This window comes from Streptomyces sp. NPDC058663, assembly GCF_042716745.1.
In the GTDB taxonomy this organism is placed as follows: domain Bacteria; phylum Actinomycetota; class Actinomycetes; order Streptomycetales; family Streptomycetaceae; genus Streptomyces.
Map to the genome: position 1 here is coordinate 55,034 of NZ_JBHXRV010000009.1, position 57,671 is coordinate 112,704.

51 protein-coding genes, 2 tRNA genes and 4 pseudogenes (1 of these 57 cut by a window edge) are annotated in these 57,671 nt (G+C 69.2%); 41 read left to right on the plus strand and 16 right to left on the minus strand.

Annotated features, from left to right (window positions below; genetic code table 11):
• Window positions 1-115 precede the first annotated feature (115 nt).
• Entirely contained in the window at window positions 116-1,558 is a 1,443-nt protein-coding gene (locus ACFWVV_RS08740) for a CCA tRNA nucleotidyltransferase (RefSeq protein WP_384347650.1), read from the minus strand.
• A gap of 182 nt (window positions 1,559-1,740) precedes the next feature.
• Between ACFWVV_RS08740 and ACFWVV_RS08745 the strand changes: the two genes are divergently transcribed.
• The 7 genes from ACFWVV_RS08745 to trxA all read left to right on the plus strand — a co-directional run bounded on the left by ACFWVV_RS08745 (window position 1,741) and on the right by trxA (window position 11,255).
• The gene (locus tag ACFWVV_RS08745; RefSeq protein WP_384347896.1) at window positions 1,741-4,068 is read left to right on the plus strand and encodes a DUF6049 family protein; all 2,328 of its coding nucleotides are present in this window, start codon (window positions 1,741-1,743) and stop codon (window positions 4,066-4,068) included.
• Between the two features lie 72 nt (window positions 4,069-4,140).
• Window positions 4,141-6,285, plus strand: coding sequence for a murein biosynthesis integral membrane protein MurJ (gene murJ / locus ACFWVV_RS08750; protein ID WP_384347652.1), 2,145 nt, complete (start codon window positions 4,141-4,143; stop codon window positions 6,283-6,285).
• Window positions 6,286-6,404: 119 nt separating this feature from the next.
• Window positions 6,405-8,147 carry a protein kinase family protein gene (locus tag ACFWVV_RS08755; RefSeq protein WP_384347655.1) on the plus strand — a complete coding sequence of 581 codons (1,743 nt, stop codon included), beginning with the start codon at window positions 6,405-6,407 and terminating at the stop codon, window positions 8,145-8,147.
• A gap of 31 nt (window positions 8,148-8,178) precedes the next feature.
• Window positions 8,179-8,883 carry an RNA polymerase sigma factor SigM gene (gene sigM / locus ACFWVV_RS08760; RefSeq protein WP_384347658.1) on the plus strand — a complete coding sequence of 235 codons (705 nt, stop codon included), beginning with the start codon at window positions 8,179-8,181 and terminating at the stop codon, window positions 8,881-8,883.
• Window positions 8,880-9,779, plus strand: a complete 900-nt coding sequence (locus tag ACFWVV_RS08765) for a hypothetical protein (protein ID WP_384347661.1) — start codon at window positions 8,880-8,882, stop codon at window positions 9,777-9,779. Before sigM ends, ACFWVV_RS08765 begins: the two co-directional genes overlap by 4 nt.
• Before the next feature lie 126 nt (window positions 9,780-9,905).
• Window positions 9,906-10,880, plus strand: coding sequence for a thioredoxin-disulfide reductase (trxB, locus tag ACFWVV_RS08770; RefSeq protein WP_384347664.1), 975 nt, complete (start codon window positions 9,906-9,908; stop codon window positions 10,878-10,880).
• Window positions 10,881-10,919: 39 nt separating this feature from the next.
• Complete coding sequence (gene trxA / locus ACFWVV_RS08775) at window positions 10,920-11,255, plus strand: thioredoxin (RefSeq protein WP_384347667.1); 336 nt, start codon at window positions 10,920-10,922, stop codon at window positions 11,253-11,255.
• A gap of 66 nt (window positions 11,256-11,321) precedes the next feature.
• Here trxA and ACFWVV_RS08780 read toward each other — a convergent pair whose 3' ends face one another.
• From ACFWVV_RS08780 to rpmH, 9 genes are all read right to left on the minus strand, one after another.
• The gene (locus ACFWVV_RS08780; RefSeq protein ID WP_384347669.1) at window positions 11,322-11,939 is read right to left on the minus strand and encodes a GNAT family N-acetyltransferase; all 618 of its coding nucleotides are present in this window, start codon (window positions 11,937-11,939) and stop codon (window positions 11,322-11,324) included.
• A gap of 307 nt (window positions 11,940-12,246) precedes the next feature.
• On the minus strand, window positions 12,247-13,347 hold the full coding sequence (locus tag ACFWVV_RS08785) for a ParB/RepB/Spo0J family partition protein (protein WP_384347672.1): 1,101 nt from the start codon (window positions 13,345-13,347) through the stop codon (window positions 12,247-12,249).
• The gene (locus ACFWVV_RS08790) at window positions 13,344-14,420 is read right to left on the minus strand and encodes a ParA family protein (RefSeq protein WP_384347675.1); all 1,077 of its coding nucleotides are present in this window, start codon (window positions 14,418-14,420) and stop codon (window positions 13,344-13,346) included. The genes ACFWVV_RS08785 and ACFWVV_RS08790 overlap by 4 nt, the downstream gene beginning before the upstream one ends.
• Window positions 14,421-14,745: 325 nt before the next feature.
• Window positions 14,746-15,465 (minus strand): 16S rRNA (guanine(527)-N(7))-methyltransferase RsmG, encoded by a 720-nt coding sequence (gene rsmG / locus ACFWVV_RS08795; protein WP_384347678.1) that lies wholly within the window; start codon window positions 15,463-15,465, stop codon window positions 14,746-14,748.
• Window positions 15,466-15,564: 99 nt separating this feature from the next.
• Window positions 15,565-16,080: a protein jag gene (locus ACFWVV_RS08800; protein ID WP_384347680.1), complete on the minus strand. Its 516-nt coding sequence runs from the start codon at window positions 16,078-16,080 to the stop codon at window positions 15,565-15,567.
• Window positions 16,081-16,094: 14 nt separating this feature from the next.
• Window positions 16,095-17,354, minus strand: a complete 1,260-nt coding sequence (gene yidC / locus ACFWVV_RS08805; protein ID WP_384347683.1) for a membrane protein insertase YidC — start codon at window positions 17,352-17,354, stop codon at window positions 16,095-16,097.
• Window positions 17,355-17,357: 3 nt separating this feature from the next.
• Window positions 17,358-17,717 carry a membrane protein insertion efficiency factor YidD gene (yidD, locus tag ACFWVV_RS08810; protein WP_384347686.1) on the minus strand — a complete coding sequence of 120 codons (360 nt, stop codon included), beginning with the start codon at window positions 17,715-17,717 and terminating at the stop codon, window positions 17,358-17,360.
• Window positions 17,714-18,115 carry a ribonuclease P protein component gene (gene rnpA, locus ACFWVV_RS08815; RefSeq protein WP_384347690.1) on the minus strand — a complete coding sequence of 134 codons (402 nt, stop codon included), beginning with the start codon at window positions 18,113-18,115 and terminating at the stop codon, window positions 17,714-17,716. The genes yidD and rnpA overlap by 4 nt, the downstream gene beginning before the upstream one ends.
• 18 nt (window positions 18,116-18,133) lie before the next feature.
• The gene (gene rpmH / locus ACFWVV_RS08820) at window positions 18,134-18,271 is read right to left on the minus strand and encodes a 50S ribosomal protein L34 (RefSeq protein WP_014137019.1); all 138 of its coding nucleotides are present in this window, start codon (window positions 18,269-18,271) and stop codon (window positions 18,134-18,136) included.
• 395 nt (window positions 18,272-18,666) lie between these two features.
• Between rpmH and ACFWVV_RS08825 the strand changes: the two are divergent.
• The 13 genes and pseudogenes from ACFWVV_RS08825 to ACFWVV_RS08885 form a co-directional block, all read left to right on the plus strand.
• A pseudogene (locus tag ACFWVV_RS08825) lies at window positions 18,667-19,006 on the plus strand (chromosomal replication initiator protein DnaA); the annotation flags it as partial.
• 116 nt (window positions 19,007-19,122) lie between these two features.
• Window positions 19,123-20,535 (plus strand): annotated as a pseudogene (dnaA, locus tag ACFWVV_RS08830) (chromosomal replication initiator protein DnaA); the annotation flags it as partial.
• Between the two features lie 963 nt (window positions 20,536-21,498).
• A complete protein-coding gene (gene dnaN / locus ACFWVV_RS08835; RefSeq protein ID WP_384347694.1) occupies window positions 21,499-22,629 on the plus strand; it encodes a DNA polymerase III subunit beta in 1,131 nt (376 codons plus the stop codon).
• A gap of 130 nt (window positions 22,630-22,759) precedes the next feature.
• Window positions 22,760-23,641: a phosphogluconate dehydrogenase (NAD(+)-dependent, decarboxylating) gene (gene gnd, locus ACFWVV_RS08840; RefSeq protein ID WP_384347697.1), complete on the plus strand. Its 882-nt coding sequence runs from the start codon at window positions 22,760-22,762 to the stop codon at window positions 23,639-23,641.
• Between the two features lie 30 nt (window positions 23,642-23,671).
• Window positions 23,672-24,793 (plus strand): DNA replication/repair protein RecF, encoded by a 1,122-nt coding sequence (recF, locus tag ACFWVV_RS08845; RefSeq protein WP_384347700.1) that lies wholly within the window; start codon window positions 23,672-23,674, stop codon window positions 24,791-24,793.
• A gap of 26 nt (window positions 24,794-24,819) precedes the next feature.
• Window positions 24,820-25,371, plus strand: coding sequence for a DUF721 domain-containing protein (locus ACFWVV_RS08850; protein WP_384347899.1), 552 nt, complete (start codon window positions 24,820-24,822; stop codon window positions 25,369-25,371).
• Window positions 25,372-25,723: 352 nt separating this feature from the next.
• Window positions 25,724-27,826: a DNA topoisomerase (ATP-hydrolyzing) subunit B gene (gene gyrB / locus ACFWVV_RS08855; protein ID WP_384347702.1), complete on the plus strand. Its 2,103-nt coding sequence runs from the start codon at window positions 25,724-25,726 to the stop codon at window positions 27,824-27,826.
• A 42-nt stretch (window positions 27,827-27,868) separates the two neighbouring features.
• On the plus strand, window positions 27,869-30,487 hold the full coding sequence (gene gyrA, locus ACFWVV_RS08860) for a DNA gyrase subunit A (RefSeq protein WP_384347705.1): 2,619 nt from the start codon (window positions 27,869-27,871) through the stop codon (window positions 30,485-30,487).
• 93 nt (window positions 30,488-30,580) lie between these two features.
• The gene (locus ACFWVV_RS08865) at window positions 30,581-31,240 is read left to right on the plus strand and encodes a DUF3566 domain-containing protein (protein WP_384347708.1); all 660 of its coding nucleotides are present in this window, start codon (window positions 30,581-30,583) and stop codon (window positions 31,238-31,240) included.
• A gap of 104 nt (window positions 31,241-31,344) precedes the next feature.
• Window positions 31,345-31,418: transfer RNA gene (locus ACFWVV_RS08870), tRNA-Ile, on the plus strand.
• A 159-nt stretch (window positions 31,419-31,577) separates the two neighbouring features.
• Window positions 31,578-31,712, plus strand: a complete 135-nt coding sequence (locus ACFWVV_RS08875) for a DLW-39 family protein (protein WP_003958712.1) — start codon at window positions 31,578-31,580, stop codon at window positions 31,710-31,712.
• Between the two features lie 288 nt (window positions 31,713-32,000).
• Window positions 32,001-32,765 (plus strand): annotated as a pseudogene (locus ACFWVV_RS08880) (hypothetical protein); the annotation flags it as partial.
• 254 nt (window positions 32,766-33,019) lie between these two features.
• On the plus strand, window positions 33,020-34,396 hold the full coding sequence (locus ACFWVV_RS08885) for a hypothetical protein (RefSeq protein ID WP_384347710.1): 1,377 nt from the start codon (window positions 33,020-33,022) through the stop codon (window positions 34,394-34,396).
• A 79-nt stretch (window positions 34,397-34,475) separates the two neighbouring features.
• Here ACFWVV_RS08885 and ACFWVV_RS08890 read toward each other — a convergent pair whose 3' ends face one another.
• The gene (locus ACFWVV_RS08890; protein ID WP_384347713.1) at window positions 34,476-36,215 is read right to left on the minus strand and encodes a protein kinase; all 1,740 of its coding nucleotides are present in this window, start codon (window positions 36,213-36,215) and stop codon (window positions 34,476-34,478) included.
• A gap of 49 nt (window positions 36,216-36,264) precedes the next feature.
• Window positions 36,265-36,813 (minus strand): DNA-binding protein, encoded by a 549-nt coding sequence (locus tag ACFWVV_RS08895; RefSeq protein WP_384347902.1) that lies wholly within the window; start codon window positions 36,811-36,813, stop codon window positions 36,265-36,267.
• Between the two features lie 162 nt (window positions 36,814-36,975).
• On the opposite strand from ACFWVV_RS08895, the gene ACFWVV_RS08900 reads away from it, so the two are divergent.
• Together ACFWVV_RS08900 and ACFWVV_RS08905 are read left to right on the plus strand one after the other, a co-directional pair.
• A tRNA-Ala gene (locus ACFWVV_RS08900) sits at window positions 36,976-37,048 on the plus strand.
• A gap of 104 nt (window positions 37,049-37,152) precedes the next feature.
• The gene (locus ACFWVV_RS08905) at window positions 37,153-39,018 is read left to right on the plus strand and encodes a tyrosine-type recombinase/integrase (RefSeq protein WP_384312036.1); all 1,866 of its coding nucleotides are present in this window, start codon (window positions 37,153-37,155) and stop codon (window positions 39,016-39,018) included.
• A 120-nt stretch (window positions 39,019-39,138) separates the two neighbouring features.
• Here ACFWVV_RS08905 and ACFWVV_RS08910 read toward each other — a convergent pair whose 3' ends face one another.
• A complete protein-coding gene (locus ACFWVV_RS08910; protein WP_384312034.1) occupies window positions 39,139-39,429 on the minus strand; it encodes a hypothetical protein in 291 nt (96 codons plus the stop codon).
• 694 nt (window positions 39,430-40,123) lie between these two features.
• Window positions 40,124-40,573, minus strand: a complete 450-nt coding sequence (locus tag ACFWVV_RS08915; protein WP_384347716.1) for a hypothetical protein — start codon at window positions 40,571-40,573, stop codon at window positions 40,124-40,126.
• 539 nt (window positions 40,574-41,112) lie between these two features.
• Between ACFWVV_RS08915 and ACFWVV_RS08920 the strand changes: the two genes are divergently transcribed.
• Complete coding sequence (locus ACFWVV_RS08920; RefSeq protein WP_384312031.1) at window positions 41,113-41,850, plus strand: DUF2786 domain-containing protein; 738 nt, start codon at window positions 41,113-41,115, stop codon at window positions 41,848-41,850.
• A 74-nt stretch (window positions 41,851-41,924) separates the two neighbouring features.
• Complete coding sequence (locus ACFWVV_RS08925; RefSeq protein WP_384347718.1) at window positions 41,925-42,101, plus strand: hypothetical protein; 177 nt, start codon at window positions 41,925-41,927, stop codon at window positions 42,099-42,101.
• Window positions 42,102-42,123: 22 nt separating this feature from the next.
• Here ACFWVV_RS08925 and ACFWVV_RS08930 read toward each other — a convergent pair whose 3' ends face one another.
• Window positions 42,124-42,333, minus strand: a complete 210-nt coding sequence (locus ACFWVV_RS08930; RefSeq protein WP_384312029.1) for a translation initiation factor IF-1 — start codon at window positions 42,331-42,333, stop codon at window positions 42,124-42,126.
• Window positions 42,334-42,494: 161 nt separating this feature from the next.
• Between ACFWVV_RS08930 and ACFWVV_RS08935 the strand changes: the two genes are divergently transcribed.
• From ACFWVV_RS08935 to ACFWVV_RS09015, 17 genes and pseudogenes are all read left to right on the plus strand, one after another.
• Window positions 42,495-42,959 carry a DUF6197 family protein gene (locus tag ACFWVV_RS08935; protein WP_384312028.1) on the plus strand — a complete coding sequence of 155 codons (465 nt, stop codon included), beginning with the start codon at window positions 42,495-42,497 and terminating at the stop codon, window positions 42,957-42,959.
• Between the two features lie 88 nt (window positions 42,960-43,047).
• Entirely contained in the window at window positions 43,048-44,823 is a 1,776-nt protein-coding gene (locus ACFWVV_RS08940; RefSeq protein ID WP_384347721.1) for a ParB N-terminal domain-containing protein, read from the plus strand.
• Window positions 44,824-44,888: 65 nt separating this feature from the next.
• A complete protein-coding gene (locus ACFWVV_RS08945) occupies window positions 44,889-45,311 on the plus strand; it encodes a hypothetical protein (protein WP_384347723.1) in 423 nt (140 codons plus the stop codon).
• A gap of 134 nt (window positions 45,312-45,445) precedes the next feature.
• Complete coding sequence (locus ACFWVV_RS08950; RefSeq protein WP_384312023.1) at window positions 45,446-46,663, plus strand: hypothetical protein; 1,218 nt, start codon at window positions 45,446-45,448, stop codon at window positions 46,661-46,663.
• A gap of 376 nt (window positions 46,664-47,039) precedes the next feature.
• Window positions 47,040-48,158: a hypothetical protein gene (locus ACFWVV_RS08955; RefSeq protein WP_384347726.1), complete on the plus strand. Its 1,119-nt coding sequence runs from the start codon at window positions 47,040-47,042 to the stop codon at window positions 48,156-48,158.
• A 456-nt stretch (window positions 48,159-48,614) separates the two neighbouring features.
• Window positions 48,615-49,247 (plus strand): hypothetical protein, encoded by a 633-nt coding sequence (locus ACFWVV_RS08960; protein ID WP_384347729.1) that lies wholly within the window; start codon window positions 48,615-48,617, stop codon window positions 49,245-49,247.
• A gap of 61 nt (window positions 49,248-49,308) precedes the next feature.
• Entirely contained in the window at window positions 49,309-49,668 is a 360-nt protein-coding gene (locus tag ACFWVV_RS08965) for a hypothetical protein (RefSeq protein WP_384312018.1), read from the plus strand.
• 122 nt (window positions 49,669-49,790) lie between these two features.
• Window positions 49,791-50,681 carry a hypothetical protein gene (locus tag ACFWVV_RS08970; RefSeq protein WP_384312016.1) on the plus strand — a complete coding sequence of 297 codons (891 nt, stop codon included), beginning with the start codon at window positions 49,791-49,793 and terminating at the stop codon, window positions 50,679-50,681.
• Window positions 50,682-50,800: 119 nt separating this feature from the next.
• Window positions 50,801-51,025, plus strand: a pseudogene (locus ACFWVV_RS08975) (DUF6409 family protein); the annotation flags it as partial.
• Window positions 51,026-51,190: 165 nt separating this feature from the next.
• Window positions 51,191-53,050, plus strand: a complete 1,860-nt coding sequence (locus ACFWVV_RS08980; RefSeq protein ID WP_384347905.1) for a DUF3560 domain-containing protein — start codon at window positions 51,191-51,193, stop codon at window positions 53,048-53,050.
• 75 nt (window positions 53,051-53,125) lie between these two features.
• Window positions 53,126-53,776 (plus strand): hypothetical protein, encoded by a 651-nt coding sequence (locus ACFWVV_RS08985; RefSeq protein WP_384312012.1) that lies wholly within the window; start codon window positions 53,126-53,128, stop codon window positions 53,774-53,776.
• A gap of 59 nt (window positions 53,777-53,835) precedes the next feature.
• Window positions 53,836-54,264 carry a DUF6197 family protein gene (locus tag ACFWVV_RS08990; RefSeq protein ID WP_384312010.1) on the plus strand — a complete coding sequence of 143 codons (429 nt, stop codon included), beginning with the start codon at window positions 53,836-53,838 and terminating at the stop codon, window positions 54,262-54,264.
• 44 nt (window positions 54,265-54,308) lie between these two features.
• On the plus strand, window positions 54,309-54,707 hold the full coding sequence (locus ACFWVV_RS08995) for a DUF6181 family protein (protein ID WP_384312008.1): 399 nt from the start codon (window positions 54,309-54,311) through the stop codon (window positions 54,705-54,707).
• On the plus strand, window positions 54,704-55,312 hold the full coding sequence (locus ACFWVV_RS09000) for a DUF6349 family protein (RefSeq protein WP_384312006.1): 609 nt from the start codon (window positions 54,704-54,706) through the stop codon (window positions 55,310-55,312). The genes ACFWVV_RS08995 and ACFWVV_RS09000 overlap by 4 nt, the downstream gene beginning before the upstream one ends.
• Window positions 55,313-55,512: 200 nt before the next feature.
• Window positions 55,513-55,791, plus strand: a complete 279-nt coding sequence (locus tag ACFWVV_RS09005) for a DUF6211 family protein (RefSeq protein ID WP_161344607.1) — start codon at window positions 55,513-55,515, stop codon at window positions 55,789-55,791.
• A gap of 44 nt (window positions 55,792-55,835) precedes the next feature.
• Window positions 55,836-56,489, plus strand: coding sequence for a hypothetical protein (locus tag ACFWVV_RS09010; protein WP_384312004.1), 654 nt, complete (start codon window positions 55,836-55,838; stop codon window positions 56,487-56,489).
• Between the two features lie 3 nt (window positions 56,490-56,492).
• A complete protein-coding gene (locus ACFWVV_RS09015; protein WP_167372517.1) occupies window positions 56,493-56,669 on the plus strand; it encodes a hypothetical protein in 177 nt (58 codons plus the stop codon).
• Window positions 56,670-56,744: 75 nt separating this feature from the next.
• Here ACFWVV_RS09015 and ACFWVV_RS09020 read toward each other — a convergent pair whose 3' ends face one another.
• Window positions 56,745-57,671: the 3' portion of an IS1182 family transposase gene (locus ACFWVV_RS09020; protein WP_384347732.1), read on the minus strand. The gene runs 747 nt beyond the window's last position; the window shows 927 of its 1,674 coding nt (coding positions 748-1,674); its start codon lies off the right edge, out of view; its stop codon occupies window positions 56,745-56,747.

A 57,671-nucleotide genomic window follows, 5' to 3' on the forward strand; every position in this document is an offset into this window, starting at 1 on the left:
CGGTCGCGGCGCGGGCTCGGGCCGCGGGGGGGGGCGGCGGCCGGGGGGGGGGGGGGGGTTTTACAACTAAAACCCCCCCCCGCCCGGTCACGAATGTTTCACGTGAAACATGGCCTCAGCCCTGCCCGGCCCACCACTCCTTGAGCGCCGCGACGGCCGCTTCGCGCTCCATCGGACCGTTCTCCAGTCGCAGTTCGAGCAAGAACTTGTAGGCTGCGCCGATCTCGGGCCCGGGTCCGATACCCAGGACCTCCTGGATCTCGTTGCCGTTCAGGTCGGGCCGGATCGAGTCCAGCTCCTCCTGCTCCTGGAGTTGCGCGATGCGCTCCTCCAGGCCGTCGTACGCCCGTGACAGTGCGGCGGCCTTGCGTTTGTTGCGCGTGGTGCAGTCCGAGCGGGTCAGCTTGTGCAGCCGCTCCACCAGAGGGCCGGCGTCGCGTACGTACCGGCGGACGGCCGAGTCCGTCCACTCTCCGGTGCCGTAGCCGTGGAAGCGCAGGTGCAGCTCCACCAGCTTCGACACGTCCTTGATCATGTCGTTGGAGTACTTCAGCTCCGTCATGCGCTTCTTGGTCATCTTCGCGCCCACCACCTCGTGGTGGTGGAAGGAGACCCGGCCGTCCCTCTCAAAGCGCCGGGTGCGCGGCTTGCCGATGTCGTGCAGCAGGGCCGCCAGCCGCAACACCAGGTCGGGGCCGTTCTCCTCCAGATCGATGGCCTGCTGGAGAACAATGAGCGAGTGCTCGTAGACGTCCTTGTGGCGGTGGTGCTCGTCACTCTCCAGCCGAAGCGCGGGCAGCTCGGGCAGTACGTGATCGGCGAGCCCGGTGTCGACGAGCAGCGAGAGGCCCTGCGCCGGGTGGGCGGAGAGGAGGAGCTTGTTGAGCTCGTCACGCACCCGCTCGGCGGAGACGATGCCGATCCGCTCGGACATCGCCGTCATCGCAGTGACGACCTCGGGGGCGACCTCGAAGTCGAGCTGTGCGGCGAACCGGGCGGCCCTCAGCATGCGCAGCGGATCGTCGGAGAAGGAGTCCTCCGGGGTCCCGGGCGTGCGCAGCACCTTGGCCGAGAGGTCCTCCAGGCCGCCGTGCGGGTCGATGAATTCCTTCTCCGGGAGCGCGACCGCCATCGCGTTGACGGTGAAGTCCCGGCGTACGAGGTCCTCCTCGATGGAGTCGCCGTACGAGACCTCCGGCTTGCGAGAGGTCCGGTCGTACGCCTCGGAGCGGTACGTGGTGACCTCGATCAGGTAGCCGTCCTTCTGCGTCCCGACCGTCCCGAAGGCGATCCCGACCTCCCAGACCGCATCCGCCCACGGCCGGACGATCTTCAGTACGTCCTCGGGGCGTGCGTCGGTGGTGAAGTCCAGGTCGTTGCCGAGCCGGCCCAGGAGCGCGTCCCGGACCGAGCCGCCGACCAGGGCGAGCCGGAAGCCCGCCGCCTGGAACCTGCGGGCAAGGTCGTCGGCGACAGGGGAGACCCGCAGCAGTTCGCTGACTGCACGGTGCTGCACCTGGCTCAGGGCGCTGGGGGTGTCTTCGTTGGCGTTCGGCACAACAGAAAAGGGTACGTGCCCCCACCGGTCGCGGTGTCATCGTTTTTCCCTGGCCCTGAGAGACTCTTCCGATCATGTGGCGCAGTCCGCGGCACTTCGCTGCTGCGCGCATCGTTACCATGCGTGGACGCAGCAACCGGGCAACCAACAACGGCAGCCAACGACGAGGGACGGGCGAGCGCGTGGCCGAGGCGGCAGACTTTCAGGGGATGAATCCTTCTCCTGCCCGCCGATGGGTCCGGCGTGCGGCATCCCTCATGGCCGGCGCCCCGCTCCTGGTCGGCCTGACCCAGCTCCCGGCCGCCCCCGCCGCGTATGCCGCACAGGACGCGACAGGGGCCGGAACCGTCGACGTCGCACTGGACGCACTGACCCCCCACGCCCCCAAGAAGGGCGACACGATCACCGTGTCCGGAACGCTGACCAACAGGAGCAAGCAGGCCGTCACCGAGGCCAGGGTCGGGCTGCGGGTGGGCGAGCGGCTCTCCGGCCGGACCCAGATCGACATCGCGGCGGACCGCACCGGCTACACGCCGGGCGGCGAGCCCGCCGAGCTGGAGAAGTACGTCGTCAAGATCCCTCAGCTGCCCCCGGGGACCAGCACGGACTTCACGCTCGCGGTCCCCGTGGACCAACTGGGACTCGACGAGTCGGGCGTCTACCAGCTCGGAGTCTCCCTGTCCGGCAAGGCTGCGGGCCGCGGCGAACAGGTCCTGGGCATACAGCGGACCTTCCTCCCCTGGGCGCCCGAGGACACCGAGAAGAAGACGCAGCTCACCGCTCTGTGGCCGCTGATCTCCACCACCCGGCTGTCCGCCGAGACCGGGTCGGACGAACAGCAGACCCCGGTCTTCGAGAACGACGACCTGGCCAAGGAGCTCGCGCCGGGCGGCCGACTGGAGCAGATGGTCTCGCTGGGCGACGAACTGCCCGTCACCTGGGTCATCGACCCGGACCTGCTCGCCACCGTGGACGCCATGGTGAAGGGCTACACGGTCAAGGACAAGGCGACCGGCAAGAACGTTCCGGGGAAGAACCAGGATGTCGCCAAACGGTGGCTGAACTCACTGGAGAAGGCCGTCCAGGGCGGGGACGTCGTGGCCCTGCCCTTCGCCGACCCGGACCTGGCGTCCCTGGCACACCGCGGCAAGAACGTCCCCGGCTCCCTGAACCAGCTGCAACGGGCCACCGAAGCAGCCAGGATCACCGTGGAATCCACTCTGCACGTGAAGCCCTCCACGGACTTCGCCTGGCCGGTCGAAGGTGCCGTCGACCCCTCGATCGTCAACACCGCCACCTCGGCGGGCGCCCACCACGTGATCGCCCGCAGCGACAGCTTCGAGGAGAACGACGCACTGTCCTACACCCCGACCGCGGCCCGCCCCATCGGCGCGGGACGGACCGCGGTGGTCGCGGACGCCCGCCTCTCCACCGCCTTCCAGGGCGACATGGCCGACGCGGAGAACTCGGCTCTGGCGGTGCAGGAGTTCCTCGCCCAGACGCTGGCGCTGACCCTGCAGGCCGAGGACAAGCAGCGCAGCATCGTCGTCGCCCCGCAGCGGATGCCCTCCGTCTCCCAGGCGCAGTCGCTGGCATCCGCGGTGCGGGCCCTGAGCCCCGGCCGGTGGACCCAGCCACTCGATCTGACGGCTGCGGCGAAGGCCACACCGGACCCGGCGGCGACCACCCAGGTGCCCGGCTGGGCCTCCTACCCGGGCGCGCTGCGCGCCAAAGAACTCCCGACGACCGCCTTCGAGAACATCAAGGCGACCCAGTTCACGCTGGATCGCTTCAAGGTGGTCCTCACCCGGCCCGAACGAGTCGTCACTCCGTTCGGCAACGCCATAAACCGCGGGATGTCGGCCTCCTGGCGCGGCAAGGAGGCCGCGGCGAGCGTCTACCGGGGAGATGTCCAGGGCTACCTGGACGACCTCACCAAAGAGGTCAACCTGATCAAGAAGTCGACCGCGACCCTGTCGGGCCGCAGCGCGACGATCCCCGTCACCGTCCAGAACAAGCTGGTGCAGGACGTCGACCACCTCGTACTGCGCCTCCAGTCGACCCTGCCGGCCCGCCTCAAGCTGGGCGAGGGCGAGGGCGAGGCGGTCACCGAGCAGCCCATCAAGGTCCGCGGCGGCCACAGCCAGTCAGTGAAGATCGCCACCACGGCCAACGCCAACGGCAAGGTCCCGGTGGTCGCACGGCTCTACACCGAGGACGGCACCCCGTACGGGCCCGAGATGCGGTTCATGGTGAACGTCAACGAGGTCACCCCCACGATCATGCTGGTGATCGCCGGCGGTGTTCTCCTTCTGGTGCTCGCCGGAATCAAGATGTACTCGCAGCGCAAGCGGGCGGCCGCCCGCGGCAGCGACCAGCCCGACGGCGACGCACCGGACGGCGAGGACGCACCGGACGGTAACGACGCCGAGCAGCCGGGTGACCCTGCCGCGGACACCGGCCCCGAAAGCGGGGAGCCGTCGGCCACGGGTGAGAAAGTGGACCGTTGAGCTATGCCGTGTGAGCGATAACCGTTGAACAATGTCGTGGCCGTCGGCCGGGGACGATGAGGTGGGGTTGCAATGAACGCGCCGTACGACGGTGAACGCGGCCAGCGATCTGGCGGCGACGCGGCGGGCCATCCGCCCCCGCCCCAACAGCCCGCCGCACCGGACGACCCGTACCTCCGGTCCGCGTACGACCACGACCCCTACCGGTCGCAGGACCTCTCCGCGCAGGACCCGGTGACCGAGGCGCTCTACGACCGCGCCTCGCACCCGCCGCCGCCCCCGGGCACCTTCCAGGAGACGCAGCCGCTGTACCAGCAGCCTCCCGCGCCCCCGCACGCCCCGAACCCGCGGGTGTGGGCCCAGACGCCGCCGCCGGAACCCGACGGGCCCTCCCGGCACCTCCCGTACGGGGACGACGCACGCACCGTGCAGTTCACCGGCGTCGACGACCTGGTCACCCGGGCGAGCGAGGAGGAGCCGCCGGAGAAGGACGCGTTCGCGCACCTCTACCGCGACCAGCAGGCTCCCGGAGTGCCGCCCCAGGCCACTCCCGAGCCGGCTGCCGCCCCCTCGCCGCCGCCGAAGCCCCCGGGCCGCGCGGCGAGTCTGATGAAGTCCAGCGCGCTGATGGCCGCCGGCACCATGGTCTCCCGCCTCACCGGATTCGTCCGCTCCGCGATGATCATCGCTGCGCTCGGTGCAGGTTTCCTCGGCGACACCTTCCAGATCGCCTACCAGCTGCCGACGATGATCTACATCCTGACCATCGGCGGCGGCCTCAACTCCGTCTTCGTACCGCAGCTCGTGCGCGCCATGAAGGAGGACGAGGACGGCGGCGAGGCCTACGCCAACCGGCTGCTGACCCTCGTCACTGTCGCCCTCGGTGCGCTCACCGCCCTCGGAATGTTCGCCGCACCCCTGCTGATCCGCTTCCTGTCGGTGCCGATTTCGAACAATCCGGCCGCCAACGACGTCGCGGTCACACTGCTGCGCTACTTCCTCCCCACGATCTTTTTCATGGGCATCCACGTGGTGATGGGGCAGATCCTCAACACGCGTGGAAAGTTCGGCGCGATGATGTGGACCCCGGTCCTCAACAACATCGTCATCATCGCCACCCTCGGCCTGTTCCTCTGGGTGTACGGCACCTCGGCGAACTCGCAAATGACCGTCGAAACGATCCCCCCCGACGGCGAGCGACTGCTCGGTGTCGGCATCCTGCTCGGTCTGGTCGTCCAGGCACTGGCGATGATCCCGTACCTGCGCGAGACCGGCTTCAAGCTGCGCCCGCGCTTCGACTGGAAGGGCCAGGGCCTCGGCAAGGCTGTCAAGCTGGCGAAGTGGACGGTGCTGTTCGTCCTCGCCAACCAGATCGGCGCGGTCGTCGTCATCCAGCTCGCCACCGCCGCCGTCGGGAAGGGGGAAAAGGGGACCGGCTACGCCGCCTACGCCAACGCGCAGCTCATCTGGGGTCTGCCGCAGGCCATCATCACCGTTTCCCTCATGGCCGCCCTGCTTCCCCGACTGGCACGCTCGGCCAACGAGAGTGACTCCGGCGCCGTACGCGACGACATCTCGCAGGGCCTGCGCACCACGGCCGTCGCCATCGTGCCGATCGCCTTCGCCTTCCTCGCGCTCGGCATCCCGATCTGCACCCTGATCTTCGGCGCCTCCGGCATCCCCACCGCGACCAACATGGGATTCATGCTGATGGCCTTCGGCCTCGGCCTGATCCCGTACTCGGTCCAATACGTCGTGCTGCGCGCCTTCTACGCGTACGAGGACACCCGCACGCCGTTCTACAACACCGTCATCGTGGCCGTCGTCAACGCGGCTGCCTCCGCACTCTGCTACCTGGTGCTGCCGCCCCGCTGGGCCGTCACCGGTATGGCCGCCTCGTACGGAATCGCGTACGCCATCGGCGTCGGCATCGCCTGGAAGCGACTGCGCAACCGGCTCGGCGGCGACCTGGACGGGGCGAACGTACTGCGCACCTACGCACGTCTCGCGATTGCCTCCGTTCCGGCAGCCATGGTCGCGGGGGCAGTGGGGTATGCGCTGTCCCAGGCCCTCGGCCAGGGCATTCTCGGCTCGATCGCCGCACTGGTCGTCGGCGGCGCAGTCCTGCTCGGCGTCTTCTTCGTCGCCGCGAAGAAAATGCGCATCGCGGAACTGAACGCCCTGGTGGGCATGGTCCGCGGCCGTCTCGGCCGCTGAGACCCGTAGCGGTCGCACAACCCTCGCCCGCCGCCGTGTGTCGTGCACAGCGGCGGACTGTGGGCACAATTGGCAGGGCTGCTCGACAGCCCGCAACGGATGGGGAGGCAGGAACGACGGTGGCGGAACGTAGCACGGCTGCCGTCGACGTGGCCGACAACAGCGGTGACGCTCCTTCCCCGAACGGGAAGGCGTCGTCTGCCGCCGAGGCGGACAGGGCCACGGCCGACGGGGTGGCGGAAGGCCAGGACACACCGGAGATGAGCAAGCAGGACAAGCCCGTCGGGAAGAAGGGCACCGAGTCCCCGATCGTCGCGCCGGAGCTGCACAGCGGTCACAAGCTGGCCAGACGCTACCGGCTCGAGGAGTGCGTCACCCGGCTCGACGGATTCAGCAGCTGGCGGGCGGTCGACGAGAAGCTGCGTCGCGCCGTAGGGGTGCACCTGCTCCCCGCGGACCACGCCCGGGCCCGCTCCGTCCTCGCCGCCGCCCGCTCATCGGCACTGCTCGGCGACCCCCGCTTCGTCCAAGTCCTGGACGCGGTGGAGGAGAACGACCTCGTCTACGTGGTCCACGAGTGGCTCCCCGACGCCACCGAGCTGACGACGCTGCTCGCCTCCGCACCACTGGAGCCGCACGACGCGTACCAGCTGGTCAGCCAGGTTTCCCAGGCCATGGCCGCAGCCCACCGTGAGGGCCTGGCACACCTGAGGCTCACGCCCAGCGCCGTGCTGCGCACCTCCACCGGCCAGTATCGGATCCGCGGCCTCGCGGTGAACGCCGCTCTGCGCGGCATCACCGCCGACCGGCCGCAGCTCACGGACACCGAGGCGATCGGCGCCCTGCTGTACGCCTCCCTCACCCAGCGCTGGCCCTACGAGAGCGACGCGTACGGCCTCTCCGGGCTGCCCAAGGGCATCGGGCTGATCGCCCCCGACCAGGTACGGGCGGGTGTCCACCGGGGGCTGTCCGAGCTCGCCATGCGCGCCCTGGCCAACGACGGCGCCACCGCCTCGCGCCAGGAACCACCCTGCACGACGCCCGACGAGCTGGCCAAGGCCGTCGCCGCGATGCCGCGCATCCGACCGCCGGAGCCATCCTTCGCCCCCCGCCCCGAATACCCGCGCCCCACGTACCAGCAGGGCGCCTACGGTCGCCCGCAGCCCCGCCCCACCACCGCACAACCCGTGCCGCCCGTGCCCCCGCCGCCACTCCAGAGCCGTACCGGCAAGGCCCTCAAGTGGGGCGTGGCCGCCCTGCTGATCGCCGCGCTGGGCCTGGGCAGCTGGCAGCTCGCCGACAACCTGCTCGACCGGCGCGGCACAACCGACGACACCCAGACGCAGACCGATCCCAAGAGCAACCAGGGGTCAAAGGTCATCGCGCCGCCCAAGCCGCTCACCATCAAGGGCGCCGTCGAGTTCTACCCCGACGGCTCGCCGCAGGCCGCAAGAGACGTGGCGAACACCTACGACGACGACGTCAGCAGTTACTGGCGCACCAATTCGTTCAAGGACGGGCCCGAATTCGCTCCCTCCATCAAGAAGGGCGTGGGCATCGTCTACGACCTCGGCAGCGAGCAGAACGTGACGCAGTCCTCGATAGCGCTCCGGTACCCGGGCGACCGCACCACGCTCACCCTGTACGCGGTGGACTCCTCGTCCACCTCCGGGGACGTCGACTCGATGCAGAAGATCGCCACCACGACCACCAGTGGTTCGACCGCCTCGATCAAGGCGAAGAAGCCGGTGAAGACGCGGTACGTGCTGCTCTGGATGACGACCATGCCCTTCGCCGGCCAGGACGAATACAGCGGCGCCGGCTACAAGCAAGCCATAACCGACGTGAAGTTCACAGGCTGACTCAGCCATCAGGGGAGAGGGGGGCTCACCGTTGGACGACGTCGCACTGCGAGATGCCGACGACCAGGAACTCCTGGCCCGGCACGTCAAAGGGGACCCCGACGCCTTCGGCGAGCTCGTACGCCGTCACCGCGACCGGCTCTGGGCCGTCGCCCTGCGCACCCTGGGCGACCGGGAGGAAGCCGCTGACGCGGTCCAGGACGCCCTGGTGTCCGCCTACCGGGCCGCCCACACCTTCCGTGGCCAGTCCGCGGTCACCACCTGGCTGCACCGCATCACGGTGAACGCCTGCCTCGACCGCGCGCGCAAGGCGGCCTCCCGCAAGACCTCACCCATGGACGACACGGAACGCCTGGAACAGCTTCTGGAGCCCCACGAATCGGCCGAGGCGCCCGTCGAGCGGCTGGCTCTGCACCACGAGCTCCTGGCAGCACTGCGCACCCTGCCCGCCGAACAGCGCGCCGCTCTCGTCCTCGTCGACATGCAGGGATATCCGGTGGCGGAGGCCGCCCGCGCTCTCGACGTGCCGACCGGAACGGTGAAAAGCCGCTGCGCACGCGGACGGGCCAGACTTCTCCCCCTGCTCACTCATCTGCGCAGCGGTACCGGGGGTAGCGACGACCCCGGCAGGGAAAGGAACCGGAGGCCGGGGACATCCGTCCCACCGGCATCGGAACAAAGGGACGCAGGGCCGACCGGCCCTACTGCTGTGAAGGGCGGAGGTGGGCGCACGTGACATCCACGACCGGCACGACTCAGCACCCTGATGTCGCGGAAATCTCCGACCTCGCGGAGGGATTGCTCTCGCCCTCCCGCACCCAGGACGTGCGACAGCACCTCGACGGGTGCGCACTGTGCGCCGACGTCGAACTGTCCCTGGAAGAGATCCGCGGGCTGCTCGGCACCCTCCCAGGGCCCCCGCGCATGCCCGCCGACGTCGCCGGGCGGATCGACGCGGCCCTGGCAGCCGAGGCCCTGCTGGACTCCACCGCCCCGGCCGACTCCGCGCAAGCCCTACCCGTTTCACGTGAAACATCGCCGAGCGCACCTCCGCGCACCGGCGAGCGCCCCGTACAGGCGCGGCCGTCGGGCCACGCCCGCGCGGCAACCGGTCCCGGGCGGGAACCCTCCCGCAGGCCGCGCCGCCGTGCCGTCTGGACCGCTGTCCTGAGCACCGCCGCCCTCGGCCTGGGCGTCCTGGTGGTGCAGTCCTTCCCGACAGGGCCGTCCGGCTCGCAGAAAGACGCGGCCAAATCCGTACAGAGCCAGAGCCAGCAGTTCTCCGGGGCGCCGCTCCAGGAGCAGGTGCAGCTTCTCGCCGGACCGCGCCCGCAGGCCCTGACCACCCCCAGGGAGAAGAACGCGCCGTCGGTCGACATCGAGGAACTGGCCCCCTCCCCGAAACAGGCCTTCGACGTCCCGCCCTGTGTCCAGCAGGGCACCGGACGAACGGAGCCCCCGCTCGGCAGCGAGTCGGGCACCTACGAGGGAAAGTCCGCGTTCCTCGTCGTCCTGCCGCACTCCTCGGACAGCTCTCAGGTCCAGGCGTACGTCGTCGACGCGGCTTGCGTCGACAAGACGCCCCAGGGCAAAGGCGAACTGCTGATGACCCGCGCCTACCCCAAGCGCTGAACCTACGCCTCGATCTGCTCGGCCGTGCCGGGAATGCCAGCCCCGTAGTATCCGTTGGGTGGGGTGGAAGGTTCAGACCGGGCCCCGGTTGGCAGTAAGCAGTCTGCAGAGACGAGGAAGAAACCCGTGAGCGACGTCCGTAACGTGATCATCATTGGCTCCGGGCCGGCCGGTTACACCGCCGCGCTGTACACCGCACGCGCGTCACTGAAGCCGCTGGTGTTCGAAGGTGCCGTCACCGCCGGTGGTGCGCTGATGAACACCACTGAGGTCGAGAACTTCCCGGGCTTCCGCGACGGCATCATGGGCCCGGACCTGATGGACAGCATGCGCGCCCAGGCCGAGCGCTTCGGTGCCGAGCTCATCCCCGACGACATCGTGTCGGTCGACCTCACCGGCGACATCAAGACGGTCACCGACACCGCGGGCACCATCCACCGCGCCAAGGCAGTGATCATCTCCACCGGCTCGCAGCACCGCAAGCTGGGGCTGCCCAAGGAGGACGCCCTCTCCGGACGCGGTGTCTCCTGGTGCGCCACGTGCGACGGCTTCTTCTTCAAGGACCACGACATCGCCGTGGTCGGCGGCGGCGACACCGCGATGGAGGAGGCCACCTTCCTCTCCCGCTTCGCCAAGTCCGTCACCATCGTCCACCGCCGTGACACGCTGCGCGCATCCAAGGCCATGCAGGAGCGGGCCTTCGCCGACCCGAAGATCAAGTTCGCCTGGGACAGCGAGACCGCTTCCCTCGAGGGCGACCAGAAGCTCACCGGCCTGACCCTGCGCAGCACCAAGACCGGCGAGACCGCCCCGCTGGACGTCACCGGCCTGTTCATCGCCGTCGGTCACGACCCCCGCAGCGAGCTCTTCCAGGGCCAGGTCGAGCTGGACGACGAGGGTTACGTGAAGGTGGAAGCGCCGTCCACCCGCACCAACCTGCCCGGTGTTTTCGCCGCCGGCGACGTCGTCGACCACACCTACCGGCAGGCCATCACGGCCGCTGGCACCGGCTGCTCCGCCGCGCTCGACGCGGAGCGCTACCTCGCTGCACTCGCCGACAGCGAGAAGGTGGCCGAGCCTGAGAAAACCCCGGCTGTCTGACCCCCCACCCCACACCCCGAAGAAGTGAAGGAGGCCGCCGTGGCCGGCGACCTGAAGAACGTGACCGACGACTCCTTCGACGAGATCGTCCTCAAGAGCGACAAGCCCGTGCTCGTCGACTTCTGGGCCGCCTGGTGCGGTCCGTGCCGCCAGATCGCGCCGTCCCTCGAAGCCATCGCGGCCGAGCACGGCGACAAGATCGAGGTCGTCAAGCTCAACATCGACGAGAACCCGGCCACCGCGGCCAAGTACGGCGTCATGTCGATCCCGACGCTGAACGTCTACCAGGGTGGCGAGGTGGCCAAGACGATCGTCGGCGCCAAGCCGAAGGCCGCGATCGTTCGCGACCTCGACGCCTTCATCGGCGGGCAGTAATCCGTCGTTGTTTCACGTGAAACGGTGAGGGCCCACCCCCTGCGGGGCGGGCCCTCACCGTTTTCGCTACAACGGACGCAATACGGGGTCCTTCTGGACCACACCCAGCAGTTTGTCGAGCGCCAGCTCGACGTCCTCCTTCCAGGAGAGCGCCGTCCGCAGCTCAAGCCGCAGCCGTGGGTGCGTGGGGTGCGGGCGTACTGTCTTGAATCCGACCGCCAGCAGGTGATCGGCGGGAAGCAGACAGCCGGGTTCCTTCCACCGGGCATCACCGAACGCTTCGATCGCTTTGAAACCCCTGCCGAGCACATCCTTGGCGACGGTCTGCACCATCACCCGCCCGAGTCCCTGCCCCTGGTACCCCGGCACGATGACAGCTGTCATCAGCTGTACCGCGTCGGGCGACACCGGGCTCGTAGGAAATGCCGTGGCACGGGCCACGTACGCCGGGGGCGCGTACATCACGAAGCCCACCGGTACGTCGTCCACGTAGACCACCCTGCCGCAGGAGCCCCATTCCAGCAGGACCGCCGAAATCCAGGCTTCCTTCTCCAGCTCCGCACGGCCCGCCTCTACCGCCGCTTCTCCACGGACGGGATCGAGTTCCCAGAAGACACAGCCTCGGCAACGGTGGGGAAGGTCCGCGAGGTTGTCCAGCGTGAGCGGTACGAGCCGACGCCCCATGAAAGCTGTTCCCCACTTTCTTCGCCTGCCGCACCACGAGCAGCGCTGAGCGTGCTCCATTCGTGGATCAAGCTGCCGACGAACCCGCCGACCGCCCCGATTCCCAGTCCCGCACTCACCAGTTGGCCTCGGCTCACCGATCGCATGGCTCCGCTCCCCCTCCGAGGTGGATCACAGTGGATGCGCCGTACCCTCCAGCATCGTATCCACCGGGCAAGGGGACGGGTACCGCCGACAAGCAAAGGGCGGGGGTGTTCCGGCCACTGCGTGAACACCCCCGCCCTCCGGGGGAACTGGCGGGAGAGTCTCAGCTCTCCTCGTCCTGGCCGCCCTGCTCCGCCAGGCTCTTCTCCAGTACTCGGCCCTCGCCCGGGGCGAGGGTACCCAGGATCCGCTCCAGGTCCTCCACCGAGGCGAACTCGACGGTGATCTTTCCGCGCTTCTTGCCCAGGTCGACCTTCACCCGGGTCTCGAACCGGTCGGACAGACGCGATGCCAGGTCCGACAGGGCGGGCGCCATCCGAGAGCCGGCCCGCGGCCCCTTCGGCTTAGCCTCGGCCTTGGGCTGGGAGTTCATCAGCTTGACGATCTCCTCGGTCGTACGCACCGAAAGCCCTTCGGCCACGATGCGCTTCGCGAGGTGGTCCTGCTCTTCGGAATCGTCCAACGTCAGCAGGGCTCGGGCGTGACCGGCCGACAGCACACCCGCCGCCACCCGCTTCTGCACGGGCGGCGAGAGCCTCAGCAGACGCAAGGTGTTGGAGACCTGCGGGCGCGAGCGGCCGATCCGGTCGGCCAGCTGGTCGTGCGTACAGGCAAAGTCCTTGAGCAGCTGGTCGTACGCCGCAGCCTCCTCCAACGGGTTGAGCTGAGCCCGGTGAAGGTTCTCCAGCAGAGCGTCGAGCAGGAGTTTCTCGTCGTCGGTTGCCCGGACGATCGCGGGAATCCGCTCCAGGCCCGCCTCCCGGCACGCCCGCCACCGGCGCTCACCCATGATGAGCTCGAAGCGCTCCGCGCCGGTCTGCCGTACGACCACCGGCTGGAGCAGCCCCACCTCCTTGATGGAGGTGACCAGCTCCGCAAGAGCGTCCGGATCGAACACGTCACGCGGCTGCCGGGGGTTCGGGTTGATCGCCCCGATCGGCACCTCCGCGAAGTAGGCCCCGGCAGGCGCCTTCAGCAGCCCGGCCGCAGCCTGCCCGGGCTCCCGCTCCTGTGCCCGTACCTCTGTTTCACGTGAAACATTCGACGGCAGCGCTGCCACCTTCGCTGCGGCCACCCCGCGCTCCGCCGTCAGTACGGGTGCCGACGCGGTCACGGTGTCCGGGGCAGGGGCCTGCTTCTCCTGCGGGCCCTGCGGGAACAACGCACCGAGCCCGCGTCCCAGTCCTCTAGGTCGATTGCTCATTGGACACCCTCCGCCATGCTGTGCTGATTGTTCTGGTCGACAGCATGGGCGTGCTGCGTCTCATAGAAGACACCGGCCCCCCGCAGAGCGATCTCCCGCGCCGCCTCGAGGTAGGAGAGCGAGCCGCTGGAACTCGGGTCATAGGTGAGCACGGTCTGCCCATAGCTGGGAGCCTCCGAGATCCGGACGGACCTCGGAATGCTGGTCTTGAGGACTTCCTTGGCGAAGTGGCTGCGCACTTCCTCCGCGACTTGCGAGGCAAGCCGAGTCCGGCCGTCGTACATCGTCAGCAGGATCGTCGATACATGTAGTTCGGGGTTGAGATGCCCCCGCACCAGCTCCACGTTCCGCAGGAGCTGCCCGAGGCCCTCCAGTGCGTAGTACTCGCACTGGATGGGGATCAGCACTTCCTCACCGGCGACCATCGCGTTGACGGTCAGCAGGCCGAGCGACGGCGGGCAGTCGATGAGGACATAGTCCAGCGGCTGCTCGTACGCCTGGATGGCCCGCTGAAGCCTGCTTTCCCGCGCCACCAGGGACACCAATTCGATCTCCGCACCGGCAAGATCGATGGTGGCCGGGGCGCAGAAGAGGCCTTCGACGTCCCTGACGGGCTGGACCACGTCCGACAGCGGTTTGCTGTCGATCAGAACGTCGTAGATCGAGGGAACTTCGGAGTGATGGTCGATTCCCAGCGCCGTGGAGGCATTGCCCTGCGGGTCGAGGTCGATCACCAGGACCCGTGCGCCGTGAAGCGCGAGCGAGGCGGCGAGGTTGACCGTCGTGGTCGTCTTCCCCACCCCTCCCTTCTGGTTGGCGACCACCATCACTCGCGTCTGCTCAGGCCTCGGCAGGCCCTCGTCGCCACGGCCGAGGGCCTCTACCGCCAGTTGGGCAGCACGACCAATAGGGGTCTCTTCAGGCAGGAGCGATGTTTCACGTGAAACATCGACTCCCGCCGCTTCGGAACGGGGGCCGGGGACCGGATCGGTCATCGGTCCCGCGATGTTGGCGTCGGACCGCAAGGATTCACCCTCCTCGACATCAGGCTCGTAATGCTCAGAGCCTGTCACGCTTTGGGGGTCATGAACCAGTGAGGCCCGCTCTCCTGTGGAAGAACCCGCCTTTGTGGACAACCCCCTCGTCCTTTCGGGTCTTGACCCGTGCGGTGGGGCGGCCGCACGGCCCCGGCTGATGATTCCTTGCAGCAGCGAGCGACGTTTCACGTGAAACACGATGCATGCGCAGACTCAGCCGAAGCCCCCGACACTCCGCGCCGCACCTGTGCGGCAGCTTGTATGGAGCATCAGGGGCAGGGGCTGCGGTGTTCTCGTGACAACAGGGCTTCGGCGGTGGAGTTCTTCAGGAACGTTCCGGGGTCGACCCGCGCACGGGTCGTCAGCGGCGGCGTCGGGCCCGGCCCGTCCTCGCGGCCTTGGCCCGTTTGGCGGCAAAACGCACTCCACCCGGGCTCTCACCGACCTCCACTCGCACCACCGTGGAGAGCGGATCCACCACGCCCACGCCGACTTGGAGCACCTCGGTCTTCACCACACCGAGCTTGCTGAGCGCGGCCCGCGCACCCTTGAGCTCCTCCTCGGCGGTGTCACCCTTGAGCGCGAGCATTTCGCCGTAGGGCCGCAACAGCGGAACCCCCCAGCCGGCCAGCCGGTCCAACGGGGCCACGGCCCGTGCCGTCACCACATGAACGGGCTCGACCTTCCCCATGACCTCCTCGGCCCGGCCCCGTACGACCGTGACGTGATCCAGGCCCAGCAGCTCGACGACTTCCTGGAGGAAGTTCGTACGCCGCAGCAGCGGCTCGAGCAAGGTGATCTTCAGATCCGGGCGGGCCAGGGCAAGTGGGATCCCGGGCAGGCCGGCACCCGACCCCACGTCGCACACGGTGGTGTTCTGGGGCACCACTTCCGAGAGCACAGCACAGTTCAGCAGGTGCCGCTCCCACAGGCGCGGCACCTCGCGCGGGCCGATCAGCCCCCGCTCAACACCCGCGTCCGCGAGCAACTCGGCATACCGAACGGCTTGCGGGAAGAACTCACCGAATACCGCCTGGGCCTCTTCCGGCGCCTGGGGAAGCTCCGCTGCTGCCTCCGTCACGGGGACCGTCCTTCCGTACCGCACTGTGGTGGCTGACTATCAGGCTGACAAAATTCGGCCCCGCCTGCGAACAGACGGGGCCGAAGGGCAATGATCCGGTCAGGCAGGAAGCACGACGACGAAGCGCTCCGGCTCCTCGCCCTCGGACTCGCTGCGCAGACCCGCCGCGGCGACCGCGTCGTGCACGACCTTCCGCTCGAAAGGCGTCATCGGGTCCAGCTTCACCGGCGCACCCGAGCTCTTGGCCTCGTCGGCCGCCTTTGCACCGATCTCCGCGAGCTCCTCGCGCTTCTTCGCCCGGAACCCCGCGATGTCCAGCATCAGCCGACTGCGGTCACCGGTCTCCCGGTGCACGGCCAGCCGGGTCAGCTCCTGCAGCGCTTCGAGCACCTCCCCGTCACGGCCCACGAGCTTCTGCAGGTCGCGGCCGCTGGAGTCGCTGATGATCGAAACGGCCGCCCGGTCGGCTTCGACATCCATGTCGATGTCACCGTCCAGGTCGGCGATGTCGAGCAGACCCTCGAGGTAGTCGGCCGCGATCTCGCCCTCCTGCTCCAGGCGCGTCAGGGTGTCGTTGCCCTCGGCGGGCGCGGAGGAAGTGGTGGTGTCCGTCACGGGAGGACTCCTTCTTACTTCTTGGACGGGTGCTTGGGCCGCTGCGGGCCCTTGCGCTGCCCGGACTTGGCTTGGCGTGCGGAACCGGCGGGCTTGGCTGCCGACGTGGGCTTGGCGTCCTGCGGACCGTCCTTCTTCTCCAGGGAGGTCTTGGTGCCGGAGTCCTCGGCCGTCTTGGCCATGCTCTGCTGTGCGGTGGCGGTCTGACGCTTCGCCTTCGTCTGGCGCTTGGGCTGCTGACGCTTCGCGACGGAGGCACCACCCTCCGCTTCGGCGAGGGCAGTGGTGCTCCTGACGACCGTGCCGTCCGCTTCGGCGGCCAGACCGGCCTTGGCCAGTCCGTTGATGAACTTGCGCTCGACGTCGTTGCGGTCGGTGCCCTTGGCCACGATCACCTTGATGACATTGCGCTTGCGGCGGGCCTTGACCTCACCGCTGGCCACCGTGGTCTTCAGCAGACGCTGCAGGTAGGCGTCCTGCGCCTTGCTGCCGGGCGTCGGGTTCTGGTTGATGACGTACATCTGCTGGCCCATGGTCCACACGTTGGTGGTCAGCCAGTAGACGAGCACACCCACGGGGAAGTTGATGCCCATCACCATGAACATCACCGGGAAGATGTACATCATCATCTTCTGCTGCTGCATGAACGGCGTCTTGACCGTGAGGTCGACATTCTTCGTCATGAGCTGGCGCTGCGTGTAGAACTGCGACGCAGACATCATCACGATCATGATCGCGGTGACGATCTTGACCGAGGTGGCCGAGGCGTTGAGGCTTTCGATCTTGGACGCGCTGTCCGTGAACTTCGCGGCCAGCGGAGCGCCGAAGATGTGCGCCTGGCGGGCGCTCTCCAGCAGCATGTCGTTGATGACGCCGACCTTCTTGCCGTCGGCGATGCTCGAGAGCACGTGGTACAGGGCAAAGAAGAAGGGCGACTGCGCCAGGATGGGAAGGCACGAGGAGAGCGGGTTGGTACCCGTCTCCTTGTACAGCTTCATCATCTCTTCGGACTGACGCTGCTTGTCGCTCTTGTAGCGCTCCTGGATCGCCTTCATCTTCGGCTGGAGCACCTGCATGTTCCGCGTCGACTTGATCTGCTTCACGAAGAGCGGGATCAGGCAGATACGGATCAGCACCACCAGCGACACGATGGACAGGCCCCAGGCCCACCCCGTGTCAGGGCCGAAAATGGCGCCGTACACCTTGTGGAACTGGACGATGACCCAGGAAACGGGCCAGGTGATGAAGCTGAACAGACTGGCAATCGTGTCCACTAATCAGGCTCCTTGAGCATTGGGCGAGGTCTCTGCGGCCGGGCTCGGGGTGTCGGGGGCCGATCCCCGAGAAGACACGCCATCGGCGGACTTCTCGCCCTTGCTACCGCGCCACGCGTCGCGCAGCGCTTCGTGCCACCGCCGTCGGGTACGTGGCGGGACATGGTCCACACCACCGGGCGACCACGGGTTGCACCGCAGGATGCGCCAGGCGGTGAGGGCAGTGCCCTTCACCGCACCGTGCCGGTCGATGGCCGTGAATCCGTAGTGGGAACACGACGGGTAGTACCGGCAGACCGGCCCGAGCATGGGGCTGATGGTCCACTGGTACAGCTTGATGAGCGCCAGCAGCGGGTACTTCATCGCGTGCCTCTCCCCCGACCTTCGGTATGGGGAGCCCCGCCCAGCAGCCGCTGCAGTGCGGCGTCCAGGTCTCGGGCCAGCTGTGCGTGGTCGGCGTCACCCGCTCCGGGCAGCGCCCGTACAACCACCAGGCTACCGGGGGGCAGCTCGGCGATCCGGTCGCGCATGAGGTGGCGAAGTCTCCGCTTCACCGCATTGCGTACGACAGCGACGCCGACGGCTTTGCTCACGACGAAACCCGCACGCGTCGGGGGAAGGCTCTCCCCTGCCGCGTGCGGGTCCGTTGCACCGCTACTGCGTAGATGGACGACGAGAAGCGGGCGGCCTGCGCGGCGCCCTCGTCGTACTGCGGTGGCGAAGTCCTCGCGCCGCCTCAGCCGATTCTCGGTAGGCAGCACGTCATGATCCCTACGGGATCAGGCGGACAGCTCAGTGCGGCCCTTGGCACGGCGGTTCGCCAGGATGGCGCGGCCGGCGCGGGTACGCATGCGCAGGCGGAAGCCGTGGGTCTTGGCACGACGACGGTTGTTCGGCTGGAAGGTGCGCTTGCTCACTCGGGGGCTCCAGAAATGAATCGGGGGTGGCGGGACATCGCCTGGCTGTCACCGTGCGCCCACGAGGAAGCTCGCAACGCTCTCAGTGCACCGCTTCACGATCATTGACCATGATCTTTGCCCATCGGAGGCAGGCGGCAGCAGCCATCGACAACTCGACCTGGTTACGGTACGCGCGGCTACGCCATCCGGTCAAACCGGGGCTTGTCGGGGACGCTCTGTGCACAGGCTGTGGACAACAACTTGAACCGTGTGAGCTGCCGCGACTACCGTGGCCCAATCTGGATTCAGGCTTTCGTAGGCATGCAGCCGATGTGTCCCTTCCTGTCCAGCCTGAACTTCCCGTCCCGTCCCGAGAACCACACCTTCGTGGGACCTGTGAGAGAGCGTGCCCTGTGGCTGACGTACCTGCCGATCTTGCCGCAGTGTGGCCGCATGTGCTGGAGCATCTGCTCGGCGAGGGCCAGCAGGGCGTCGAGGCCAAGGACAAGCAGTGGATCGAACGCTGTCAGCCCCTCGCGCTGGTCGCCGACACCGCACTGCTCGCCGTGCCCAACGAGTACAGCAAGCAGGTCCTGGAGGGCCGGCTCGCACCGCTCATCAGTGAGGCCCTGAGCCACGAATGCGGCCGCCCGATCCGCATCGCGATCACGGTCGACGACTCCGTCGGCGAATCCCCTGCTCCGCAGGCCCCGCCCACACGGCAGCAGTCCCCCTACCAGGGACAGCAGCACCAGGGACAGCAGCACCAAGGGCAGCAGCACCAAGGGCAGCACGGCCAGCAGCACGACGGGCCGCCCCAGCGGGACGCACGGGACGGCCGCGACGGCCGGGACGGCCGCGACAGCCGCGACTCGTACGACTCCTACGGGCACCGCCCCCAGGACGACGGCCTCACCGCCCGACCCGCCTACCCCGAGTACCGCCAGCAGTCGCGCCCCGCGCCGGGTGCCTGGCCCGGTGGGCAGGACGACCACGGCGGCTGGCAGCAGCAGCGGCTCGGCGGCTTCCAGGAGCGCGACCCCTACTCCCGCCCGCCGCAGCACGACTACCGGTCGCAGCTGCCGGACCGCTCGTACGACCAGCAGTCTTACGAGTCGCAGCGCGGCGAGCGGTCCGAGCGCCAGGACCAGGGCCCGCGGCACGGCGGCGGTCCGGCACTGCCGGCCTCCAGCGGCGCACCGGGCCCCTTGGCCGCCCAGCCCGCTCCGGCCCCCGGGCCCGGTGAGCCGCACGCACGGCTGAATCCCAAGTACCTCTTCGACACCTTCGTCATCGGCTCGTCGAACCGATTCGCGCACGCCGCGGCGGTCGCCGTGGCCGAGGCGCCGGCGAAGGCGTACAACCCGCTGTTCATCTACGGGGAGTCCGGGCTGGGGAAGACGCACCTGCTGCATGCCATCGGGCACTACGCGCGCAGCCTCTACCCGGGTACCCGGGTGCGGTACGTGAGCTCGGAGGAGTTCACCAACGAGTTCATCAACTCCATCCGCGACGGCAAGGGCGACGCCTTCCGCAAGCGCTACCGCGACGTGGACATCCTGCTCGTCGACGACATCCAGTTCCTGGCGAGCAAGGAGTCGACGCAGGAGGAGTTCTTCCACACCTTCAATACGCTGCACAACGCGAACAAGCAGATCGTGCTGTCCTCCGACCGGCCGCCCAAACAGCTGGTCACCCTCGAGGACCGGCTGCGCAACCGCTTCGAGTGGGGCCTGACCACCGACGTACAGCCGCCCGAGCTGGAGACCCGCATCGCGATTCTCCGCAAGAAGGCGGTGCAGGAGCAGCTCAACGCCCCCCCGGAGGTACTGGAATTCATCGCCTCCCGCATCTCGCGCAACATCCGCGAGCTGGAGGGGGCGCTGATCCGGGTCACCGCCTTCGCGAGCCTGAACCGGCAGCCGGTGGACCTGGGCCTTACCGAGCAGGTCCTCAAGGACCTGATCCCCGGCGGCGAGGACGCCGCTCCGGAGATCACCGCGCCGGCCATCATGTCGGCGACCGCGGACTACTTCGGTCTGACGGTGGACGACCTGTGCGGATCGTCGCGCAGCCGTGTGCTGGTGACGGCCCGGCAGATCGCGATGTACCTGTGCCGTGAGCTCACGGACCTGTCGCTGCCGAAGATCGGCGCGCAGTTCGGCGGCCGGGACCATACGACGGTGATGCACGCGGACCGCAAGATCCGTGCCCTGATGGCCGAGCGTCGCTCCATCTACAACCAGGTCACGGAGCTCACCAACCGCATCAAGAACGGCTGACAGCGGCGGCGTTGCGCCCGTGCAGACCCCAGCGAAGGCGCCCGGAGAGACATTCTCCCGGGCGCCTTCTCGTGCTCCCGGGGCGTTTCACGGGTGTTTTCCAGGGGCTGTCAGGGTCCTGTGGAGCTCGCAGCGGGGGTGTCGACGGCTCCTTCAGGGGCTCCGGGCCGTTGTCCCAAGGCTGTTGATGCCCGTCGCCGTTCGAATCTGGGCGCGTGAGCTGCGGTTCTCCACAGATCCTGGGACGATGTCCCGTCCACACCCTGGGGACTGTGAAGTTGTCCAGATCGTGTCCACAGGTGCGGTTGCTGAGGGTTCATCACCCCAGGTCAACCGGTTGTGGAATTGTGGCAAACCGTAATCCACAGGCTGTGGACAGTTTTTTCGTCCACAGGGTCTCCGCGAGGTTGTCCACCGGCAGCCCACAGGTTTTGCCTGCTTGCCCACAGCTTTTCCCCAGCGCTGTCCACTGTTCGGCAACACGACACCCCCTCTCACCGGGTCGAGTGAAAGCCGTCACACCAAGAGGGTCGGTTGGGCTGTGGGAAAGGTGGGTAAAGCTGGGGACGCAGCTGTGGGGAAGTGGCCCCTGCCTGTGCATCGGGTGTGCAGAACTTCCGCCCGTCCACAGAGAGGGCAGGTTGTCCACCGGTCCCGCCCACAGGCGCGGTGGACAAAAAAGCGGGTCTGAGCTGCGAAAACGGGGTTATCCACCGTTTCCACAGGCCCTACTACTACTCCCACTGAGAGAGAGACCGGAATCCGCATCGAAGAAGGCCCTGTGTACAACTCGGCCCGGCACGCACTCGGACCTCTCGCCACGACTTGACCCGCGGCCGCACCGACTGTCGGTGGCGTGCGTCAGACTGGTCCCCGGTGAACCTCCCCAGCCGACGGCCGGGAGACACCCGTCAGACGAGAAAAGCCAGCAGGGCGAGCCAGCAACAGCAGGAGGCGGTTCCGGTGAAGATCCGGGTGGAGCGCGATGTACTCGCGGAGGCGGTGGCCTGGACGGCCCGCAGCCTCCCGGCCCGTCCGCCGGTGCCCGTCCTCGCGGGCCTTCTGCTGAAGGCCGAGGAGGGCGCGCTGAGCCTCTCCGGCTTCGACTACGAGGTCTCGGCCCGGGTGTCGGTGGACGCCGAGATCGAGGAGGACGGCACGGTCCTGGTGTCCGGCCGGCTGCTCGCCGACATCTGCCGTGCGCTCCCCAACCGTCCGGTGGAGATTTCCACAGACGGTGTACGGGCGACCGTGGCCTGCGGCTCCTCGCGGTTCACACTCCACACCCTGCCTGTGGAGGAGTACCCGGCGCTGCCGCAGATGCCGACCGCCACCGGCACCGTTCCCGGTGAGGTCTTCGCGTCCGCCGCAGCCCAGGTGGCCATCGCCGCCGGCCGAGACGACACGCTGCCGGTGCTGACCGGTGTGCGCATCGAGATCGAGGGCGAGACGGTGACGCTGGCGTCCACCGACCGCTATCGCTTCGCGGTCCGTGAGTTCCTGTGGAAGCCGGAGGACCCGGAGGCGTCCGCGGTCGCCCTGGTGCCCGCCAAGACGCTCCTGGACACCGCCAAGTCGCTGACCAACGGTGACACCGTCACCATCGCGCTGTCCGGCTCCGGTGCCGGTGAGGGTCTCATTGGCTTCGAGGGTGCCGGGCGCCGTACGACGACCCGCCTCCTCGAGGGCGACCTGCCGAAGTACCGGACGCTCTTCCCCACCGAGTTCAACTCGGTCGCCGTCATCGAGACCGCCCCGTTCGTCGAAGCCGTCAAGCGCGTGGCGCTGGTCGCCGAGCGGAACACCCCGGTCCGGCTGACCTTCGAGCAGGGCGTGCTGATCCTGGAGGCGGGTTCCAGCGACGACGCACAGGCTGTGGAGCGCGTCGACGCCAACCTCGACGGCGACGACATCTCGATCGCCTTCAACCCGACGTTCCTGCTGGACGGCCTGAGCGCCATCGACTCCCCGGTCGCCCAGCTGTCCTTCACGACCTCCACCAAGCCGGCGCTGCTCAGCGGCCGCCCGGCCATGGACGCAGAGGCGGACGACGCGTACAAGTACCTGATCATGCCGGTGCGTCTGTCCGGCTGATCGCTCAGCAGTGCCGTGCAGGCCCGGAGCCCAGGTGGCGCCGGGCCTCACGTGCCCCTCGGGCCGTCCGCACACGCCGGGCGTAGGCTCGGACCGGGTACGAATCGCCTCGAAGCTAAAGGAATCTCTGATGGAGCTCGGTCTCGTCGGCCTCGGCAAGATGGGCGGCAACATGCGCGAGCGCATCCGCCGCGCAGGCCACACCGTCATCGGTTACGACCGCAACCAGGACGTCGCGGATGTCCACAGCCTGGAAGAGCTTGTGGGCAAGCTCAAGGGCCCGCGCGTCGTCTGGGTCATGGTCCCGGCCGGTGACGCCACCCAGTCCACGATCGACGCGCTCGGCGAGCTGCTCTCCCCCGGCGACGTCGTCGTCGACGGCGGGAACTCGCGCTGGACGGACGACGAGAAGCACGCCGAGGAGCTGAAGGCCAAGGGCATCGGCTTCGTCGACTGCGGCGTCTCCGGTGGCGTCTGGGGCCTGGAGAACGGCTACGCGCTGATGTACGGCGGCGACGCCGACGACGTGGCGAAGGTCCAGCCGGTCTTCGACGCCCTCAAGCCGGAGGGTGAGTTCGGCTCTGTCCACGCGGGCAAGGTCGGCGCCGGTCACTTCGCCAAGATGGTCCACAACGGCATCGAGTACGCCATGATGCAGGCGTACGCCGAGGGCTGGGAGCTCCTGGAGAAGGTCGACTCCGTCACCGATGTGCGCGAGGTCTTCCGCTCCTGGCAGGAAGGCACGGTCATCCGTTCCTGGCTGCTGGACCTGGCCGTCAACGCGCTCGACGACGACGAGCACCTGGAGGGCCTGCGCGGCTACGCCTCCGACTCCGGTGAGGGCCGCTGGACCGTCGAGGCCGCCATCGACAATGCGGTGCCGCTGCCCGCGATCACCGCGTCCCTGTTCGCCCGGTTCGCGTCGCGTCAGGACGACTCCCCGCAGATGAAGATGATCGCCGCACTGCGCAACCAGTTCGGTGGCCACGCGGTCGAGTCCAGCAAGAAGTAAGCGCAGTCGGGAGAAGGTCGGCGCACCACCATGCACGTCACGCATCTGTCGCTGGCCGACTTCCGCTCGTACGCCCGGGTCGAAGTTCCTCTCGACCCGGGCGTCACCGCTTTCGTGGGGGCCAACGGGCAGGGCAAGACCAATCTCGTCGAGGCGGTCGGCTATCTCGCCACCCTTGGCAGCCATCGGGTGTCCTCGGACGCCCCGCTGGTGCGGATGGGCGCCGAGCGGGCCGTGATCCGCGCGGCTGTCACCCAGGGGGAAAGGTCCCAGCTGGTCGAGCTGGAGCTGAACCCCGGCCGGGCCAACCGGGCCAGGATCAACAGGTCGTCGCAGGTCAGGCCGCGCGACGTGCTGGGGATCGTACGGACCGTGCTGTTCGCGCCCGAGGACCTGGCCCTGGTGAAGGGCGATCCGGGTGAGCGCAGGAAGTTCCTGGACGAGCTGGTGACGGCACGCTCGCCGCGGATGGCGGCGGTGCGGTCGGACTACGAGCGCGTACTCAAGCAGCGCAACACCCTCCTCAAGTCCGCGGCGATGGCGCGGCGGCACGGCGGCCGCTCCATGGACATGTCCACCATCGACGTGTGGGACCAGCATCTGGCGAAGGCCGGTGCCGAGCTTCTTGCCCAGCGCCTGGACCTGGTGGCCACGCTGCAGCCGCTCACAGACAAGGCCTACGAGCAACTTGCCCCCGGTGGCGGGCCGGTGGCGCTGGAGTACCGCAACTCGGCGCCCGGGGAGGCTCATTCGCGCGAGGACCTGTACGGGCAGCTGATGGCGGCGCTCGCCGAGGCACGCAAGCAGGAGATCGAGCGAGGGGTGACCCTGGTCGGCCCGCACCGCGACGAACTGGTGCTGAAGCTGGGCCAGTTGCCCGCGAAGGGTTATGCGAGCCACGGGGAGTCCTGGTCGTACGCGCTGGCGCTGCGGCTGGCTTCGTACGACCTGTTGCGTGCCGAGGGCAATGAGCCGGTCCTCGTGCTGGACGACGTGTTTGCCGAGCTGGACGCGCGGCGCCGGGCCCGGCTGGCGGAGCTGGTGGCGCCGGGTGAGCAGGTGCTGGTGACGGCGGCAGTCGAGGACGACGTCCCCGGAGCGCTGGCGGGGACGCGGTTCGCAGTGGCCGAGGGCGAGGTGACCCGGCTGTGAGCGCCGAGGAGAAGCCGAAGCCGCACATCCCGGAGGGCGGCGCGGTGGCGCCCGGGGCGTCCGCGCCCGGCGTCCCGGAGTCGTCCGGTGTGGACCTGGCCCGGCAGGCGCTGGCGGCCGCGAAGGAGCAGGCGCGGGCGCGGGGTGCGGCGGCGCAGCAGAAGAGGACGGTCCGGCGGGGCGGCAGCCTGCGCTCGGGGTCGGGGGCCGACGGCCGTGACCCACTGAAGCTGGGGGTGGCGCTGGACCGCCTGAAGACCGAGCGGGGCTGGGAGATGCCCATCGCGGTCAGCGGGGTGATGGGGCGCTGGAAGGAGATCGTGGGGCCGGACGTGGCGCAGCACTCGGAGCCGCTGAAGTACGACGAGGACGAGCGGATCCTCGTGGTCCAGTGCGATTCGACGGCGTGGGCGACCCAGCTGAAGTGGATGGTGCCCAATCTGCTGAAGCGGCTCAATGGGGAGCTCGGGCGGGACACCGTGCGGCAGATCAGATTGAACGGTCCCGCGGGGCCGCAGCGGCGGTACGGGCCGCTGCGGGCGCCGGGAAGCAAGGGGCCCGGCGATACGTACGGGTAGGCCGGTTCTGCGATGTTTCACGTGAAACAGGGACCGTGATGTTTCACGTGAAACCGGGCGGTGGGAGTGAGGCGTCCCTCACCGTAGTAAGAGGTTGACAGCCCGAAGCGCTGAGGGCCGGTGTGAGCCGCCTGGAGCCCCACCCCGGATATGGGGAGTCGTTCGGCCCCGGTTCGGGGCGGCACATGCGGACTCAGGTACCGGCAAACCCCCATTCATGTCCGCGCTACCGGTAGACTGGTCAGTAGTCCCCGCTTATGTCGCGGGGCACGTCGACTCACACAGAACGACGCAGCCGCTCCTGCCTGCCTGGGGATGGGGAACCCCCCAGCCAAAGGCAGGGGATGGGCCTGTGCTGTGCCAGAAAGGGCGCTTCGTGGCCGATTCCGGCAACCCCAACGAGATCAGTCCGTCCATTGCCGGCGAGGGCGGCGCGGCCGTACCCGCGCGGGTGACCTCGGGTGGCACGTCCGCCGAAGTCACCTCGTCGTACGACGCCAGCGCGATCACGGTCCTGGAGGGCCTGGACGCGGTACGCAAGCGGCCCGGCATGTACATCGGCTCCACCGGTGAGCGCGGCCTGCACCACATGGTGCAGGAGGTCGTCGACAACTCCGTCGACGAGGCGCTGGCCGGGCACGCGGACACCATCGACGTCACGATTCTGGCCGACGGCGCCGTGCGTGTCATCGACAACGGCCGCGGCATCCCGGTGGGCATCCACCCGGTCGAGAAGAAGCCGGCCGTCGAGGTCGTGCTCACCGTGCTGCACGCGGGCGGCAAGTTCGGCGGCGGCGGTTACGCGGTCTCCGGCGGTCTGCACGGCGTCGGTGTCTCCGTCGTGAACGCGCTGTCGTACAAGCTCGCCGTCGAGATCAGGACGGACGGCTACCGCTGGACCCAGGAGTACAAGGCAGGCGCCCCGACCGCGCCGCTGGAGCGGCACGAGGCCACCACGGAGACCGGCACCTCGGTCACGTTCTGGGCCGACCCCGACATCTTCGAGTCCACCGAGTACTCCTTCGAGACGCTGTCGCGGCGATTCCAGGAGATGGCGTTCCTGAACAAGGGACTGACCATCACGCTCACGGACGAGCGGGAGTCCGCGAAGGCAGTCGTCGGTGCGGACACGGCGGAGGTCGCCGACGACGAGCGGCTGCGTACGGTCACGTACCACTACGAGGGCGGCATCGTCGACTTCGTGAAGTACCTGAACTCGCGCAAGGGTGAGCTCATCCACCCGACCGTCATCGACGTCGAGGCCGAGGACAGGGAGCGGATGCTCTCGGTCGAGATCGCGATGCAGTGGAACTCGCAGTACAGCGAGGGCGTGTACTCGTTCGCGAACACGATCCACACGCACGAGGGCGGTACGCACGAGGAGGGCTTCCGTGCGGCGATGACCGGTCTGGTGAACCGGTACGCGCGGGAGAAGAAGTTCCTGCGCGAGAAGGACGACAACCTCGCGGGTGAGGACATCCGCGAGGGCCTGACGGCGATCATCTCGGTCAAGCTGGGCGAGCCGCAGTTCGAGGGGCAGACCAAGACCAAGCTCGGCAACACGGAGGCCAAGACCTTCGTGCAGAAGGTCGTGCACGAGCACCTCAACGACTGGTTCGACCGCAACCCCAACGAGGCCGCGGACATCATCCGCAAGGCGATCCAGGCCGCCACGGCCCGTGTCGCCGCCCGCAAGGCGCGCGATCTGACCCGCCGCAAGGGCCTGCTGGAGTCGGCGTCGCTGCCGGGCAAGCTCAGCGACTGCCAGTCCAACGACCCGACGAAGTGCGAGATCTTCATCGTCGAGGGTGACTCCGCCGGCGGCAGCGCGAAGTCCGGCCGCAACCCGATGTACCAGGCCATCCTGCCGATCCGCGGCAAGATCCTGAACGTCGAGAAGGCGCGTATCGACAAGATCCTCCAGAACACCGAGGTCCAGGCGCTGATCAGCGCCTTCGGTACCGGTGTGCACGAGGACTTCGACATCGAGAAGCTCCGCTATCACAAGATCATCCTGATGGCGGACGCCGACGTCGACGGTCAGCACATCAACACGCTGCTCCTGACGTTCCTGTTCCGCTTCATGCGGCCGTTGGTCGAGGCGGGGCACGTCTACCTGTCGCGTCCGCCGCTGTACAAGCTCAAGTGGAGCCGCGACCACGTCGAGTACGCCTACTCCGACCGTGAGCGCGACGCGCTGCGGGAGGCCGGCGAGCAGCAGGGCAAGCGCATCAAGGAGGGCGACCTCCAGCGCTTCAAGGGTCTCGGTGAGATGGATGCCGAGGAGCTGCGCATCACCACGATGGACGTCGACCACCGGGTGCTCGGCCAGGTCACCCTGGACGACGCGGCCCAGGCCGACGACCTGTTCTCGGTGCTGATGGGCGAGGACGTCGAGGCGCGGCGCTCGTTCATCCAGCGCAACGCCAAGGACGTTCGCTTCCTCGACATCTGAGTCGGTCCGTCGCTGACCGCTTCGAAAGGATTTTGACCAGCAATGGCCGACGAGAACACCCCTGTGACCCCTGTTCCCGAGGATCTGACCGTACGGATCGAGCCCGTCGGGCTCGAGACCGAGATGCAGCGCTCGTACCTCGACTACGCGATGTCCGTCATCGTGGCGCGTGCGCTGCCGGACGTGCGGGACGGCCTGAAGCCCGTGCACCGCCGCGTCCTGTACGCGATGTACGACGGTGGCTACCGGCCCGAGAAGGGCTTCTACAAGTGCGCCCGCGTCGTCGGTGACGTCATGGGTACGTACCACCCGCACGGCGACTCCTCCATCTACGACGCGCTGGTGCGCCTCGCGCAGCCGTGGTCGATGCGGATGCCGCTGGTGGCGTCCAACGGCAACTTCGGCTCCCCGGGCAACGACCCCGCGGCCGCCATGCGCTACACCGAGTGCAAGATGGCGAACCTCTCGATGGAGATGGTCCGCGACATCGACGAGGAGACCGTCGACTTCACGGCCAACTACGACGGCCGTAACCAGGAGCCGACGGTTCTGCCGTCCCGCTTCCCGAACCTGCTGGTCAACGGCTCGTCGGGCATCGCGGTCGGTATGGCGACCAACATTCCGCCGCACAACCTGCGCGAGGTCGCCGCCGGTGCGCAGTGGTGCCTGGAGAACCCGGAGGCCTCCCAGGAGGAGGTCCTGGACGCGCTGATGGAGCGCATCAAGGGTCCCGACTTCCCGACCGGCGCACTGGTGGTGGGCCGCAAGGGCATCGAGGAGGCGTACCGGACGGGCCGCGGCTCGATCACGATGCGCGCCGTGGTGGCGGTCGAGGAGATCCAGAACCGCCAGTGCCTGGTCGTGACGGAACTCCCGTACCAGACCAACCCGGACAACCTCGCGCAGAAGATCGCCGACCTGGTGAAGGACGGCAAGGTCGGCGGCATCGCCGACGTCCGGGACGAGACCTCGTCGCGGACCGGTCAGCGTCTGGTCGTCGTGCTCAAGCGCGACGCCGTCGCCAAGGTCGTGCTGAACAACCTCTACAAGCACACCGACCTGCAGTCGAACTTCAGCGCAAACATGCTGGCGCTCGTCGACGGGGTGCCGCGCACGCTGTCGCTGGACGCGTTCATCCGGCACTGGGTGACGCACCAGATCGAGGTCATCGTCCGGCGGACGAAGTTCCGGCTGCGCAAGGCGGAGGAGCGGGCGCACATCCTGCGCGGTCTGCTCAAGGCGCTGGACGCGATCGACGAGGTCATCGCGCTGATCCGCCGGTCCAACACGGTCGAGATCGCGCGTGAGGGCCTGATGGGCCTGTTGTCGATCGACGAGATCCAGGCGAACGCGATCCTGGAGATGCAGCTGCGCCGGCTGGCCGCCCTGGAGCGCCAGAAGATCGTGGCGGAGCACGACGAGCTCCAGTCCAAGATCAACGAGTACAACCAGATCCTGGCCTCCCCGGAGCGCCAGCGCGGCATCGTCAGTGACGAACTGGCCGTCATCGTCGACAAGTTCGGCGACGACCGGCGTTCGCAGCTGGTGCCCTTCGACGGCGACATGTCCATGGAGGACCTGATCGCCGAGGAGGACATCGTCGTCACCATCACCAATGGTGGCTACGTGAAGCGCACGAAGACCGAGGACTACCGCTCGCAGAAGCGCGGCGGCAAGGGCGTGCGCGGTACGAAGCTGAAGCAGGACGACATCGTCGACCACTTCTTCGTCTCCACGACGCACCACTGGCTGCTGTTCTTCACCAACAAGGGCCGGGTCTACCGGGCCAAGGCGTACGAGCTGCCGGACGCCGGACGGGACGCGCGCGGTCAGCACGTGGCGAACCTGCTCGCGTTCCAGCCGGACGAGAAGATCGCCCAGATCCTCGCGATCCGGGACTACGACGCGGCGCCGTACCTGATCCTGGCCACCAAGGCCGGTCTGGTGAAGAAGACCTCGCTCAAGGACTACGACTCGCCCCGTTCGGGTGGTGTCATCGCGATCAACCTGCGGGAGACCGCGGACGGCAGCGACGACGAGCTGATCGGTGCCGAGCTGGTGTCGGCCGAGGACGATCTGCTGCTGGTCAGCAGGAAGGCCCAGTCGATCCGGTTCACGGCGACGGACGACGCGCTGCGTCCGATGGGCCGGGCGACCTCGGGCGTGAAGGGCATGAGCTTCCGCGAGGGCGACGAACTGCTCTCGATGAATGTCGTCAGGCCCGGTACTTTCGTCTTCACCGCGACCGACGGCGGGTACGCCAAGCGCACCCCCGTGGACGAGTACCGCGTCCAGGGGCGTGGTGGTTTGGGCATCAAGGCCGCCAAGATCGTGGAGGACCGCGGTTCGCTCGTCGGCGCGCTGGTGGTGGAGGCAACGGATGAGATCCTCGCCATCACTCTCGGCGGTGGTGTGATCCGTACGCGAGTCAACGAAGTCAGGGAGACGGGCCGTGACACCATGGGCGTCCAACTGATCAACCTGGGCAAGCGGGATGCCGTCGTCGGTATCGCGCGCAACGCCGAGGCAGGCCGCGAGGCCGAGGAGGTCGACGGCGTCGATGACGGCCCGGAGACCGACGAGAACGGTGCGGTCACTGCCACGGCCGCGGCCGAAGTCGCCGAGGGCGCAGAGCCTTCGGCAGGGGAGCACGAGGAGTAGGTCGTGAGTGGAGCCACGGGCACCGGAGGAAAATCTTCCGGAGCTGGAGCACCCGGTGCCCGTGGCTCTGCCGCGGACTCCCAGGGGGGAACTGTGACGGACACCCGGGGGCCGCAGCCCCAGCAGAGTTACGACGGGTACGCGGCCGGGCCGCTGCCCGGTGAGAGGGACCAGCCGGCCCAGGGACCGGGGTCCCAGCCGTACCACCCGCCGCAGGCGTACCAGGGGGCCCAGGGTGGTCCTGCGGGGCCGCAGAGCGACGGGGCTGCTCCGGGCGGCGGGCGCGGCGGTCAGCCCGGCGACGACGGCGCCCAGGTCGGCAAGGCCGGTGCGGTGCGCCGGCCCCGCACAGGAGCGCGGACGACGCCGCGTACGCGCAAGGCCAGACTGAGGGTGGCCAAGGCCGACCCGTGGTCGGTGATGAAGGTCAGCTTCCTGCTGTCGATCGCGCTGGGCATCTGCACGGTGATCGCGGCGGCCGTGCTGTGGATGGTCATGGACGCCATGGGCGTCTTCGCGACGGTCGGCGGCACGATCAGCGAGGCGACCAGCTCGACGGCGGGTTCCGGCGAGAGCAGCGGGTTCGACCTCCAGTCGTTCCTGTCGCTGCCGCGGGTGCTGATTTTCACCTCGGTGATCGCGGTGATCGACGTGGTGCTGGCGACCGCACTGGCGACGCTGGGTGCCTTCATCTACAACCTGTCGGCCGGTTTCGTCGGCGGCGTGGAGCTGACGCTCGCCGAGGACGAGTAGTCCTCGGGGGCCTCGGAGCGGGCCTCGTGGTGGGGGGCGGAGAACCGATTTTGGCCCTGCCCCCCACGTGCGCTAATCTTCAGAAGTCAGCGCGCGAGCGCGGCGGGGCTATAGCTCAGTTGGTTAGAGCGCATCCCTGATAAGGATGAGGCCACAGGTTCAAATCCTGTTAGCCCCACAGTGACCGGTTGGCCCGGACGAGGAAATTCTCGTCCGGGCCAACCGCTTTCGTGTGTCTGGAAGTTGTAGCCGCCGGTAGGTCACCGATCGGTATCGGTCGGTGTGTATAGTCGGCCGCCAAGAGGTCTCCTACGTCAAGGAAAGACGAGGTAGCGCGGTGAAGAAGCTTCTCCTGGTCGCACTGGCCGCCATTGGCGGGCTCCTCGTGTACCGCCAGATCCAGGCGGATCGCGCCGAGCAGGATCTGTGGACGGAAGCGACTGACTCCGTGCCCGCAGGTTCGGGTGTCTGAGCTCCAGTAGTCACCAGCAGGGCCCCGGCCGCATTGAGCGGCCGGGGCCCTGTGCTGTGTACGGGGCCGGGTGCGGAGCGGCGCCTCCGGCCGCTGTCCCGGGCCGGGTGCGCGCGGGGGCTGCTGCGAGACCGTGACACCACTCCTTTGTGTTCACCTGCGCAAATCACTAGCTTGCATGAGCAAAGTTGGTGCAGGGGGGATGCGGGGTGCGCCGGGTGGGTGGGACCCGCGGTGCCGACGGGGGCAGCGGAAAAGGGTGCGGGCAGTGGGGGGGCCTTGTCGGGAGTGCTGGCGAGGGTTCCGGCTGCTGGGGCGGTCGATGTTTCACGTGAAACGGACCGGCAGGCGGTCGATGTTTCACGTGAATCCGACCGGCGGGGGGTCGATGTTTCACGTGAAACGGATGGCATGGGCGGGTTGGTGATGGAGTGCGACTCCTCCGGCTCCATGGGGGACCACGACGGTTCCGGACGTACGCGCAGGGAGCCGGCGCGTGCGGCGGCGTCCACGGTGGCGGACGGATTGCCGGACGACTATTCGGCCGGGCTGCGGATGTACGGCGCGGACCAGCCCCGGGGGTGTATCGACACTCGGCTCGTACAGCCCCGTACAGGCGCTCGATCGTGCGGCCTTGGAGCGCGCTGTGAGTGGCGTGCGGCCCGCGGGGACATTCCCATCGAACTCTCCCGTCAGAAGGTCGCACAGGGCCTTCCCCTGCCTTCCGGCGGTGCGGCGGGCCGGCGCAGCGTGCTGCTGATCTCCGACGGCGAGGACAACTGCGGTACGCCGCAGCCCCGCGAGGTGGCCAAGCGACTCGGCCGCAGCGGGGTGGACGTGCGGATCGACACCATCGGATTCCAGGTGAAGGGCGGGCCGCGCAAACAGCTGGAGTGCATCGCGGCGGCGGGCAACGGGCGTTACTACGACGCCCCGGACGCGAAGGTCCTCGCCCGACAGCTCCAGCGTGCCGCCCGACTCTCGGCGGACGGCTACTGCTTCGAGGGGCGGCAGGTGAGGGGCGGGACCACGCGCGCGACCGCACCGGGGCTCGGAATCGTGCTGCGGGTGGCCGTGCTCGGTGACCAGCGATCCGGTCCCCTGCACGACGCGCCCCTCGTGCAGGGGCAGCGCCCGGCGAAGAGCGCGGATGCGGTCACCCCGGCGGACGGCACCGTGCCGGGCGGGGCAGGATGGACCGGCACCGCGACGGCCGCGGTGGCGGGCGGGGCGATCGTGGTGATCGCCGGGATCGTGCTCTTCGCGGTGCGGCACCGGACGGCCGGAAACACGACAAGGGGTGGCGCGTGATCAGGCAGCGCATGAAGGTCCGGGGAATCCGGCGACGGCGGGGGCTCCGGGAGGCACTTGCGGGGACGGCGGCGTTCTGCGCGGTGGCGGCACTGCCGGGACAGGCACTGGCCGCAGGCACGCCCAGCCCCTACGTCTTCGACACGGCGGCCAAGCCCGTCAAAGGGGCGGCGAGCACGGCGGACGCGCCTGCGCTGTCGGCCGGGGCCACGTACAAGGACAGCATCAAACCGAAGGGCAAGCAGTACTACCGGCTGGACCTCGACGCCAGGACCAACGCCTATGTGTCGGCCGTCGCCGTGCCGAAGCTGGGGACCAAGGTCGGGCTGGGGGACGAGATCAAGGTGTCCGTGCTGGACCGGGACAGCAGTTCCTGCGACTCCGGCGACGATGTGGCCTTCGGGTCGGCGGAGTACCCGCGCCCGCTCAGCACCTACGGGGCGCGGCTGATCGAGCAGGGCGCGAGCAATTGCCAGGAGGCCGGTACGTACTACGTGCTCGTCGAGCGGGACACCGCGGCGACCTCCACACCCGAGGACTGGGACCTGGAGATCCGCTACCAGTCGGAGCCGGGACTGAAGAGCGCCGGGCCGACGGCGGCGCCGTCGGTCTGGCCCAGCACCTCCCCCGCACCGCCTGCGGGCGGCCCGCGGAAGCGCGCCGGCGGCACCGGCTTCAACGACGCCACCGGGCTGACTACCGGCGAATGGACCGACGAGATCAAGTCCGGGGAGTCCCGCTTCTACCGGGTGCCCGTCGACTGGGGGCAGCAGATCTTCTCCGACGTCGACCTGCACAGCGCCACCGGCGACAAGACCGGGTTCGTCGGCAGCGCACTGGCCTACACCCTCTACAACCCGGCGCGCGGATTCGTGCAGAGCGGGGACTCGGTCTCCTACGACGGAAAGCAGAAGACGGCTGCGATGGACCCGCTGCCGCCGGTGACCTACGAGAACCGCTTCGACTCCAGCAGCGGTGAGAAGGACATGCAGCTGGCGGGCTGGTACTACCTGCGGCTCACGCTGAGCCCCCAGGTGGGCCAGATCTTCGGGAACACCGCGTACGGGGTGACGCTGCGGGTCACCGTGAAGGGGGCAGCCAAGCAGACCGGGCCCGACTACGCGGGGACCACCTCGGACTTCAAGGTCTCCGAAGGCGACCAGGAGGCGGCGGCCAACGGACAGAGCGGGCCGCAGGCGAAGCAGAGCGGCGCGATGAAGACCCTCGCGGCGGCCGGGATCGGTGCGGGTACCGTGCTCGTTCTCGGTCTCGGGGTGTGGACGCTGGTGGCACGGCGGCGGGCGGCGGATGGGCGGCCTTCCGCGCCGGAGCAGCGTCAGACTCAAGAGTACGGGCCGCCCTCGGCCTGGTAGCGCGCACGCCCGCGAGCCCCGGAGGCCAGGGACGTGGGCCCGCTCCCCGGGGGCCGTGAGCGCGGCCCCGGGGAGCGGCTCAGGTCTGGGTCAGGGCCCAGATGCCCACGGCGAAACAGATCAGGGCGAGCACGAGCACCGGGACCGTCACCTTCGGGGGCGGTCCCGGTCTGCGTGCTGCCGTTGGCCGGGCGGGGGACGGTGCCGGCGGGACGGCGGCCGGTGCCGGCTGGGGGAAGCCCGTGACCGGGCCCTGCTGCGCCAAGCGCGCGTCGTGCGGAGCCGGGTGCGCGGGGGCGTGACCCAGGGGGGACGGAGCGGTGTAGGCGCGTGTGGGCAGCGGCTGTTGGCCGACCGCGCCGGTGGGCGACCGGGAGAGATCCACCGGCGCGCCGGGATGGGGGGCGGCCGCGTGAGCCGGTACGGCGGCCGGGGGCGCGCCGCCTGCCGTCGGAGATGGGCTGCCGACAAACGCGGCAGGCGGCGCCTGGAAGGCGTGGGGCGAGCCCTGAGGCGGCGGGGCGAGGTGGAAGCTCCCCGTCTGCGACATGGACGGGGTGGGGGAAGTCGCGGCGGGGGACGGTGTTCCGTCGGCGTGGGCGAGGCCGCCCGGAGAGGGGGACTGGGCCGGCGCCGGGGACGGAGTGGGCATCGGCCCCTGCGGCTGCCCCGAGGCGTGCGCCTGTGACGGCCACGGGGTTGGGGGCTGCGCCTGCGAGGGCCACGGCGTCTCGGGCTGAGCCTGGGCCTGCGAAGGTGAGGGACTCAGGGCCTGCGCGGGATGGGGGGCCTGCTCCTGCGAGGGGGACGCGGTTTGCGGCGGGGTGTGGGAGGGGGGCTGGCGGGGGTCGGCAGCCGGCGTGGAGGGCTCTCGGCCGCCCGAACGGATGTGGTCTCCCTGGCCGCCCTTGCCGACCGGACCGTTCGCCCCGCCCCTGGCGGCCGGACCGTTGGGGCCGAAGCCGTGGGGGAGGGGGCCGATCTGGTCGAAGACCTCGACCGGGTCGTCCGAGGGGTCGGCGTCCGGCAGCATCTCGGCCGCCGCGGTGAGTGCCTTGCGGGCGCCCGTGGCCGTACGGAACCGGGCCTGCGGGTCCGGTTGCAGCATCCCCGCCACGACCTGCCACAACGGCTCCGGAATGCCCTGGGGGGAGCTCGGCGTCCCGTGCGCGGCGAAGTGTTCGATCAGGGCTTTGGAGTCCGGCTTCTGGCCCTGCAGGAGATAGAGGGCCACCAGGCCGACCGCGAACAGGTCGGCGGGGAAGTCCGGTTCGGCGCCCATCATCTGTTCCGGCGCGAAGTACCCCGGCGTCCCGACGACGTAGTCGGTTTCGGTCAGACGGGGTTCGCCCTTGCGCATGGAGATGCCGAAGTCGGAGAGCCGCAGGTGCGGGCGGCCGGTTCCGGTGGCCTCCATCAGGATGTTGGCCGGCTTGATGTCGCGGTGCACGACACCTTCCGCGTGCACCGCGGCGAGACCGGCGAGCAGCTGGTCGAGGAGGGTACAGACGAAGCGGGGTGGGAGTGGGCCGTAGTCCCCGATGACATGGGCGAGCGAGCCGCCGCTCACCAGGTCCATCGTGAACAGCACCTTGTCGTCGTCCGCCGCCCAGCTGGCGGGTGCCAGGACGTGCGGATGGTCGATGCGCAGCGCCTGCTCCCGAACGAAGCGCAGCAGGGTGTGGGCGTCGCTCTGCTGGAGCACCTTGGCGGCGACGTAACGGCCCCGCCGGTGGTCCCAGGACCGCCAGACCGCGCCCATGCCGCCCCGGCCGATCGGATCGACCAGCTCGTACCGACCCGCGAATATCTCACCCATTGCGCTGCGCCCGCTCCCCGGTCCGCTTCGTGTCGCTGTCGGCGTCCCGTCAGCTCTGGTGTGCCTCGTAGTGGGCGACCGCCTCCGCGGTGCGCCCCGCGCCGTACACCCGTAGGAACTCTGCCAGTTCCGGGTGGTCGGCGGCGAGCGAATCCGCGGCGTGGATGATGTCCCCGGCCCCCGCCACCGAGCGCAGCAGCGACTGGATCTCACGCACCACGCGGCGTACCGTCGGCGCGCCCGAGCTGGACGCGGTCTGGCCGGTGGCGCTGAGCACCGAGCCGCCCTGCGACTTCTTGATCTCTTCCATCCGGTCCGTGGCCTCCCCCGCGCTGACACTGCCGTCGGCGACCAGGCCTGCGAGTTCCTGGAGGGCCTGGACGCGCTGGACGACAGCCGGATTGCCGATCTTGGCCCGCTGACCGCTCATCAGCTGCGACAGCATGGGCGCCGACAGGCCGAGTACGGCGGCGAGCCTGGCCTGATTGAGGCCCAGGTCGTCGATGAGCCGACGGAAGAGCGCCCCCAGCGGCTCCCCGTACCAACTGCGTTGGAGCTCTCTGGCTCTTGCCGCTGCTTCCTGCTGTGCTGCGTCCATCTGCGTCTCCCCTTCGCTGCTGCGAACCTCGCGGTGCATCTTACGGAGAGTGGTCGCGCACGGGGAGCCCCAATCTGTTTGCAGGATTGTGGGGATCACCCGGTACTCTGGTGTGCGTCGGTGGCCGAGTGCTGTTCCGCTCGGTCGTGGGCACCCTTTTTCGGGGCCTTAGCTCAGTTGGTAGAGCGCTGCCTTTGCAAGGCAGATGTCAGGAGTTCGAATCTCCTAGGCTCCACATCAGTAGAGGTCCCCTGACCTGCGGAAACGCAGGTCAGGGGACCTCTCTGTGTTCATAACGTCAGCACCGTGTCAGCACCGATCTGATTTACGGTGCCCCACATGGCGTACATCAAGAAACGGGACAAGCGCGACGGAACGGCCAGCTTCACGGTCATGTGGAGGGCCGGCGGTGCCCGTGGCGGCAAACAGGAGTCCGAGGTTTTCGAGGACGAGACAGCCGCCGAGCGCTTCCGTGATCTGGTGAACGGCCACGGTCAGCAGTGGCCGCCGGGGTGGACCCGAGGTCACGGTTTTGTTGCGGACCGGCGACGTGCGGACACGATGTTCGAGCCCTTCGCGCTCGCCTACGTCGATCGCCTCACCGGTATTCAGGGCGACACACGGAGTAAGTACAAGAAGGAGATCAGGGAGAACATGGCTCCCTGGTTCGGCCCGTATTCCGTGGAGGACGGTGAGGGCAGCGTTGTCCGGGCGATGGTCCAGGACTGGGTCAACGACCTCGAAGCCGGACGCCTCGCTCCGCTCGACCCCCGCGACCGGAAGCCCCGGACCGCCTATGCGCCGAAGACTGTCCAGAACAAGCACGGTCTCCTCAGCGCGATCATGCAGTCCGCCGTCGATGCAGAACCGTCACTGCGGGCGTCCAACCCGTGCGCGAAGACCCGTCTGCCCCGGCTCGATGGAGCCGAGGACGAAGAGGAGATGGTCTTCCTCGAACGCGAGGAATGGGCCTGGATCTACGAGTGCCTTCGCGACGACGCCAAGGACCTTGGCGAGACCATCGCGGAGACCGGCTTCCGGTGGGGCGAGGCCACTGCGCTTCAGCCGCGAGACCTCCGGCGGCGCAACGGGCGTCCGGCTATCCGCGTGCAGAGGGCCTGGAAGAAGGACGAGGACGGCAAGTCCATCCTCGGCCCCCCGAAAACCCGGAAGTCGCGCCGCACCGTGGTCATCACGCACAAGCTCGACCGGATGCTTCGGCGTCGTGCCAAGGGCCTGGCTCCCAACGATCTGATCTTCACCGGCCCCGAAGGTGGCAAGTGGGACCCCGGTACCTTCCGACGCCTGCGCTGGATACCCGCGATCGAGCTGGCCGCGGAGAAGTACGGCCTGATCAAGCGACCGCGTATCCACGACCTCCGTCACTCCCACGCATCGTGGCTGATCGCAGCGAAGGTTCCCCTGCCGGCCATCCAGGGACGGCTTGGCCACGAGTCCATCACCACGACCGTGGACCGCTACGGCCACCTCCTGGACGCCTTGGACGACGAGGTCATGGCCGCCATCGAATGGGCTATGGACCCCACAGCCCCGCTGCCCGGCTTCCTGGAGCACTCCGGCTTGGCCGCCACCACCGACGGCCTTCCCCACGTCCCCCGACAGCTCTCCGGACTGGCCCAGGAAACCTGGAAGGACGCCAGCGACGTGCCGCGGGACGATGCAGAGCACGAGAACGACCCAGTCTTTGTCGTCACGCTGGGGGGCCGGGAGGTGCCGTTCGCGGACCGCGAGCACGCACAGGACGTCGCCGACCAATGGAATGACGACCACGAGGAAGAGATCGCGACTATGCGGGCAGACGGTTGGCCAGAGGAGAAGATCGCCCGCCGCGGAGCCCTCGGCCCAGAGGAGCGCGAGCGGTGGATCGGCGGCGGCTCCGTCTGGTCACGGATGCCGGAGCGACAGTTCGTGCACTACGCCTTGGCCTCGTACGAGGCCGACGGCACCCTGACGTACGAGCCGCTTCCGGTGAGTAGCCGGTGGACGTGGGAGTTCGAGCACGATGGCTTTACCACGCGGGCCGCAGAGTTCCGGACCGAGTTCCGCCCCGACGGCAACACAGAGGCGCACGCTCGGGGAATCAACAAGTCGGCCGTCGTCCGAGCCTTCGAGCAGGCCCGGATGGAGGCTCTAGAGGTGTGCGCCAAGCACCCGGAGGCCGACCTCACGAGCACCGAGGCTTGACGCGCCAGGTCCCCCCGCCCCTCGAAGGAGTGTGTCCTTCTTCACGTGACTTCGGCCCGCTCCCCATCGGGGAGCGGGCCGAAGTCGTACGTGCTTCGCAGCGGGGAACCGCTCGTGGGCTCAGCCCACGACCTCCGAGGTTGGGTAGCAGACCGTCTGCCACCGGTCGGGTACGTCGGTACGCGACCAGCCGTTGACGGTGTCAGGCTTTGCCCGCTCGGCGGGGCCGATGATGAACCCGTTCTCGATCAGACGATGTCCAAACGACGCGGGGGCGAAGCCCGAGTCCGCCGGCCCCAGATCACGGACGACGAGTTGCCGCACAGGGTTGGGGTCCTCGATACGGACCTCCCGTTCCTCTGAGGCAAGCGGTGCCACGATCAGGCGCCAGCGCCCGTTCAGCACGTACACGAGGGCGCGGTGTGGTCCAGCGGGTGTCACGTTCTCTCCGAAGGTGGATCGGTTGGTGGTGATCAGTCGTCACCAGAGGCTGAGGGGACGGCCCGCCGCAATCGCCGCACGAACGCGTGCTGCGATCTCCGCTTCGGACTCCCCGCCGTTCCGGCCGGCCCGGATAGCGGCACCTATGGCGCGGGAGCGTCCGGCCGGGCCGCGAAGGTCTGCGAGGGGGCTACCCGGGTCTTTGCGGCGGGCCAGCCATTCGGCCCGGTTCTCCGCCGCTGTCCCCAGTCGCAGATGCGTCGGCTGCTGGCAGGAGTGGTTGTCGCAGGTGTGGCAGACGGTCGGGCTGTCGGTACCCCAGCCGAGCCGAGGGATGACACCGTGCGCGAGCTGGTACCCGTAGAGGTGGCCCGGCACCGTGCCGCGTCGCGTCCTGCCCGGCCGCGACGCCGCCCTGAAGCTGGCGTGGCCGGTGCTGGAGATCCCGCCGAAGAAGAACCAGCAGTCCTCGGTTGACGAGGTTCGGTAGACCTTTGCCCAGTACCGGGCCCGAACGGACTCGTTGGCCAGCCAGGACATCCACTCAATGGCCGGTATACGGACGGGCGTTGGCTCACCGATGAGGGAAGGTTGCTCGTCAACGTGAACGGGCCCGGACCCGTTCACCGCCGCGAGCGGGAAGAGTCCGGGCCCGATGTCGTTCTTAGGCGGCATCAGCCCGGCTGCCGTCCGCGGTGACGCCCGGGGCCGGGGTGCCTGATGTCGAGGAAGCCGCGTCTGCCGCATCCGCCCGAGGCTTACGGGTGCGGGTAGTGCGGGGCCGCTCGGCGCGAGCTCGCAGCGATTCGATGAGCTCCTTCGCCCGAGCGGCGGTAACAGGCTTCGCCTCGCGTTCCAGCTCCTCCGCCGGGACGCCCAGCAGTTCCGAGACCAACTCGGCGTCGTTGTCGAACAGCCGCAGGACTACAGCAGCAGCCTCCCGTGCCGTGACGTCGGCTTCCTCCCTCGCCTTGGCCGCCTTCACCGCAGCCTCACGCGCGGTCAGCGCGTGCTCGGCGGCCATCTCCCGCGTCTTCGCCTTCACTGCTTCAGCAGCGCGAACTCGCCGCCGCAGCTCCGACGCGCTCACCGGTCCTGCCGAATTCGTGCTCACCCGTGCCCCCAGTTCTGTTCGAAAATACTGCTCGTCGCGCGCACCGTAGGCATAGGTCCGCGGACATCTCGAACCACGAGTTCGTTGGGTGCCGGCCAGAGCGAAAGGCAGCCTCCGGCGGGTCCTCCTCGGAGGGGGTGGGGGCTGGTTGGTCGGGTGCGGGAGCGTTGTGGTGCGGGTGAAGGCGGGGTTCCCTCCTCGGCCGGACACCCCAAGGGGCGTACCAGGAACCCGGACACGGCGTCCAGGCCGAGCCGCTACGCGGTCGCTACGCGAGCCAGGACACCGCGCCCGGAACCCTGGTACGGCGGAGCTGTCCGACCGAGGAGGGAACCCCGCCCAGGCCCGTTGTGGCCGGGCCCGGCCGGGCGGGTGCGGGCCGTGGGGTGTGAGAAAAGGCCAGGTCAGAGCCCTTATCCGGGTTGACCCAACCCCTAGAACATGGTTTAATTAGTGATGTCGGAAGGGGAGGGCAACCCCCGACCGGCACACGGCAGGCCGACCGGCCGCCGACAACCTCTCTCACCAGGAGAACGAACGTGAGCAACACGAAGGCCCCCGGAAAGCTCGACACCATCCGCGCCCTGCTCGCCACGGCGGAGGACCCCCGTACGCCGGAGTCGGAGGCGGAGTTGGCCCAGAAGCGGGCGTTCGAAATGATGGCGAAGTACGGCGTCGAAGAGGCCATGCTGAGCGACGGCCAGCCGTCGCGGGACGCGGTCACCGCGCGATACATCGACCTCCCCAACCCGTGGTCCATGTCCCGCGTCCGCCTCATCTGCTTCATCGCTCAGAACGTCGGCTGCAAGGCCGTGCACATGGGCGTGCGGGGCAACGTGCGCCGCGTTCACATCGTCGGCCACGAGTCCGACATCCAGCGCGCCGAAGTCCTTTACACCTCTCTCCTGATCCAGATGCTCGGCGGGCTCAACGCGCAGGTTGTCCCGTACGGCGTCCGCAGTGCGCGAGCCTGGCGCAACTCGTGGACCATCGGGTTCATCGAGCGCGTCATAGAACGGCTCAAGGCGATCGAGCAGGCCGCCCGCGCCGCCGCCAGCGGGGAAACGTCGGCCACAGGCCGCAGCGGTGAACTCGTGCTGGCCGACCGCGACGCGATGGTGGAGGCCGCCTACCGCAAGGAGCACCCGCACGTCCGGCACTCGCGCGGCTCGTACAGCGGCAGCGGATACGGCGACGGTGCCGCCGCAGGCAACCGCGCCGACATCGGAGGCACCCGCCGCATCGGTGCCCAGACCGCCGGAGCGCTCGCAGCCTGACCGCCCATCCCGGCCGGGGCGGCAGCCCGCCGCCCCGGCCCCCCGCTCGAAGCGCCGAGGAGCCACGCATGTACATGGAATGGGCCCGATTCCACAAGACCGACGAGAACGGCCGCCACTACTTCCAGACCTACAGCTTTCCCCATACGTGGGCCGCCGTGACGCCGAAGGAGCCCGGCACCGGCCGGATCAGCGAAGCCGCCGCCCTTGCCTACTCGATCATCTGTGCGGCCCCTCGCCTGACGATGTAGGCGAGGGTGCCGACCACGCCTCTTACAGACGCTTGGTGATCTTCCCATTTTCAATGCCCGGCAAGGTGTCCACCAGCACACGGTCGCCCTTCACAACCCTGGTCCTCACCTGTCGCAACGCATTCGAGAGGAAGGCGACAATGAGGCGCTCATCTTCCAACTTCACCCGGAACTGAGCGCCATAAAGGGTTTCCAGGACCGTCCCCTCTAGGGTCACCAGTTCTTCATCCATATCTGACCTCCTGTTGCGTTTTTCCCGGACACTGCGACCTTCGGTGCCCCAGTACATCAAATGAAGACTATCCGTGCTGCCTGCGTCGAGTGCACGATCACGGCCAAGTCCGCCCAGCGCAGCACCGCGTGACCGTCACCAACCACCGCCAGGAGAAAGCGATGCCGTCCCGGAAGCCGCACGCCACCCCCGCCCGCATCCTCACGGCCGCCGCCGACCACATCGAACGCGTCGGCCTCTACCAGGGTGACCACCTCTGGCAGCCTGGCCGGATGGGCGACACCGCCCCGTGCACCGTGCTGCACGCGTGGGAACGCGGCGTGCGCTCCGTCCGGCCCCGCTGGTCCGTGAGCGGTGAACCGTGGGACATCTTCCAACGCGCCCTGTTCGACTCCCTTGTGGTGCTCAGCAACCACATCAACGGCCGCCCCGTGTCCGGCGTCCGGTGGCGAAAGCTGAAGCTCACCGAGGACGCCTACCGGCGCACCCTCCTGTGGTGCTGGGGGGACGGGCCCGAGCGGACCACCGCCGAGGCCGCCGCGATGATCCGCGCCACCGCCGCCCTGCACCCGAGTGACGGCGATCACAACATCTCCGGTTGCCCCACTCTTAAGAACATGGTTTAATTAATGGTGCCGGAAGGGGGAGGGCAACCCCCCGACCGGCACCGGGCCGAACGGCCCGAAGAACTCTCACCAGGAAGAAGAAGGACCGATGACGAACACCAAGACCCAGGCCGGCGTCCAGACTGCCCCCGCCCCGTGGCCGACCCTCACGGTCGCCGAACTCGCCGCGCACCCCGGCAACGTCCGCGACATCGAGGCCCCGGCCGATCTGCTGGCCGACGTGAGGGACAACGGCGTGGTGGAGCCGCTGTATGTCGTCCGCACCCACGGCGACGTGCCGCAGGTCATCGACGGGTTCCAGCGGCTGGCCGCCGCCGTCGCCGCAGGGCTGGAGACCGTGCCGGTCACGCCCCGCCCCGTCATCCGGATCGACGCGCTCACCCCGCACCCGAAGAACGCCCGTGAAGATCTCGACCTCAACGCGCCGTTCGTGGACTCACTCCGCACCGAGGGGTGCCGCATCCCCGTCAAGATCCAGCGGCTCGACGGCGGAGTCCTCCAGGTCAACGACGGAAACCGTCGCTACCACGCAGCGACGGACGCGGGGCTTACCCACCTGCCGTACGAGTGGGAGGACGACGACCGCGACGCGGCCGGGCAGTTCCTCGACATGATCACGACCGCCCAGCACCGTAAGAGCCTCACCACGTCCGAGATGAACCAGGCCATGTTCAGCGCCGCCGAGGCGGGCGCGCAGGTCGGCCGCATCGCCAAGGCCGCAGGCGTTCGACAGAAGGACGTCAAGACGCTGGTCAAGGTCCGGTCTGACGAGAAGCTGAGTGCCGCCGTCAGCGGCGCGGGCAGATACGAGTGGACTTTCGAGCACCTGGCCGCGCTCTCGGAGTTCGCCGACGACGCCGAAGCACTCGCCGCGATCACCGAGGCCGCCGCCGAGGACGAAGCCGACGAGGGAGACGTTGACTGGGCCATCGCCATCGAGCGGACCAAGCGCGACAAGCGGAACAAGGCGGAGGCGCACCGCGCGGAGCTGGAGACGGCCGGGCAGAAGATCAGGGACGCCGAGGAGCTGTCCGAGCGGGCTATACCCGTGTGGCGACTGCGCGGCATCAGCACCGAGGAGCACGCCGAGTGCAAGGGGCTTGTCTGGGTGTTCGATGAGCGGCGGGGGGACCGGTACGAGCCTTACTGCTCCGCCCCCGGCCTGTACGGGCACACGGTGCCCGAGGGTGCCAGCGCCAGCGGTGGCACGATGACCACCGCCGACAAGGAGGCCGAGCGCGCCGCCCGCGCCGCCGTCAAGAAGGGGAACATCGACTGGGACGCGGCCGAGGCCCTGCGCCGGAAGTGGATTACGGACCTGATCAAGCGGCGCAACCTCCCGAAGAACACCACCAACACTCTGATCGGGCACGTTAATAACGCTCTGCTGAACGGAAGTTGGGGTATCTCCGACGACCTGAACAAGGAGGGCACCACGGAAATTCTGGCCGGATTCCTGGGGCTGAACGCCGAGCAGGCGAAGGACCGGAGCAGCTTTGCCGGGCACGTCGCCAAGGACCCGCGCCGGGCCCCTCAGCTCCAGTTCGCCGCCATTGCCGCCGTCCGGGAGAAGTGCGCGAACCGGTCGGCGTGGCGGACGGACAGCCAGCACGCCCCGTGGACGCGGAAGCCCACAGGCCGGTGGTTCCAGGTGCTCGCGTCCCTCGGGTACCCGCTCACACCCATTGAGCAGTCGGTCGTGGACGAGGAGCCCTACGACCCGTCGAAGAAGAAGCCCCGCGCCGCGATCACGTCCGGCAGCGAGTCGGAGGCCAAGCAGGAGCCCGGCGCCGACGAGGAGGCGGGCGAGCCGGAGGCCGAGGAAGCCGACGACCCGGCCAGCGACGACGAAGCCGCCGCCTAACCACCTCAGCCGCCCGACGCCGGGGGCGGGAACCGCTCGCCCCCGGCACCCCCAGGAGCCCCACAGTGACCCGTACAGCTCTGTTCGAGACCCACGCCGACGACCACGGTTGCGGATGCGTCCCCGCCCCCGCCGAGCCCGACCCCGGCACCACCGCCGACATCATGCAGGCCCGCGCCATCGCGGGCGGACTCGCGGAGTTCGGCATCGGCCCCGCCCGCTGGTCTGCCGCCTACGACCACCAGGCCGCCGCCGTCGTCCTGCGCGTGGACACCCCGCGCGGACTGTACGCGCTCGCCATCCCGGCCCCCGGCCAGCCGTTCCCCGTCCGCCACCGTGGCGAGCGCATCGGCGCACTGGACTGCCGCCGCACGTACGGCACCGCCGACAGCTACACCGCCGCCCTGTTCGCCGCGTTCCTGCGCGACCGCGCCGCACTCGACATCCCCGGCCGGGATGCTTGCCCCACACCCCAAAACATGGTTTAATTAATGGTGTCGGAGGGGGAGGGCAACCCCCTCCGACACGTCGGGCCGCCAGCCGGCCCGACCCCGGCCGTAGGCGGAGGGCAACCCGCCCGGCCGGGCCCGCGATTCCTCTCTCACCAGCAGGAGCACCCACGATGACCAGCGCAGCCATGCGGTTTTCCATCCCCGCCACGGCCCAGTCCCGCGTCCGTCAGCTTGTCGAGGCCACCAACGCCCGCGCCGCCGTCCACCACCTCACCGCGTACACGCTCGACATCTCCGCGCCGTTCCTGGCCGACTACCACGACATCGACGGCCGCCTGATCGGCAAGCGCCCCACCGTCACCGTGACGATCTCCGGTGACATCCCCCGTCACCAGGGCTGGACCGTCATCGCCCGCCTGGACCACGACGAGGAGGGCGAGACGATCACCAGCCTGTTCCCCGGTCTGCCCGAGCAGGACGCGGAGGCCACGCGCCAGTACCGGGCCATCGAGAACTTCTGCCACGGGTGCGCCGTCGCCCGCCACCGCACCGCCACCTACCTCGCCCGCCACGAGAACGGCGAGATGCGGCAGTTGGGCACGACGTGCGTGGAGCCGTACACCGGTCTGCCGATCAAGGGGTTGGAGGCGTTGTGGCGGTTCGGCACGCTGAAGGACTCCGATTGGGACGGCGAAGAGGGCGGCATCCCGGCCGATCTCCGCGTCCCGGTGATCGAGGTCCTGCGGGTGACCGCCGCCATCGTCAAGACGGAGGGCCGGTTCTACAGCCGGTCCGAGCAGTGGAAGAACACCATGCCGACCGCCGACGGCGTCGAAGCGTACTTCTTCGACCGCAAGGCCCCGATGGAATGGCGGGCCGACATCGACGCCGACCCCGACGCGCCGACCACGGCCGCCGCCGTCCGGGCATGGGCCGTCCAGGGATACGGCAGCCTCTCGGACTACCGCCACAAGGTAGGCCAGTTGGCGAAGGGTGAGACCGTCGACCCGCGCCACCTGCCGACGCTCGTGTCCGCCATCGCGGGTTGGTACCGCGACCAGGAGAAGGAGGCCACCGAGCGGGCCGCACAGAACAGCAAGCCGCAGGGCACCGTGGGCGAGCGCATCACCACCCCCGCCACCGTCACCACCGTGATCGAGCTGGAGGGCCGGACGTACGGCTACCACACCCAGCGCCGCCGACTGGTGAAGTTCCAGGACCCGCAGGGCAACGTGTTCGTCTGGTTCAGCAGTGCTGCCGACGTCCCCGACCAGGGCGACGAGGTCGAGCTGACCGGCACGGTCAAGGACCACAGCATCTACGGCGAGACCGCACAGACGGTTCTCACCCGGTGCCGCGTCGCCGCACGCGAACCGGTCGCCGCGTAGCAGGTCCGGCCGGGCGGGAAGGACCGCCCGGCCGGACCCCGACCGCCGGGCCGTGGGACGGGCGGCATCGAGCCGCCCACCCCACGCTCCGCCCACCGCCGTCCGGGCCCGACCGCGTCGGCGGCCGACCCCGCTCACCGGCCCCCGTGCGAAGGGCGTCCCTCCGGGACGGCTCAGCCTGGCCCGGCTCGCAGCCGGCCGGAGCGTCCGGGCCGCGGGCGGCCCTCCCGCCCCGTCCGGACGCCGGGCCGAAGGGCGTGCCCTTCGGGCACGACAGCACTGCCCGTCGCGCTCCGCGCGACCACGGGCGGCACCCCTACGACGAGGCCACAGCACGCCGCCGCCCACAGCACTGAGACACCCGAGGAACATCCCCATGCCCGAGAACGCTTGCGCCGTCCGTCCCCAGGCCGTCACGGCAGGAGAACCGTCTCCACAGACGTGCATCCAGGTTGCCAGGCAGGCCGCGATCCTCGCCGTCACCGCCGCCGACGACGCCATGACCGCCGTGTGCCACAGCCGATCGGGCGCCACGGGCCGCCTGGAGGCGGTCATGCACGCCGCCCACAAGGAAGCCGTCGAGGCCGAGCGGCACGCCGACCGCGCCGAGCAATACGCCGACGACCCCAGGATGCCGAGCGGCGCCCCGTTGTACTGCGCCCGCCAGGCCGTCGACCACGCCGTGCGTGCTCAGTCAGCCGCCGGAGTCGAGACGACGGCCGCCGACCTGCGGGCCGAGCTGGAGCGGAAGCTGACGGCGGCCGAGCGCGCCGAGCAGGAGAGCGCTCGCCGTCAGCAGGAGGCCGAGCAGGAGGCCGAGGAGCGGGCGGCCACCGGCATGGACCGGGAGAACCGGGACCGCGTGGCAAGGAACCTGTATCTGGCCCAAGGGCATGTTGCCGAACTCGGCTGGACGGCGGGACACGTCCGCGTGATGGAGGCCGCCGAGTCTGGCCGTCTGTACTGGCGGGGCGGACGAGCCCGGCAGGCAGCACGACACGGCGTCTGGGACGGCGGCCGGCGGATCAGCCGCGAACGGACGCAGGCCCTGTTCGCCGCCCGATTCCTCGTCGCCGTCTGCCAGGACGACGGCACCCGCACCTTGATCCCCAGCCCGATGGGCCAGGTTGCCCTAGAACTCGCGCGACTCCATCCGGCGGGTCTGCACTGCACCGACCGGGAAGCCTACGAGGCGCGGTTCGCCAAGGTCCGGCGACGCCACAAGCGCCGCGACGACCAGAAAGCCGCCGCCCGCCTGCTTTCGCCGCTCGACTCCAGCGCACGGAAGCTCTACCGGAGGCCGGTCACGCTCACCGAACAGCACGAACAGTACGAACGCGCCGAGCGCGAAGCCGCCGACCGATGGGAAGACGAAGGCGGCTACTGCCCCGCGGTGAAGGTGCCGAAAGCGGCAGCCACCCCGGCCGAGCAGCCCTCGACCCCGACAAGGTCATGGTCGAGCGGGAAGTCCGCCGTGCAGTCCACCTTGTGGTGAACGGGGTGCCGGCCAGAGCGAAAGGCAGCCTCCGGCGGGTCCTCCTCGGAGGGGGTGGGGGCTGGTTGGTCGGGTGCGGGAGCGTTGTGGTGCGGGTGAAGGCGGGGTTCCCTCCTCGGCCGGACACCCCAAGGGGCGTACCAGGAACCCGGACACGGCGTCCAGGCCGAGCCGCTACGCGGTCGCTACGCGAGCCAGGACACCGCGCCCGGAACCCTGGTACGGCGGAGCTGTCCGACCGAGGAGGGAACCCCGCCCAGGCCCGTTGTGGCCGGGCCCGGCCGGGCGGGTGCGGGCCGTGGGGTGTGAGAAAAGGCCAGGTCAGAGCCCTTATCCGGGTTGACCCAACCCCTAGAACATGGTTTAATTAGTGATGTCGGAAGGGGAGGGCAACCCCCGACCGGCACCGGTAGGCCGACCGGCCGTCGACAACCTCTCTCACCAGGAGAACGAACGATGAACACGCCTCTCACCGTCGCAGAGCTGGCCCACCCGATCGCCCTCGAACTCGGCGGCAACTGGCGACCGCAGCCCGCGCGCCACGGCGTCCAGGAGCTGGACCACGCCGCCACCTTCACCCACCTGGACGGCCGACAGCTTCACCTCTCCGAGCGGTTCGATGACCCCGGCCACCTGCACATCCGAGGTGCATTCCCCGCCACCGACTACCCGTTCCGCAGGGGCGAGCGCGACACCGTCCGAGTCGCCATAGACGAGGACCCGGCAGACATCGCGGCCCGGATCGCCGCCGACCTCATCCCCGCGCACCGTGACGTCCACGAGCGGGTGAAGGACCACAACCGCGCACAGGCCGAGATGCGCCGAGACGTCGAGGAAGCCGCACGCGATCTCTCGGTGCGACTCCCCGGAGCGCGGACCCGGGTCGACGGTACAACTGCGTTTGTCTACATGAATCTTGAGCCGGGAGAAGTCCGTATTGGACTCGACGGCGACACTGTGAGTCTCGTACTCAACGATGTGCCCCGGATCATCGCCGACGCCGTCGTATTCGCGGTGAGCCGATTCCTTCCCCACGTCCAGACCCCCGAGGGTGAGCGCGGGGAATACGTCGACGGATACGCCCTCTAATTCCCCGTACGTTTCGGCGGCGCGCTGCTCAGTGCGCCGCCCCCCCCAGAAAGGCCCCAGGATGAGCGCCGACGTATTCACGATCGAGCCGCAATGGATCGTGCAGGCTCCGCACCTCCGGTGCACCCTCAAGCGCGCCCTTGCGCTCCAGGCCACACAGAATGTGTGGTCCGGTACCGAGCACATCAACAACGCCGTAGCGATGGCCTACGGTGATCAACTCCCGGACTCCGGCCGATGGGAACTGACCCGTTCCCAACTCCGCACACTCAAAATTGCCATTGAGTGGCGCAGGGCCACGCGCGCGGCCAGCGACAAGAAAACTGCCCCCGATATCCTCGAACGCTGGACGCGAATAGAGGGCGAGGTCATATCCGCATACCGCGCCGTGAGCAACGAAGCAGGGCTGTACTGGATTTAGAGGGTTGCCGATCACCCAGGAACATGGTTTAATTAGTGGTGTCGGAAGGGGGTGGGCAACCCCCCGACCGACACCGTGGGGCCAGCCGGCCCCGGCCGATCTCTCACCAGGAGGACCGCGACATGCCCCGTAAGCCGAAGATGACCGACGAAGAGCGCCGGGCCTACTCCGCCAAGATGCGCGGTGAACTCGAAGCCGTCATGGATCGCGCGTACGGCGCGATGGTCGGCAGCGAAGAATTCTGGGCCGCCGTCATGCGCACGGCCGCGAACCTGACTCACCCGGACCGCGACGACCGCAGCCCCACCAACTGCATCGCCATCGCTGCCCAGTGCCCGAACGCCACCCACGTACTCAGCTCCGGAGACTGGCGAAAGGCCGGACGCTTCCCGGCCAAGGGGTCCACCTCCCTCCGTATCTGGACGCCGATCAAGCGCCGGACCGAGGATGCCCAGGAGGCCACGGCCGCAGCCACCGACGGAGGGCAGCGAGAAGCCACCGGGGAGGCTACTGAGAGCCAGGGGCGCAAGGTGTCCGGCTTCAAGGCCGGGCCGGTTTTCGACATCAGCCAGACTGACGGCGACGCCTACGAGCCGCCCGCCGCCGCCCCGCTCGCCGCCGAGGTCATCCGCGATGTCCTGGTGAATCAGTACCGCGACCAGTACCACGAGGACCCCGAGCAGGCCGGAGGGTTCGACTTCACCCAGGACGCCCCCGACAACGCCGTTCGTATCCTGCTGTACGGCCACGCGTGGCGACGCATCACCGAGGCGGACGCCCCCCTTCCCGGCCAGCACGCCGCCGAAGTCGCCTCAGCCGCCCACGTCGCCGCGCTCATCCTGAACGTCGCCCCGGGCCCCGCCGTCATGCCGCCGCTCGCGGGCATCATCACCCAGGACAAGAAGCCCCCGGTGCATGAGTCCGCCGTCCGGGCCATCGAGACCGGCCGCGCCATCGCCCGCGCCGTTACCACGGCCGCCGAGCGCCGCCGCGAACTTGCCGTGACCGGTTGACCCAGACCCAAGAACATGGTTTAATTAATGGTGTCGGAAGGGGGAGGGCAACCCCCCGACCGACACCGTCGCCGGGGCCGACCGGCCCCGGCGGAATCTCTCACCAGACAGGACACGACATGCTCACCACCGACAAGAAGCCCACCGTCCAGGACTTCCCCACCGCGACGCTCGTGATCGGCGGCCCCTGGTTCCGGGGCCACCAGCTCGACACCCGCCCCGCCGTCGTCGTCGGCCCGTTCGGCGGGCCGGAGTTCGCGGACGAGGCCACCATGTCCGTGGTCTGGTTCTTCACCCTCGGTGCCCCGCAGCCGGGCGACAGCGTCCAGGCGATGTTCCCGCACGAGCTGACCCCTCTTGACGACACGCTGACCACGATGCACCAGGACACGTTCCGCGACATCGTCCGCAGCCTGCGCCGGGGACGGTTCGCCTACGACGACGGGGACGGTTCGCCTACGACGACGGGGACGCGCTCCGCGCCGCCGTCCGCCAGGCATGGCGCGAGCGTGCCGGACTGGCCGACGCAGACCCGGCCGCCCGGCACACGCTCCACCGCAGCTGACCAACGCCCCGCCGGTCCGGGGGAGGGCAACACCTCCGGACCGGCAGGCCCCCAGCACCCCAGCGGACACCCCTTCGGGGCGGCAGGACAGGTCCGGTGCGTTCACCGCCGCCGGCCGACTCCGCCGCAGGCGGCTCCGCCGACCGACGACGGGCACCGGACCGCAGCGGACGCGCCCCGCGGGGGCGCGACAGCCCCTGTCGTCGCGCAGGCGCGACGACCCGCGAGCCGATCGTCCCTCACGGCCCGCGCCGGTGGTGCAGCGCCGCTGCCAACGCACGGTCCGCCCTGCGGACGGACCAAACTCTCACCAGGAAAAGCCAGTTCAGTGACTATCGAGATCACCCACACCCGCCGAGAAGGAACCCTGATCGAGGGCACGAGCCGTGGCGACGGATCGTCCGAGATCCTGCGACTTCGCGAGTACGGCCGGACCCAGAGCCAGCCCTTCCGCTGGAGCAGGAACCTTGACTGCTGGTACCTCCCGCACAGCCGTGATCACGCCACCTACACCCCCTCGCTCGAACTCCTCGCGCAGCGACTCCGAGACGCGGGCTTCGAGGTCACGCTGACCATCGACAACGCCGACCGCCGATCGTTCTCCGACGCCGAGAAGGAGCGGGAGGAGAAGGCCGAAGGCCGGGCGGAGAGGTTCGGCGGATACGCCGCCAGCGCCGCCCAGAATTCCGAGGCCGCGTGGAAGTCGAGCCACGAGATATCCGAGCGGTTCGCCTTCGGTCAGCCCATCCTCGTCGGACACCACTCCGAGGGCCGCGCCCGCCGTGATCACACGCGGATGGACAACGCGATGCGCAAGAGCATCGGCGAGAGCGACCGCGCCGCCCACTGGACCGGCCGGGCACAGGCCGCCGCGAACTACGAGCGCTTCAAGAAGGACCCCGGCCGCACGCTCCGCCGTCTCGACAAGCTGCGGGCCGACCTCCGCGCGGTCGAGAAGTGGCAGCGCGGCGAGTCCGCCAAGGGGTTTTCCCGGAGTCCGGCAGACCCCGAGCTGGAGACCGAGCACCAGGAGCTGACGGAAGAGATCCAGCACTGGGAGCAGGTCATCAAGGACGCCGAGGCCGAGGGCTTCAAGATGTGGTCGAAGGCCGACTTCACGCGCGGTGACTTTGTTCTCTACCGAGGCACCTGGTACGAGGTCCTGCGGGTCAACCCGAAGTCGGTGACGATCCCGCACATTCACAACGGCGTCGGTCAGCGCGTCGTTCGCGCGGCGGACAACCGTCACGACGGCTGGACCTGGACCGCTCCCTACGACGACGTGTCCGGGCGCAAGAGCGCCGACGAGATGCAGCAGTCGACTCGGGCCGAGGCCGCCGAGCACCAGGAGCAGGCCCAGCAGGCCCCGCCGATCAAGGAGCCGGTACCGGCGGCTGAGACGTGCCCTACCAGTCACCCCAGCCCATGGCACGCGAAAGCGCGCCGCTGGGCTCTCTGTCAACACGCCCCTGAAGGGAGGTCGACCCCGGCAACGGCCCCCGCCGAAAGGGCAGACGGGCAGGAGGGCATGGCGCTGGTGCTCATCACCTCGAAGAACTCCCGCCGCCCCCGCAAGCGCGCCTTGTGGGCGATGACCCGCCGCGAGGCACAGGCCGTATGCGGCGACCCCCGCACCTCCGGCCGCTCCTACATGCTCACCTGGACCGACCGGCCCGGCACCGAAGGCGCCGACTGGGAATGGTTCCCGGACAACGGCAGCCACGCCCCGGTCCTAGACGAGCTGGGCATCACTCCGCGCCGTGAATGGACCGCCGCACCGCAGGCCCCGGCCGAGGCCGCGTAACCACGCCCCCACCCGTCCCCCGGCGGCCGAGCACGCCGGGGGACGGGCCCCCTCTCACCAGAACAGGGCACCACCATGACCACGCAACTCCTCGAACGACCCGCGACCATCACCGCCCCCGACACCGAAGCGGGCAGGCTCATCGTCCCCGCGACCGAGGTCAGCACCACCATCCCGACGTACCGCGTCGGCTCCCCCGACATCCAATGCCGATACCCCGTGATCGTTGGCGAAGACCAGGTCATCGGCCGCGCCTACAGGTGGCACCGGGATTGGCTCGTCCTCACCACCGAGGGCGAACGCAACCTCCGCCGCCCGCCCAAGGGGACCCCTGGCACCGATATGGCCGCCGCCCATCTCGCGGAGGAGTACGCCGCCGGTCGGATCGGCGCCGTCCCCTTGGACCAAGTGCTCGCCGAGGCCCCCACGCCGTTGTGCGGGCCGGTGCCTCTCCTGCACCCGCGGATGCCGGTCAACGATCGCAACATCGAGGGCGCGCAGATCGCGTTCGCGGGACTCCTGGCCCACCACTGGCGGGCCGTGCTCACCGGGTTCCCCGGCAGCGATAACCACTGGTTCCTCAGCTGCGAATTGTGTGACTGGCAAGGCCCGAAGTTCTGGAGCCATTTGCGCGGGCGCAACGGAGAGCCGCCGAGTGCGCGCCGTCACAAGGGCGGGTGCATCGGAGAGGAAAAGGTCCGCCGGTTGATCCCCGCCTACCACTAGCAGCCGACCGAGGGGCGGCGGCAGCGCGCCGCCGCCCCGCTTTCCCGAAGGACAGCACCGTGCCGACCCACCACACCCCCGAAAGCATCGTCATCGCCGACACTCCGGCCGCGATCCTGGAATGGGCCGCCCGCCACATCGAACACGTCGGCATCCACCAGGGCCCGCGCCTGTTCGACGGTCCCGGCCGTACGGCCACGTTGCCGTGCTGGCCGCGCGGCGCCCTCGAAGTCGCCGCCGGCCACGGGCGGGGAGCCGCCGGCCGGACGTACGACTGGGACCGCATCGACCGTGCCCGTGACCAGGCGTTCGGCATCCTCGCGGAAACCGTCACCGGTCACCCTGTCGACGCCGACGCCCCCGCCGCCGCCAAGGCCCGGCACCGCGAGGTCATCGACCGGTGGAGCGCCGAGCCCGGCCGTACCGCCGCCGACGCGGCCCGCGCGTTCCGCACTGCCGCCGCCCGCGCCGAACACGCCCTGTTCTGACACCCGCCGCCCGCCAGCATCCCGAGTCATCGAAGGCCAGCACGATGGACGAGACGACAGAAGACCGCAGCACCACCAGGACGCCGAGCCGCCGAGGAGCCGCCACCCCCAGCCGGGACGGCGTCCACCGGCTCAACGTCCCCCTCCACCCCCGGCTCAGCGCGACCGAGCTGATCCGTGTACTCCTTGCGGCCCCGGGGGAATCCGACCTCTCCGCCCTCGACCCCGTACAGGTCCGGTCGCTCATCGCCGACGTGCTCACCCAGCACGGCTATGACGTGCTCGACCGATCGCCGTACTACCCGGAACTCAACCGCCACCAGGACGCCCGCCGCGCGGTGCGCCGCGCGTACGGGCCGCGGTTCCTCGACGCCCCCGCCGAACAGGCCGCGCTCGCTGACCCGCTCCGGGAAGTCCTCGCCGCTGGAAGCAGGACATCGTGACCGCCACCGTTGCCGAGCCGATCGGAGCACGAGCACGGCAGACGTACTACTGGCGAGTGCGCAACGCGCGCACTCGCCACCGCCCCGAGAGCGCCGTGCAGGCGTGGCACATCCAGCCCGGACACCCCGGCGGCGCGTACAGCGACCTCGGCCACGAGCTGGACCCGCCCGCACACCACACCCCGACCCTGCTCTCCCGTAGCCGGCCGACCGGCCGCCGGGGGGACGAGCAGGAGTTCCGCGGCGGGTGTCTCGCGTGCGAGTGGGAAGGCCCCGTGCACTCCGGCGACGGGTTCGGGGACGGTGACAACGAGGCGGTGGAGGACGCCCACGATCATGCGTTCCCCGACTGGCGGACACTGCCGCCGATCACCACGGTCGAGGACCGGTGGGCCGTCCCGCGGAGCCGGAGCCGCTGGGCTCAGCTCACCGCCCGGTACCCGGCGGGCTGGCTCGACCAGGGCGCCCCCGTCGTGGCCTGGAGCCGGTACCGCCGCGAAGCTCACGCCCCGCCGCACGCGGGAAGTCCCCGCTACGAACTCCACGTCACCCGGCCCCCCACCGACCGGGGCCGACGCCCCGCAGATCAGGGAGCCCTCTTCTGATGACCGCCGTCTCCCGGATTAGGGCCCCGCCCCGCTCGATCCAAAGGTGGTTTAATTACTCCGCCGTCAGCGGAGCGGGCAACCTCCGACCGGCCGTGCGTCCACGGGGCGCGACGCACCCCAGACAACAGATGACGGCCAGCGCACAAGGGCAACAAGGCGCTGGCCGTCGGTGTCTCTCTCACCAGAAAGACCACACCATGCTATGTGACCGACACCCCGACTGTCCCCAGCCCGGCGACATCGCCCAGCTCACCAGGGGTAACAGCATCGGCGCCGATCCCGGCGACAGCTTCGTCATCGTCGAGGACTTCCCCCCGACCGGTCGGCACCTCGTGCTCAACCTCCCCGTCGACCACCCTGGCCGCGCCGACTGGGCCGCCGCCGTCCCCCTGGCCGACATAGCCACCCTCACCCGGCTCGAACCGGCGGGCAGCCGTACGTGGGCGCCGGCCCCGGACCCGGACGACATCCTGTGACCGCGCCGAGCGGTCGTGACCCCGACCAAGAACAGGAGGCGACCGTGTCCCGCAAGACCGGCCGCACGCTCTACTCACGCGCGGACCTGCGCAAGGTCCACGGCATCAGCGAGCCGACGCTTCAGAACCTCTGGACCGACCGGGAGAACAACGGGCACCCACCCGTCGCGGACACCATCGACGGCGTCATGCACTGGGACGGCGACGTATGGGCGACGTGGCACCACGAGCTTCAGCGGCAGCGCGCCGCCGCCAGCACCACCAATCCGCCGAAGCTCGACGGCGATCCCGAAGAGATGGTCGGCCCCGCCGAAGCGGCGAAGGTCTGCGGGTTTGCCGACTCCACCACCGTCTCCCACTACGTGAAGAACCCGCCCGAGGGGTGGCCCGAGCCGGACGACTGGGACGAGCTTCCGACCCGGCGGCGGCCGAAGTGGAAGCGCTGGAGGCTGTGGCAGTACCTTGCCGACCGGAAGGGCCGCGGGCACGCCGGCGGACGGCCCACCGGCCGCCGCGGACTGGCCTACCCCTACCAAGGAGACGAGCGGCTGACCCTCGCCCGGCAGGCCATCGCGGCGAACCCCCAGGCCACGAACGCCGAGCTGATCCCCCAGCTCCAGGAGCAGACGGAGAAGACCTACTCCCGCCCGACCTGGAACAACATCATCAAGTCCGCTCGCGAGCACCCCGAGGAGTGACCAGTGCCCGACACCCGCTGTCCGCGCTGCGGCGGCCCGCTCGGTGAACGGCCCGCACGTTCCCGTCTGACCACCGACCGCGAGGTCTTCATCTGCACCACGTGCGGTACGGAGGAAGCCGTGCGCGAAGCTCAAGGTCAGGCGCCGGTGCCGTTCGGCGAGTGGCCCCTGAACACGTAGGCGTCGGCCGAGCTACACGGCCAGAATGAGGAAGGTCCCCGCTCCGGGTCGGATGCTGTTGGTTAATTCGGGGTCCTACTCCTTCTTCGCCCCGTCGATCGTTTGGTCGGCGGGGCGAAGTGCTGCGAAGTGGCTGGTGCGGGTGCGAGCCCGTGGTGTGCCGGTGAGGTGGGCGTCGACGCGTGCGAGGTTGATGGCGGCGCCTGTGAGCTGGTGCTGGAGGCTGGACTTTGCGAGGCCTCGGTAGCGGGATCTGCGCAGGCCGCAGCGCTGGACGGCTTGGGAGATGGTGCCCTCGACTCCGGCTCGGATCTTGTAGCGGTCTTTCCAGGCATCGGTTCGCTGTTCGGTCCGGGCCGCCTGAACGACTTCGTGTTCGTCGCGGTGCCGCAGGTTGAGCGAGCGGTATGCGGCCTTGGGCGAGTTCACGCATGCGCGCAGGTGGGGGCAGTCACGGCAGTCGGCAGGGTTGAAGCGGACCCGGATGACGGGCAGGCCCTGCTGGGAGTGCCGGTGGTGCCACTGCGTGCTGGTGACGCCGTTCGGGCAGGTGACCCGTTCGTGGTCCCAGTCGATGGTGAACGCCTCCTGCCCGAAGGGGCCGTCGGCCGAAGCGGCGGTGTTGGCGGCCATTGGCCCGTGCAGGTCGACCCCGTGGTCCCGGCGGGCGGCGACGATCTGCCCGGCGGTGGGGTATCCGGCATCGACCCAGTGCTCGCCGGGCAGGCAGTCCCGTTCCGCCAGTGAGTCATGGATTTCGGGGACCGTCACGCTGTCGTGGACGGTGGCGAGGGTGGTGGCCACGTTCGTAATCAGGTTCGGCGCGTCCGGCTCGCAGGTCTCGGTCAGGTGGACCTTGTATCCGTCCCAGAGAGTGTCCCGCTTGATACTGCCCCGGGCCTCGGTGTCATAGGGGGTGACCAGGCGCAACGCGCCCGGCGGGCGGTCTTTTGGGTCCCGCCGCCTCACCTCGCCCCCCACCAGGTGGAAGTGCTGGACCCA

Bases quoted from the DNA above. Each gene is read 5' to 3' on its own strand.
- ACFWVV_RS08995 (WP_384312008.1), top strand. From the start codon at position 54,309: ATGGACGAGACGACAGAAGACCGCAGCACCACCAGGACGCCGAGCCGC.
- ACFWVV_RS08965 (WP_384312018.1), top strand. From the start codon at position 49,309: ATGAGCGCCGACGTATTCACGATCGAGCCGCAATGGATCGTGCAGGCT.
- ACFWVV_RS08955 (WP_384347726.1), top strand. From the start codon at position 47,040: ATGCCCGAGAACGCTTGCGCCGTCCGTCCCCAGGCCGTCACGGCAGGA.
- ACFWVV_RS08970 (WP_384312016.1), top strand. From the start codon at position 49,791: ATGCCCCGTAAGCCGAAGATGACCGACGAAGAGCGCCGGGCCTACTCC.
- ACFWVV_RS08890 (WP_384347713.1), bottom strand. From the start codon at position 36,215: ATGGGTGAGATATTCGCGGGTCGGTACGAGCTGGTCGATCCGATCGGC.
- ACFWVV_RS08930 (WP_384312029.1), bottom strand. From the start codon at position 42,333: ATGGATGAAGAACTGGTGACCCTAGAGGGGACGGTCCTGGAAACCCTT.
- ACFWVV_RS08785 (WP_384347672.1), bottom strand. From the start codon at position 13,347: ATGAGCAATCGACCTAGAGGACTGGGACGCGGGCTCGGTGCGTTGTTC.
- ACFWVV_RS08780 (WP_384347669.1), bottom strand. From the start codon at position 11,939: ATGGGGCGTCGGCTCGTACCGCTCACGCTGGACAACCTCGCGGACCTT.
- ACFWVV_RS08940 (WP_384347721.1), top strand. From the start codon at position 43,048: ATGACGAACACCAAGACCCAGGCCGGCGTCCAGACTGCCCCCGCCCCG.
- gyrA (WP_384347705.1), top strand. From the start codon at position 27,869: ATGGCCGACGAGAACACCCCTGTGACCCCTGTTCCCGAGGATCTGACC.
- ACFWVV_RS08935 (WP_384312028.1), top strand. From the start codon at position 42,495: ATGCCGTCCCGGAAGCCGCACGCCACCCCCGCCCGCATCCTCACGGCC.
- recF (WP_384347700.1), top strand. From the start codon at position 23,672: ATGCACGTCACGCATCTGTCGCTGGCCGACTTCCGCTCGTACGCCCGG.
- ACFWVV_RS08925 (WP_384347718.1), top strand. From the start codon at position 41,925: ATGGAATGGGCCCGATTCCACAAGACCGACGAGAACGGCCGCCACTAC.
- ACFWVV_RS09005 (WP_161344607.1), top strand. From the start codon at position 55,513: ATGCTATGTGACCGACACCCCGACTGTCCCCAGCCCGGCGACATCGCC.
- ACFWVV_RS08905 (WP_384312036.1), top strand. From the start codon at position 37,153: ATGGCGTACATCAAGAAACGGGACAAGCGCGACGGAACGGCCAGCTTC.
- gnd (WP_384347697.1), top strand. From the start codon at position 22,760: ATGGAGCTCGGTCTCGTCGGCCTCGGCAAGATGGGCGGCAACATGCGC.
- ACFWVV_RS08895 (WP_384347902.1), bottom strand. From the start codon at position 36,813: ATGGACGCAGCACAGCAGGAAGCAGCGGCAAGAGCCAGAGAGCTCCAA.
- ACFWVV_RS08950 (WP_384312023.1), top strand. From the start codon at position 45,446: ATGACCAGCGCAGCCATGCGGTTTTCCATCCCCGCCACGGCCCAGTCC.
- murJ (WP_384347652.1), top strand. From the start codon at position 4,141: ATGAACGCGCCGTACGACGGTGAACGCGGCCAGCGATCTGGCGGCGAC.
- ACFWVV_RS08985 (WP_384312012.1), top strand. From the start codon at position 53,126: ATGACCACGCAACTCCTCGAACGACCCGCGACCATCACCGCCCCCGAC.
- yidD (WP_384347686.1), bottom strand. From the start codon at position 17,717: ATGAAGTACCCGCTGCTGGCGCTCATCAAGCTGTACCAGTGGACCATC.
- ACFWVV_RS08960 (WP_384347729.1), top strand. From the start codon at position 48,615: ATGAACACGCCTCTCACCGTCGCAGAGCTGGCCCACCCGATCGCCCTC.